The sequence below is a fragment of the Streptomyces sp. NPDC111507 genome, assembly GCF_055638955.1.
This window is the reverse complement of the sequence record NZ_JBVKBU010000002.1, coordinates 1,090,769-1,147,199: the sequence shown is the minus strand read 5'-3', so window position 1 is coordinate 1,147,199 and position 56,431 is coordinate 1,090,769. Positions and strand designations below refer to the sequence as shown.

The window sequence follows — 56,431 nt, the reverse complement described above, 5'->3', positions numbered from 1 at the left end:
GACGCTGCCATCGCACGGCTGAACATCTTCAATTACGTCGGGTTCTTGATCGGTTCGCCGTTGGTGGGGGCGTTGGGCGACGCCTGGAACTACCGGGGCGCCATGCTTGTTCCGATGGTGTTGGTCCTGGCGACCTTGGGGTACGCCCGCTCGTTCGCCCCCGAACCGGACCGATACGGTGACGGACATGAGCGGCCGCGCACAGCTGATGTGGGACGAGGCAGTAACGGGCTATGACTTCGGCCCGGACCATCCGATGGATCCGGTCCGACTGGCGCTGACCCGGCGACTGGTCGATGCCTTCGGGCTCGATCGGGAGGTGGATGTCGTCGCGGCGAAGCCGGCCGGGGAGTCGACGTTGCGGCTCGTGCATCGTGAGGACTATGTCGAGGCGGTCAAGGCCGCGTCGGTGGATCCGGGGGCCGCGGACGCCTCGTACGGGCTCGGGACCATGGACGATCCCGCCTTCGCGGGAATGCACGAGGTGTCGGCGATGATCGCCGGGCAGTCGGTCGGGGCGGCGGAGGCGGTGTGGCACGGGGACGCGCTGCACGCGGTGAACTTCGCGGGTGGGCTGCACCATGCGATGCCGGGTGGGGCGTCCGGGTTCTGCATCTACAACGACGCCTCGCTCGCGATCGCGCGGCTGCTGGAGCTGGGGGCCGAGCGGGTCGCGTACGTGGATGTCGATGTGCACCACGGGGACGGGGTGCAGACGGCGTTCTGGGAGGACCCCCGGGTTCTGACGATCTCGCTGCACGAGCATCCGCGGACGCTGTTCCCGCAGACCGGGTGGCCGGAGGAGACGGGGGCCTCCTCGGCGGAGGGCTCCGCCGTCAATGTCGCGCTGCCGGCCGGGACCGGGGACGCGGGGTGGCTGCGGGCGTTCCACTCCGTGGTGCCTGAGCTCGTCGCCGAGTTCCGGCCGCAGGTGCTTGTCACCCAGCATGGTGCCGACACCCACTTCGAGGACCCGCTCGCTCATCTCGCCGTCTCGCTCGACGCGCAGCGGGCCGTGCAGGTCGCCTGTCACGACCTGGCGCACGAGTACGCCGACGGGCGGTGGGTCGCGTTGGGCGGGGGCGGGTACGCGGTCGTGGACGTCGTGCCGCGGTCGTGGACGCATCTGGTCGCGGTTGCGGCGGGGCGGCCCATCGATCCCGAGACGGTGATTCCCGAGAGCTGGCGGCAGGAGGTCTTCGCTCGTACGCGGCAGTTGGCGCCCGTGCGGATGACGGACGGGCGGTGGCCCGTGTCCTGGCAGGGGTGGGAGTCCGGGTACGACCCGGCCGACCGTCTCGACCAGGCGATCGTTGCGACGCGCCGCGCGGTGTTCCCCCTACGGGGCCTCCTGCCCTGACCTTTCTTCGCCCCCGCCGCCCCTACCCGACCCATCCCCAGGGACTCCGCCCCTTCGCCCCCGCCGGGGCTGTGCCCCTGCACCCCCTGGGGGCTGCGCCCCTGGATCCCCGCCGGGGTTGCGCCCCTTTGCCCCCTGGGGCTGCGCCCCTGGATCCCCGCCGGGGTTGCGCCCCTTTGCCCCCTGGGGGCTGCACCCCGAATCCCCGCCGGGGCTCCGCCCCTGCACCCCCTGGGGCTGCGCCCCTGGATCCCCGCTGGGGCTGCGCCCCTGCACCCCCAGGGGGCTCCGCCCCCGAATCCCCGGCGAGGCTCCGCCCCTTCCCCCCTGCGGGGCTGCCCCCCCCCCGCACCCCCCAGCCCCGCCGACGGCGTGCTCCAGTGGTCCGTCTGGGGCTGTGCCTGAGGGTTGTCGGGGGATAGGGGGCAGAGTGTGCATTACGCCAACTGTGGGGCGTTTTCGGGAAATTCGGGGTGAAGAGGGGGCATGTGCGTCAGCATCGCTGTCGTGTTGAGCACCGGAGCATTACGTGCGCACCTGCTGGCGGCCCGGTTGGCCGGGCCCGTTGCCACCTCGCGTGAGGAGAGTCTGCGGAGTTATCGGCTCTTCGCGGCCCGCGATCCCCGGGTACTGCTCGGGCTCGATCCCGAGTGGACGTGGGAGCAGCGGGATCTGATCGAGTTGATGGCCGACAAGTGTGGCGTTTCGGCCGATCCGGCGTACATGAGTGGGCATGATGTGATCGACCCTGAGCGGACTCTGGTCGCGCTCGATTCCTTCGCGGCGCGGCTCGGAACGGCGGCCCGCAAGCGCGAACCGGTACTCCTCGGAACCGGTCACCCGCACCGTCTGCTCGGTTTCTACGCCGCCCTTGCGGACGCCCTGTCGGCGGCGGGATGTACCGTCCTCACCCCCGCGCAGGGTAGCTCTGTCGACATAACGACCCGGTTCGGCCTACGCACGTACAACCTTGACTACGTACAAGGTGTCGCGCTGGTACGCGAACCCCGGGCGCAAGCCCCCGGTGGTGCGACCGGCGCACATACCCACTCACCGCTGCCGGTTCGGACCGTTCTGGCGGCCGCCGCGGAGGGTGGCGGACCGCTCCCGGAACTCGTCATCGGGGACCACGGCTGGGTCTGCGGAGCAGGTCAGCTGGGGTTCGAGGCCATGGGTCTTGCCGATACGGACGATCCTGCGCTCTTCGTCGGAGAGGCAGAGGGGCAGGTGTCCGTCGTCGTTCCGCTTGATGACGCTGTGCGGTCTGATTACTACCGACCGCTTACTCGCTATGTACTCAATCGAGCGTGTCTGTCACAGTAGGCGGCCGATGCCATCTCCTCTTCCCCACTCGCATCACCCGCCCCTACATTGGGGAGTGAGCACGCAACGACGAAGAGTCACCGGAAGGGGAAGCCGGTGGCCGTCGAGTGCGGAAGGTTCAGGTGTGTCATGGCTGCAGCTGGCGAGAGGCCTCTGAACGAGGTTCAGTTCCTTACCGTGGCGGAAGTCGCCTCGGTGATGCGAGTGTCGAAGATGACCGTGTACCGCTTGGTGCACAGCGGTCATCTGCCGGCGATCCGGGTGGGGAGGTCCTTCCGGGTGCCGGAGCAAGCGGTTCACGAGTACCTCCGCGAGAGCTATGTGGGGGTGGAGACAGCCTGACGGTTGCTTCGAGGGGTTCCCGAGAGGCCCTTGTGGTCGCCTCGGGAATCCACTCGGATCCCCTCGATTACGACCTCAGCGCTCGGACGGGTAGGCTGGCCCCTCATAGGTCGTGTGGGCCCATGCAGCCCAGCACCGAGTAAAGAGAAGTGAGCGAGGGTAGTCGTGGGCTCTGTTATCAAGAAGCGGCGCAAGCGGATGGCCAAGAAGAAGCACCGCAAGCTGCTCAAGCGCACTCGCGTTCAGCGTCGCAACAAGAAGTAAGACCGTGCCCCGCATCGCCGGGGCTCGTCCTTACGCTTGTGCGAGCGCTGCGAACGGCGCGCTCTGTGGCCCCCCACCGGCCGGTGGGGGGCCATAGCCGTTTTCCGGCCAGGATCTCGGCGTACCGGCCTCCGCCGTCGCGGCGGCTTTCGCCCAGAGCGGGTACTTTCCGTGGGGAGCGGCGCGCGTCTCCTGCGCGGGGGGCCTGGAGGGCGATGCTGTGCATACGCCCATGTGCCGTGTGGCTTGGTCTGATCGTATGTTCGTGGCTGTCGTCACTTCGTGCATCGGGTGGTCATCACAGCGCAACATCAACCCGCTAGGTTGGCGGCACACGGGGAACACGGCAGGGTACGAGCAGAGCTACGTCGGCTCACGTCCAGAACGGGAAGAGAGGCGCTGATCTTGGGGAAGGTCGTGCTCGTCACCGGAGTGGCCCGTCAGCTGGGAGGCCGGTTCGTACGACGGATCCAGCGTGACCCTCAGGTGGACCGGGTGATCGCCGTGGACGCGGTGCTGCCCGAGCATCATCTGGGCGAGGCCGAGTTCGTCCAGGCCGACATCCGCCAGCCCACGATCGCCCGCGTGCTCGCCGAGCACTCCGTCGACACGGTCGTCCACATGGACGTGACGGGCATCGCGCTGGGCGGCGGCAGCCGGACGACGGTCAAGGAGACCAACGTCATCGGCACCATGCAGGTGCTGGGCGCCTGCCAGAAGTCCCCGTCGGTCAAGCGGCTCGTCGTGAAGTCCAGTACGAACGTCTACGGGTCCGCGCCGCGAGATCCGGCCGTGTTCACCGAGACCACCCCGCCCAAGTCGCTGCCCAGCGGCGGCTTCGCGAAGGACACGGTGGAGGTCGAGGGGTATGTGCGTGGCTTCGCGCGGCGGCGGCCCGACGTCGCCGTGTGTGTGTTGCGGTTCGCGAACATCCTCGGGCCGAGCGCCGACTCGCCGCTCGCCTCGTACTTCGCGCTGCCGGTGCTACCGACCGTCTTCGGTTACGACCCGCGGCTGCAGTTCGTGCACGAGGACGACGTGATCGAGGTCCTGCGGCTCGCCTCGCACGATCCGCAGCGCGGCACGCTCAACAGCGGCACCTTCAACATCGCCGGAGACGGCGTCCTGTTGCTCTCGCAGTGCGCTCGACGCCTGGGCCGCCCCACGGTGCCGCTGTTGCTGCCGGCGCTCAGCTGGGCGGGCACGGCGGTGCGTACCCTGGGCGTGACGGACTTCTCGCCGGAGCAGCTGCGGCTGCTCACCCACGGCAGGGTCGTGTCGACGAACCAGATGCGCGAGACGCTGGGTTACAAACCGAGATACTCGACCGCGGAGACCTTCGCGGACTTCGCACGCAGCCGGGGGCCCGGACTCCTGCCCCCCGAGGCCCTCGCGGGGGCCGTCGACCGGATCGCCGCGCTGCGTTACGTGGGCGGCGGCCACCCCCCGACACTGAGCGCCAACTGAGGAGCGCATCGACGATGGCGGACGCCAAGGTCATTCCGTTCGACGACGACCGGTCGCGCGGGGGTGCTGTGCAGCGCCCGCCGCGGCGGCGGGCCGCGGGGAGCCGGCGCAAGGGCGACCCCGTGGTGGTACGTGAGGTCCAGCCCCTGCCCGGCCGGACCTTCCCGCAGGATGATGTTCCTGTGACGCGTGAGGAACAGCCGTCTCAGCCGTCGACGCCGGACAACGCGCCGTCGACATCACAGGCGCGGGTGGGCGGCGGGCTGGAACGGCGTGTCGCCGGTGGCCTCGCCTTCCTGCGCCGGCGCCTCACCGGTGACTACGAGATCGACGACTTCGGGTACGACCAGGAGCTCACCGAGCAGGTCCTGATGTCCCTGATCCGGCCGCTGTACGAGAAGTACTTCCGGGTCGAGGTGAAGGGCATCGAGAACATCCCGACCGACGGCGGCGCGCTGATCGTCGCCAACCACTCGGGCACCCTCCCGCTGGACGGCCTGATGATGCAGGTCGCCGTCCACGACAACCACCCCGAGAGCCGCCATCTGCGCCTTCTCGCGGCCGACCTGGTCTTCATGCTGCCGGTGGTCAACGAGCTGGCCCGCAAGGCCGGGCACACCCTGGCGTGCGCCGAGGACGCCGAACGGCTCCTGGAGCGCGGCGAGCTGGTCGGTGTGATGCCGGAGGGCTTCAAGGGCATCGGCAAGCCGTTCGGCGAGCGCTACAAGCTCCAGCGCTTCGGCCGGGGCGGGTTCGTGTCGACGGCTCTGCGGCAGGGCGCCCCGATCATTCCGTGCTCGATCGTCGGCGCGGAGGAGATCTACCCGATGATCGGCAACGCGAAGACGTTGGCGCGGCTGCTGGGTTTCCCGTACTTCCCGATCACGCCGACCTTCCCGTGGCTGGGTCCGCTGGGCGCCGTCCCGCTTCCCACGAAGTGGACGATCCAGTTCGGCGAGCCGATCCCGACGGACGGCTATCCGCCGGAGGCCGCCGAGGACCCGATGCTGATGTTCAACCTGACGGACCAGGTCAGGGAGCAGATCCAGCACACGCTGTACAAGCTGCTGGTGCAGCGCCGGTCGGTCTTCTTCTGACGGATGTTCCGCCGGACATTCCGCCGGCGATGGACGTACGTGGCTGGGGGCGCCCTTCCTGAGAAGGGCGCCCCCAGCCACGTAGCGCGGAATTACCTGCTGTCCTCGCTGTCGATGCCCAGGCCCGGCAGGAGACCGGGCAGCAGCGGGGGCAGGGTGACGTCCGGCGCGCCGCTCGTCGGGCTGGACTTGCCGGCCGACGGGGACGAGCTGGTGGTGTCCTTGGGCGGGTCCAGGAGACCGCCCGTGGTGCCGCCGAGCAGGCCCTCGCCGGTGCTGCTGGAGCTGGACGGATTCGGCTTGCCGCTGCTGTGGCTGCCGGTGGTGGAGCCGCTGCTGGCGCTGGGCGCCGGACGGCCTGTACCGGACGACGAGCCGGGGGCGTCCGAACTGGCACCCCGGTGACGGCCCGTGCCCTCCTTCGCCGGAGCCCCCGGGAGCAGCGGGTCGACCTCTTCGTCTATGGCGGCGAACACCGACGAGACCTGCTGACTGACGTCGCCGAGCTGGACGGGCAGCCGGTCGCGCAGTGCGCCCCAGGCCTCGCGGTGCGACTGGGCGAAGGCGGACAGGGCCTGGATGGGGCCCAGTGAACCGTCCCGCTCGTATGCCTCGTACAGCAGGCGGTGGCCCTCGGAGGCGTCGTGCTGCATGCCCGACAGGGCGCGGCGGATCTCGCCCAGGGACTCGTGGTCGAGGTCGCCCGAGCGGCCGCGCTCCATCAGCCGGCGTGCCTCGCTCAAGCGTGTGGACGCCTGGTCGAGGTAGAGCTCGCCGCGGTCGCTGTCGCCGTGGGCCAGGCCCAGTTTGATGTCCTCCATGCCTCGTTTGAGCCCGTAGAGCGAGTCGCCGGGCAGGGCGTCGGAGCTGGCGGCCGCCACGCCGCCGAAGGCTCCCGCGGCCACGCCCACGGTGAGCCCGCCCGCGGCCAGGCCCTTGGACAAACGCGAACGCGGTCGCAGCTTCCCCAATCCGGTCGCCCGGTGTGCGCCCCGTGCCCGGTGCGAGCGCTGCTCGGGCACGGAACGGTCCGGGCCTTCGCCCCCCGCGGCGGTGCCTTCCAGCAGCATGGCCTCCATCGCTGCCACGAGCTGTGCTCGCTGCACGACCTTGACCTCGGGGTCCAGCTCCGGTTTGGGCAGCTCGCCGAGACCGGTGGCGAGGGCCAACAGCAGGCCCTGCTCGGTCTGTTCCGACGCAGCCTGGGACGGTGCCGATCCATCGGGCTGCTCGGCCGCCGTGCCCTGGTCGGACTGCTCCTCCAGGGCCTGGGCGAAGGCGTTCGCCCGCCGGTGTGCCGATACGTTCGCGATCACTGGCGGCACCTCCTCTCGTCAAGACGGTCGACTCCCCAGGGGGTCCTGAGGGTTGCACGCCCCGAGCACATCCACACGATCGAGTGATCGGCGATGGCCGGGTCGTGACCACAGGGAGCCTGTATCCCGCACAACGAGCGTCGCGGCACTTGGGTTACGGACGACGGATGATCGGACCGTGAAGTCAACGGACTTTCACGGAAGGTGAGTTGAGCGTCGCTGAGTGTGTGGGATCACGGGGGTGTTCGTACGGGCCGGTGTTCGTACGGGTTTCAGCGGGCGTCGTCCGGGAGGAGCCGTGCCAGGGTACGGACGGCTCGGTACTGGAGAGTTTTGATCGCGCCCTCGTTCTTGCCCATCACCCGGGCGGTCTCGGCGACCGAGAGCCCTTGCAGGAAGCGCAGGGTGACGCACTCCTGCTGCTGGGGGTTGAGCCGTCGTACGGCGTCGAGCAGGGCCGCGTTCGACAGTGACTCCAGGACGGAGTCCTCGGGGCTTCGCTCGACCTCGTTCGCGTCGAGCATTTCGCCGGTGGTCACTTCGAGTCGGAATCGGCTCGATTTGAAGTGGTCCGCGACCAGGTTGCGGGCGATGGTGACCAACCAGGCGCCGAAGTCGCGGCCCTGCCAGGTGAACGTTCCGATGCGGCGCAGGGCGCGCAGGAACGTCTCACTGGTGAGGTCCTCGGCGGTCGCCTTGCCGCCGACGCGGTAGTAGATGTAGCGGTACACGGTGTCGCTGTACTGGTCGTAGAGGCGGCCGAAGGCGTCGGCCTCGCCGGCCTGGGCGCGCTCGACCAGATCCATCATCCGGGCGCTGTCGCTGTCTGCGGCCGGGCGGCGTGCGGTGGGCGTGGCGGCCGAGCCCGAGCGGCCTCGTCTGCCGACCGCCGCGCTGCCCTCGGCCAGGGCGTAGCAAGGGCCGAGGGGCGCGGGGACGGCGGCGAGGGCGGGGACGGCGTACGCGGTGGGGACGAAGCCGCGCAAGCGGTCCAGGACCGTTGCGCGCAGCGTAGCCAGGCCCGAGGCGTCAACCCCGACGTGTGAGTACACGGGACTCCCAGAGGCAGAGCTTCCATCACGTGCAGTGCGGGACCGTTCACCCGTCGTAGCGACGGAGGGGTACCGGTTTGCGTCTGAGGAGAATAACGCTTCGTACAGGCAGCGCTACACCGAGTTGCTCAAATCATCGATTACGTCGCTTCTGTAACCGATTGACGCCTGATCAAGTGCCGGACAGTGACCGGTTGTTGATCGGATGGGTTCGGGTTCCGTCTGGGTGCGGGGCGTGTTGTGGCCGTGTGGGGGGTGGCGTGACTGGGTGGGGGGTCACGGGGGTAGGACAGGGGATTGGCCGGCTTCCGGTGGGGTGTCCTGGGCTGCTTTTCTCGCCCCCGCCGCCCCTACCCGTCCCATCCCTGGGGGCTCCGCCCCCAGACCCCCGGGTGGGCTTGTTGACTGCGGGTGGGTGGGGGCTTGGCGCGCAGTTCCCCGCGCCCCTGGGGGGCGGGGCTGCGCCCCAGCCCCCACCGGCCGACGGCCGAAGAGTGTCGGGCGGGCGGGGGATCCGGGGCGCAGCCCCGCTTTAGGGGTGCGGGGAACTGCGCGCCAAGCCCCCACCGGCCGGTGGCCGAAGGGTGTCGGGTGGCGGGGATCCGGGCGCAGCCCCGCTTTAGGGGTGTGGGGAACTGTGCACCGAGCCCCCGCTGACCCCGGGGGTCAGCGGCGGCGGCGGTGGAGGGCGATGGCGGCGGCTGTGCCGCCGGCCACGGCGCCGACTCCGGCCGCGGCGGGGATGCCGACCTTCGCGGCCTTGCGGGCCGTGCGGTAGTCGCGCAGACGCCACTCGAACGTACGAGCGTGTTTGCGGAGTTTCGTGTCCGGGTTGATCGCGTAGGGGTGGCCGACCAGCGACAGCATGGGGATGTCGTTGTGGGAGTCGCTGTAGGCGGCGCAGCGGGACAGGTCCAGGCCCTCGGCGGTGGCCAGCGCGCGGACCGCCTCCGCCTTCGCCGGGCCGTGCAGGGGCTCGCCCACCAGCTTGCCCGTGTAGACGCCGTCCACCGACTCCGCGACCGTGCCCAGCGCACCGGTCAGGCCCAGCCGGCGGGCGATCACCGTGGCGATCTCCACGGGGGCCGCCGTGACCAGCCAGACCTTCTGGCCCGCGTCCAGGTGGGCCTGGGCGAGGGCGCGCGTACCGGGCCAGATGCGTTCGGCCATGTACTCGTCGTAGATCTCCTCGCCGATCGACATCAGCTCCGCGACCCGGTGGCCCTTGACGATCGACAGTGCCGAGTCACGGGCGTCCTGCATGTGTTCGGGGTCCTCGACGCCGGCCAGCCTGAACCACGCCTGCTGCCAGGCGAATCGGGCGAGGTCGCGGGTCTCGAAGAACTTCCGTTTGTACAGGCCCCGGCCGAAGTGGAAGAGGGCGGCGCCTTGCATCACGGTGTTGTCGAGGTCGAAGAAGGCCGCGGCCTTCTCGTCGCCGAGGACCGGGAACTCCGGTTCCTGGTCGGGCGCGTCGGCGTCGGGCGCGGCGTCGTGGGCTAGTTCCTCCAGTTCCTGGGAGGACTTGCGCGCTGCCTCCGCCGAGGCCTCGCCTGCCAACACGCTCCGCGCGGTGGCGGAGCGCCTACGGGGAGTGAGCCATCCGAGAGCGGCCATGTCGTGAGCATAGCCAGTTTGTTCGGAGCTTCCGGAGTCGAGAGGATGCGAGGCTGTGAACTCTCCGCGACCGAGCCGTTAAAGAAGTCGTCCGACCGGCATCTCCGGGCCGCGCGGGTGGCGGGAGAATGACCCGTATGAGTTCCATGTTCCGGCGCGGTGGGCGCCGTACGACGCAGAAGGCACCCTCGGAGCGGCTGGTCACGCTCATCAGGAAGCCTGGTTGTCATCTGTGTGATGACGCACAAGAAGTGGTGGAGAAGGTGTGTGGGGATCTCGGGGTCCCCTGGGAGCACAAGGACATCACCGAGGATGAAGGGCTTCACCGTGCCTACTGGGAGCAGATCCCCGTGGTGCTGGTGGACGGGGCGCAGCACACCTTCTGGCGCGTGGACGAGGCGCGGCTGCGCAAAGCCCTCGCTCCGTAGCGGCCCGGTGTGGCGCGGCCTTGGAGGGCGGGGCGCGGCGTGGTGTTCCGTCCGGATTGTGTCGTGATCGGGTCCGGACCCCGTCCTGACCGGTGAGTCCAACGGGTCCGGAAAGTCGCCTAGGATCGACGGCGATTGGTCTCGGGGGCGGGATTCGTTGAGGAGAGTGTGCGGTTTTGCCCCCTTCAGGAGCGGAACGAAGTGGTGCGCGCGCCGGTTCCATACCGGTGCGCCGGGAGTGCGTGACCCCCGTCACGTTGCCCGGGCAAATCGGACACCATCTTTGTGCACGCGTTCACAAAGACATAGCCTGCATTCGACGGGGCGGTCTAGGTACGTGTGACCGCCTGCAGCCCCGCGCTACCCGCAGGAGCACCGTGGCAACTGGCCGAACTCACCGACCGGCGACCCGCAGCCGAGGGATTCCCGAGGCCACTGTCGCCCGGCTTCCGCTGTACCTCCGAGCCCTCACCGCACTGTCGGAGCGCTCGGTACCCACGGTCTCCTCCGAGGAGCTCGCGGCCGCGGCGGGGGTCAACTCCGCGAAGCTGCGCAAGGACTTCTCCTACCTCGGCTCCTACGGGACGCGTGGTGTGGGGTACGACGTCGAGTATCTCGTGTACCAGATCTCCCGTGAGCTGGGTCTGACCCAGGACTGGCCGGTAGTGATCGTCGGTATCGGTAACCTCGGCGCCGCGCTGGCCAACTACGGCGGGTTCGCCTCCCGTGGTTTCCGGGTCGCCGCGCTGATCGACGCCGATCCGGAGATGGCCGGAAAGCAGGTCGCCGGGATCGCCGTGCAGCACAGCGACGGCCTCGAGAAGATCATCGACGAGAACGGCGTCTCCATCGGCGTCATCACCACCCCTCCGGGCGTGGCCCAGCAGGTCTGCGACCGCCTGGTCGCCGCCGGAGTCACCTCCATCCTCAACTTCGCGCCGACCGTCCTGTCCGTCCCGGACGGCGTCGACGTGCGCAAGGTCGACCTCTCCATCGAGCTGCAGATCCTCGCCTTCCACGAGCAGCGCAAGGCCGGCGAGGAGGCCGAGGCCCAGGCCGGTGCCGCCGCCGTGGCCCAGGCCGCCCAGGAGGACGACGGCAAAGGTCCTGACGGGGACGTCCCCGCCGTGATGCCGGCATGAGTCTCCTCGTCGTCGGGCTGAGCCACCGCAGCGCCCCGGTCAGCGTCCTGGAGCGGGCCACGCTGAACACGGACGCCCAGATCAAGCTGCTGCAGGACACGGTCGCCGCCGAACCGGCCGCCGAGGCCACACTGCTCGCCACCTGCAACCGCATTGAGCTGTACGCCGACGTGGACAAGTTCCACGCGGGCGTCGCCGAGCTGTCCACGCTGCTCGCCCAGCACAGCGGGGTCGGCCTCGACGAGCTCACCCCCCACCTCTACGTGCACTACGAGGACCGGGCCGTCCACCACCTCTTCTCGGTGGCCTGCGGGCTCGACTCGATGGTCGTGGGCGAGGGCCAGATCCTCGGCCAGATCAAGGACGCGCTCGCCACCGCGCAGGAGCTGCACACCGCGGGCCGGCTGCTGAACGACCTGTTCCAGCAGTCGCTGCGGGTCGGCAAGCGCGCGCACTCCGAGACCGGCATCGACCGCGCCGGGCAGTCCCTCGTCACCTTCGGCCTCCAGCAGCTGTCGGCCGGCGCCGCCGTCGACGCCTGGGCCAAGGGCAAGAAGGCCCTCGTCATCGGCGCGGGCTCGATGTCCTCGCTGGCCGCGGCGACGCTCGCGCGCGCCGGAGTCTCCGAGATCGTCATTGCCAACCGCACGCCGGAACGCTCGGAGCGGCTCGCCCAGATCCTCAACGAGAACGAGGGCGGCGACACGGACGTGCTGGCCCGCGCGGTACCGATGGATTCGGTGCCGGTCGAGCTGACACGTGCCGACATCGCCATCTCGTGCACCGGCGCCACCGGGCTCGTCCTGACGGCCGAGTCGGTCGTGGCGGCCGTGGAGGGACGTACGGGAGAGTCCGTGGTCACGGTGAAGCCTGCCGCGCGGGGTGCCGACCTCGGCCGTACGGCGTCGTCGACGGCCGTGGGCGCCCCGGTGCAGCTCGCTCCCACCAGCGTCGGCAGCGACGACGACTGTCCGCTCGACCTGTCCGCCGTGCAGGGCACGGCCGGCTTCTCCGTGCTCGGCGAGGCCGCCGTCGCCGGAATGGCCGCCGCCGAGCTGGAGCAGCACGCGGCCTGGGTGGACAAGGGCGATGTCGCGGCCCGTGCCCCGCGCGGGACGGCCGTACTCGACCCGGAGGCCGACGCCGACGCCATCGCCGCGCTCGTCCTGGCCGTCGCCACCGTCGGCCGGGTGCCCGAGCGCCGCAGGCCCGAGCCGGTCGCCGAGGCCCCCCGGCCCGCGCCCGTGCTCGCGCTGCTCGACCTCGCCATGCCCCGTGACATCGACGCGGCCGTGCACCGGCTGCTCGGCGTGCGGCTCGTCGACATCGAGTCGCTGGCCGAGGCGTCCGCGGACGCGCCGATGGCGGCGGACGTGGACCAGGTGCGGAGGATCGTTTCCGACGAGGTGGCCGCCTTCAGCGCCGCCCAGCGGGCCGCCCACATCACCCCCACCGTCGTGGCGCTGCGCACCATGGCCGCCGACCTCGTCGCGAGTGAGATCGCGCGGCTCGACGGGCGGCTGCCGGACCTCGACGACAAGGAGCGGGGCGAGATCACGCAGACCGTGCGGCGTGTCGTCGACAAGCTGCTGCACGCGCCGACCGTACGGGTCAAGCAACTCGCCGCCGAACCCGGTGGAGCCGGGTACGCGGACGCGCTGCGAACCCTGTTCGACCTGGACCCCGAGACGGTCGCCTCCGTCTCGCGGGCCGAGAACAACAACGAGAACGCCAAGAACCGAGGGCGAGCATGAGTGAGCCACGTGAGCCACGTGCGCCGCAGGGGCAGGCTGGAGCGCCCCAAGGGCGACCAGATGAGAAGGCGGCACTGAGGCTGGGGACCAGGCGCAGCAAGCTCGCCATGGCCCAGTCCGGGCTGGTGGCGCAGGCCGTGAGCCAGGTGACCGGCAGGCCCGTCGAGCTCGTGGAGATCACGACGTACGGCGACACCTCCCGTGAGCACCTCGCCCAGATCGGCGGCACGGGCGTCTTCGTCACCGCGCTGCGCGAGGCGCTGCTGCTCGGCGAGGTCGACTTCGCCGTGCACTCTCTGAAGGACCTGCCGACCGGGCAGCCCGACGAGCTCGCGCTGGCCGCCGTGCCGCTGCGCGAGGACCCGCGTGACGTGCTCGTCGCCCGCGACGGGCTGCGCTTCGAGGAGCTTCCGGACGGCGCGCGCGTCGGCACCGGTTCGCCGCGCCGGATGGCCCAGCTGAACGCGTACGCCCGTAACCACGGGATGACGATCGAGACGGTCCCGATCCGTGGGAACGTCGACACGCGGATCGGATACGTACGCAGCGGGGAGCTCGACGCCGTCGTGCTCGCCGCAGCCGGCCTGGGCCGCCTCGGGCGGATAGAGGACGTGACGGACTTCCTGTCCGTCGACACCGTTTTGCCCGCCCCCGGCCAGGGGGCACTGGCGATCGAGTGTGCCGCGGACAACGCGGATCTCGTCGCCGCGCTCGGAGAACTCGACGACCCGTTCACCCGGGCCGCCGTGACCGCCGAGCGGTCCCTGCTCGCCGCCCTGGAGGCCGGCTGCAGCGCACCCGTGGGTGCTCTCGCCGACCTTTTGGCCGACGGGCAGATTGTCAAGGAGATGCGCCTGCGCGGCGTCGTCGGCACGACCGACGGCACGACGCTGGTGCAGCTGTCCACCACCGGTCCCGTGCCCGAGACACATGACCAAGCAATGGCGCTCGGCCGTGAACTCGCCGCCGAGATGCTTGCCAAGGGCGCGGCCGGTCTGATGGGGGAGCGAGCACATTGAGCCCCACCAACCTTCCCGCCGGTCCCGAACACGGGCACGTCACCTTCCTCGGTGCCGGACCCGGAGATCCGGGACTACTGACACTGCGCGCCGTCGAGGCGCTGGCGAACGCGGATGTTCTCGTCGCCGAGTACGAGGTACTCGACATGGTCCGCGTCCATGCCAGACAAGGCGTCGCCGTACTGAGTACGAATGCGGACGGGGGGACGCCTTTGGGCACGTCTTCCAGTACGTATCCGGGCACAGGCACGCCTCAACTAGCGGTTGTTGACGCTGTGTCAACGACCGCTGGTGACCCCGCGTTGAGGGACGCTGCCAATCTTGTCATGGAGGCCGCGCGGGGCGGCAAGCGGGTCGTGCGTGCGGTGTCCGGTGACCCCGGGCTCGACACGTACGCCGCCGAGGAGATGCTGGCCTGCGCCGCCGCGGGCGTGCCGTTCGAGGTCGTGCCGGGTGTCGCCGCGGCCGTGGGCGTGCCGGCATACGCCGGTGTGCCGCTGCGCGACGCGCAGGGCGCCGACGTGCGGTTCGTCGACGGACGTACGGCGTCCGACCGGTGCTGGGCCGAGGTCGGGGCGTCGGACGGGACGGTCGTCGTCTCGTCGACGCTGGACTCCGTGGCCGCCGCCGCGGGCGAGCTGGTCGCGGCGGGTCGCAAGCCGGACACGCCGATGACGGTGACGATCGCCGGTACGACGACGCGTCAGCGGACCTGGTCGGCCACGCTCGGGACGATCGCCCAGACCCTGAAGCAGGCGAAGGTGCTGCCGTCCCCGGACGGGGGGCGCCCGGTGATAGCCGTGGTCGGTGAGCGTTCCGCCGCGGCTCAGCGTGAGCAGCTCTCGTGGTTCGAGTCCAAGCCGCTGTTCGGCTGGAAGGTGCTCGTCCCGCGGACGAAGGAGCAGGCGGCCTCGCTCTCCGACCAACTGCGGTCCTACGGAGCCGTGCCGCACGAGGTGCCGACGATCGCCGTCGAGCCGCCGCGGACGCCGCAGCAGATGGAGCGTGCGGTCAAGGGCCTGGTGACGGGCCGCTACGAGTGGATCGCCTTCACCTCCGTGAACGCGGTCAAGGCCGTGCGGGAGAAGTTCGAGGAGTACGGGCTCGACGCGCGGGCCTTCGCCGGGATCAAGGTCGCGGCGGTGGGCGAGCAGACGACGAAGGCACTGGTCGCCTTCGGCGTGAAGCCGGATCTGGTGCCGAGCGGTGAGCAGTCGGCCGCGGGCCTTCTGGAGGACTGGCCGCCGTACGACCCGGTGTTCGACCCGATCGACCGGGTGTTCCTGCCGCGGGCCGACATCGCCACCGAGACGCTGGTCGCGGGGCTCATCGACCTGGGCTGGGAGGTCGACGACGTCACGGCCTACCGGACCGTACGGGCCTCGCCGCCGCCGGCGGACACGCGGGAGGCGATCAAGGGAGGCGGTTTCGACGCCGTGCTCTTCACGTCGTCCTCGACCGTACGCAATCTCGTAGGCATCGCGGGCAAGCCGCACAACGTGACGGTGATCGCCTGTATCGGTCCGGCCACCGCCAAGACGGCGGAGGAACACGGGCTGCGGGTCGATGTCATGGCTCCGGAGCCGTCCGTGCACAAGCTGGCCGAGGCGTTGGCGGACTTCGGTCTCCGGCGGAGGGCTGCCGCCGCGGAGGCGGGGGATCCGGTTACTCGGCCGAGTGAGCGGAGGCCGGGGGCGCGGAGGCGTCGTACGACGTAAGGGCGCGTAGGGGTGCGTAGGGGGTATGAGGGCTTCGCCCCTCATACCCCCGGTGTTATTTCGGCTGCGGGTGGGTGGGGGCTGGTCGCGCAGTTCCCCGCGCCCCTGGGGCACCGGCCGTCAGCCGAGCGAACCGGGTACCGGCACGGTGTCGGCAAGGGGGGTCGTGAGGCGGGCGTAGCGTAGAGGGCATGACGAAGTACGGATCCTTCCCCGGTACGCGGCCGCGGCGGCTGCGTACGACGCCGGTCATGCGGCGCATGGTCGCCGAGACCCGGCTGCACCCCGCCGACTTCATCCTCCCCGCGTTCGTACGGGAGGGGGTGAGCGAGCCGGTTCCCATCGCGACGATGCCCGGCGTCGTGCAGCACACGCGCGACAGCCTGAAGAAGGCCGCGCTGGAGGCCGTGGAGGCCGGGGTCTCCGGGATCATGCTCTTCGGCGTGCCGGAGGACGCGAAGAAGGACGCCGTCGGAACCCCCGGGACCGACCCGGAGGGGATTTTGCAGGTCGCCCTCCGTGACGTGCGCGCCGAGGTCGGCGACGAACTGATCGTCATGTCCGATCTGTGTCTCGACGAGACCACCGACCACGGGCACTGCGGAGTGCTCGACGCGGAAGGCCGCGTCGACAACGACGCGACCCTGGAGCGGTACGCCGAGATGGCCCAGGTCCAGGCCGACGCCGGGGCCCACGTGGTGGGGCCCAGCGGGATGATGGACGGTCAGATCGGGGTCGTCCGGGACGCCCTGGACCAGATCGGGCGCGAGGACGTCGCGATCCTCGCCTACACCGCGAAGTACGCCTCCGCCTTCTACGGGCCCTTCCGGGAGGCCGTGGCCTCCTCGCTGAAGGGCGACCGCAAGACGTACCAGCAGGACCCCGCCAACGCGCGGGAGTCCCTGCGGGAGTTGGCCCTCGATCTGGAGGAGGGGGCCGACATGGTGATGGTGAAGCCGGCGGGACCGTATCTGGACGTCCTGGCGCGGGTCGCGGACTCCGTCGACGTCCCTGTGGCCGCCTACCAGATCTCCGGCGAGTACTCGATGATCGAGGCGGCGGCCGAGAAGGGCTGGATCGACCGCGACAAGGCGATCCTGGAGACGCTGACCGGCATCAAGCGGGCCGGCGCCCAGAACATCCTCACCTACTGGGCCACCGAGGCCGCGCAGAAGCTCCGGCAGGGCCTGGCAGCCGGTCAGTAGGCCAGCGCGTCGTCCAGGCTCTGCTGCCAGTACGTCACCGTGAGCTTGTCGTCCACGTACACGCCCTTGGACGGGAGCGCCGGGGTCGCGCTGCGGCCCTTGGCGAAGCCGACGACGAGGGTCTTGGCCGTGTAGCCGTTGTCGCCGCTGCCGTCGGCGGCCGAGAGCAGGACGCCCGCGTAGCCGGACTCGCCCGGGGCCAGTGTGACGACCGCCTGGGGGTGGGTCGACTCGGCGACCGGCGGGACCGACTGGGCCTCGCCGAAGCGGGCGATCGGGTAGCCGGTCAGATCGCAGTTCCTCGCACCGATGTTGGTGACGCTGAGGAGCATGTGGTTGAGGGGGCGGGAGACCTCGGTCGCGGTGGTCTTGGTGTTGGCGCCGTTGCAGGCCGGGTTCCGCGTGGTCGTGGTGCCTCCGCCGTTCTTGCCCGCGGAGCCGGAGCCGCCGTTGCCGCCCGTCGTGTTGGTGCCCGGAGTGGCGGTGCTTTTGGGGACGGCCGTCGAGCCCCCGGTCTCACCCGCCGGCTTCGCCGTCGTACCGCCGTCGGCCGTGGAGCCGGTCGGCTGCGACGAGGAAGACGAGGAAGACGAGGAATTGGACGCGGCGGACGGACCCTCGTCACGTACGCCCTTTCCGTTGTCGCACGCCGTGAGGGCGAGCGCGGCGAGCGCGACCGTCGTGGCGGCGAGGAGACGGGTGCGGGCGGTGCGTGCGGACATGGGTGAGCCCCCTGTGGGTGTGGCTGGTCGGTGGCCGCTCGACCGGTCGAGGGGAGCGGCGTGCTTGGATGACCACAGCTTGTCGGTTGATCCGTCCCGGGCGCCACGGTTGCCGGGAGATGCGGGACGCCGGAACGTTCGTAGGGGGTCTGACCAGGGGGAATACCGGCCCCCTGGAACGGGGACCGGGACGCGGGGGATGGAGGAACGGTGGACGGGGACGAGTTCGCGGGGCTGCTGCGGGAGCTGAAGGAGCGGTCCGGACTCAGTTATGGGGTGCTCGCGAGGCGGCTGCACGTGAGTACGTCCACGCTGCATCGGTACGTCAACGGGGACGCCGTACCGACGGACTACGCACCCGTGGAGCGGCTCGCGCGTGTGTGCGGGGCGACTCCCGAGGAGCTGGTGGAGCTGCATCGGCGGTGGGTGCGGGCGGATGTACTGCGGGGGCAGAAGGGGGCGTCCGCGGCGCCCGTGACGGATGCGGCGCCTGTGACAGATGTGGTGCCTGTGGCGGATATGGAGTCCGTGGCGGACATGGAGTCCGTGACGGGTGCGGCGGTCGTGACGCCGGTGGGGGCGGAGGGCTCCTCCGGGGAGCCGGGTGTGGCGTCGGAGGGCGTCGGCGGGCCCTCGGATGAGGCTTCGAGCAGGGGGCGGCGACGGCGTACGGTCCTCCTCGCCTCGGTCGCCGTCGTCGCGGTGCTCGCGTCCGCCGCGCTCGCGGTGCGGTTCGTGCCGGGCGGCAAGAGTGACGGGAGCGGGGGGCGGGAGGTCCTGGGGGCCGCCGCGTCGTCCGGTCCCGGGGAGAGTCCGCGGGGGACGGCGTCGGCCGGCGGCAAGCACCGGGAGCCGTCCGCCTCGGTCAGCGCCTCCGTCTCCGCCTCGCACGTCGCTGAGCCCGGGGCGTCCGTCGCGACGGCGGCTTCGGGTGGCAGTACGGGCCAGGACATCGCCGACGGCGCCACCGCGCCCCTCGTGGCCGCCAACCCGTACAAGTGGGACGGCCCGTGCAGCCAGCACTACCTGGTGAACCGGAAGGCCGAGCAGGTGCCCCCGCCGCCGAACGAGTCGGACGCGCGCGGGTGGGTCACGGCGCTCGGCGGGGTCGCCGGTCAGGAGCAGATGCTCGCGCTGACCGTGCAGGGGACCGGGAAGGCCACCGTGGTCCTGGACGGGCTGCACGTGCGGGTGGTGGGGAAGAACGCGCCGCTCGCCTGGAACGACTACGCGATGGGCGTCGGCTGCGGCGGCGGCGTGGAGACGAAGTCCTTCGCCGTGGATCTCGACGCGGGGCGGCCCGTGACCACCCCGAAGGCCGGGCAGCGGGACTTCCCCTACAAGGTCAGCGAGTCCGATCCCGAGGTCTTCTACGTCTTCGCGGACGCGCGGGCGCACGACGTGAGCTGGTACCTGGAGCTCGACTGGTCCAGCGGAGCGCGCAGCGGCACGGTGCGTATCGACGACAACGGGAAGCCGTTCCGGACGAGCGGGAATGTGGGGCGGCCCGCGTACGACTACCCGCTGGGCGGCAGCGAGTGGGGGACGGCCGCGACAGGTTAGCCAGGAGACGGGCACTATCAAGTCCCCCTAGGAGTTAGGTTGTTGCCCGTTGAATGACGCGACTCTCCAGGGAGAGGCTTTATGCCCGGTGATGCTCTCAGCCAGGACCCCGCCGAGCTGAGAAGGAGGATCGACACCACCAAGGCGCACCCGGCGCGCGTCTACGACGTGTTCCTCGGGGGCAAGGACAACTACCCGGTCGACCGGTCCGCGGCCGCCGCGGCGATCGCGGCCAATCCGCGCGGGTACCTCGATGTCCGGCACAACCGGGACTTCCTGCGCAGGGCGGTCAACACGCTGACCCAGGAAGCGGGTGTCCGCCAGTTCCTGGACATCGGTACCGGCTTGCCGACGCAGGAGAACGTCCACCAGATCGCGCAGCGGATCACTCCGGAGTCGCGGGTCGTGTACGTCGACAACGACCCCGTTGTGCTCGCACACGCGCGTGCGTTGCTCACCAGCGGGCCGGAGGGGCAGACGGACTACATCGACGCGGACCTCGAGGAGCCCGGGCGGATACTCGAAGAGGCCGCGAAGACCCTCGACTTCGAGCAGCCGATCGCGCTCGTGCTGGTGGCGATCCTGCACTTCATCGAGGACGAGGCGGCCTATCCGATCGTGCGTGAGCTCGTGGAGGCGTTGCCTTCGGGCAGCCGGCTCGTGCTCAGCCACCTCACCGAGGACCTCAACGCGGAGAACATCCGGGCGGTTCAGCGGACGTTCACCGAGCGGGGGTTCACGTTCGTGCTGCGCTCCAGGGCCGAGGTGGAGCGGTTCTTCACGGAGAACGGGCTCGAGGTGGAGGAGCCGGGTGTCGTGCCCGTGCACCGCTGGCGGCCCGACGGTGCGGCTCCGCTGCCCGAGAAGGCGGATCCCGCGTACCTTGCCACCCTCGACGAGATCGAGAAGGTCCGCTATCGCGACATCAATGACGTGACGGACGCGGACATCAATGTGTACGCGGTGACGGGCATCAAGCCCTGACTCCCGGGTGCGTTCGCCGCCTGCGGGCGGGTGGGGGCGTGGGGGCGCGGTTCCCCGCGCCCCAAAGACCGGCCGTCCTTCTACGCTTCGGTGGACGAGGGACCGGTCAGTCCCACCAGAAGGACCACACCCGCCTGCCGAGCACCTCGTCCGCCGCGTACGCGCGCAGCGTCTCGCTCTCGCCCTGCGTGATGTTGTCCGGGCAGAAGGCGAAGTGCTCGGCGGCCACCGCCTCGGCCTCGGCCGCCGTCGTGGGCGGGGCCGCCACCGACAGGACCAGCTGGTCGAAGGTGAGGGCCACGACCCGTATGCCGAAGCGGTCCTCCCAGGAGCGCAGGACCGCGCACAGGCGGGCCACGTCGCCCTCGTAGTTCACCGGACCGGACCAGCCGATCGCCGCCGGGATGTCCGCGCTGCGACGCGCCGGGACCAGGGCGAGGCGCGGCTCCTTCAGCCAGGAGCCGCCGCCCGCGAGGGAGTCGGCTACCTCGGTGGCCCGGTCGTCCGCGTCCGCCTCGGGCGCGGTGGCCGGTGCCAGGCCGGGCCACTGCACGCCGTGCGGCGCGATCGTCTCGGTGAACTCCTTCGCCTCTCCGAAGAGTTCGGTGACCGCTTCCTTGCCGGGGTAGTCCGCGTCGGCTTCGAGCTCGTCCTGCGCGTACTCCTCCCAGTACCCCGCCAGTACTTCTTCGGCGTCGTGATCCCCCGGATACGAAGTCTCCTCGGGCATCAACTCCCATTCCTCCGGGCCGCCCTGGCTGCCGCCGACGTCTATGAGGAGCGGGAGCAGGCCGGCCGTGCGCGGGGCAAAACCCAGTGTGGCCCAGTCTCCGGGAGCGGCCGGCGCCTCGGCGTGCCACAGCAACGGCTCGTGCCAGGGGCCCTCGTTTGTCGCGTCGATCAGTTTCCCGGGCGGGAGTTCGAGGCCGAGCGCGCGCCCGCTCGGATCTGCCGCCAGCGAGGGCAGCGGGTTCGGAAGTGTCGCCATGCCGGTGACTTTAGGGCCCGCCACTGACAACGCGCCTCGGGGTCCGCCCACGAGGTCCTGGACGGCCGGGGCACACGTGCGCGGCGTGCCACAGGTGGTTCGTGGCACGCCGCGCGAAGAGGGTCAGGCGCGGGTCGGGGAAGGCGCAGTCCGTGCGCCGGTCCCGACCCGCCAGGGGTCAGCGGTGGCCGTGGCCCGGACCGCGACCGTCGTGCCCGCGACCGTCGTCGCCGTGCCCGCGACCGTCGTCGCCGTGGTGCCTGGCGTCCCAGGAGATGGTGTCGACCACGCGACGGTGGTCGTTGCGGAGCGTGGCGGTGTCCTTGCGGTCGTCCCAGACGAAGTTGCGGCGGTCCTGGTAGACGTCGCGGTAGGTGTCACGGCCGACGCCGGTGTGGACGCGGACGGTGGAGTGTCCGTTCAGGCGCAGGTGGTGGAACGTGTAGACGCGGCCCTGACGGTTGGACAGCGTCCAGTCGTCCAGGTTCACACTCTCGCGCCCGCTGTTGGTGATCTGCACCCACTCCTCGTTCAGCGAGCGGTTGGACCTGGAGCCGTGTCCCGGGGCGTCGTACTGGACCTTGCTGATCTCCACCTGCGAACCGCGCGGCGCGGCTCCGTCGGCTGCCGCCGGCAGGGCTGCTGCCCCCACCAGCGCGGCGGCGGACAGAGCGGCGGCGGCCAGGCGACGGGCCGTGAAGGTCTGCGAAGCGGTCATGGGTGCCCCCTTGGGGTACTGGCGGGCCATGGCGACAGGATCGTGCCGTCGGCCCGCTGTTCGTGCACCCGGCCTGCTGGCCGGACACCGCATAGCTTGCCGACTGAAGTGCTCCGCTACGTCCCGGAATCGGAGGGCGTTGCTGATCAACGACATTGTCGTGATAGTCGCCTGTAGTGTGCACGTTTTGTGAAGGTGTGTCGGGTTGACGCCCCTTCGGGGGGTGTGGCCGCATCAGTACTGGCCTGCGCCACTTCTTCGCCATGCCGCGCCACCCGTCCACGACCTGCGCTGTCACCCGAAAGTGAGTAACAGTCCAGGGCGGGCAGGGGTACCCGCTCGGGTGATCGTGCGTACGCGCGTCCGGGTGCGGAAACGCCTGATCCCGCAGGCGCGTCAGCGGCCTACGGGATCAGGTTCTACGGGATCGGGCGCTATCGGGCCGGACACGCCGGGCCGGGCGCCCTGCGGGAGATCAGAGACGCTCGGGCGTCCTGATGCCCAGCAGGGCCATGCCCTGGTGGAGCGTGCGGGCGGTGAGGTCGCACAGGAAGAGGCGGCTCTCCGCGACCTCCTGTGCGGGAGCCGGCTTGATGACCGGGCACTGGTCGTAGAACGTCGTGTAGAGCGACGCCAGCTGGTACAGGTACGCCGCCAGCTTGTGCGGGGCGTACTCGCCGGCGGCCTCGTCCAGCGTCTCCCCGAACCGGTCCAGGTGCAGACCCAACGCCCGCTCCGCCGGGGCCAGTTCGAGCTCCGGGTGGGCCAGCGGCGTACGGTCGCCGGCCTTGCCGAAGATCGACCGGATACGGGCGTACGCGTACTGGAGGTACACGGACGTGTCGCCGTTCAGCGAGACCATCTGGTCCAGGTCGAACTTGTAGTCCCGGACGGCGGAGGTGGAGAGGTCCGCGTACTTCACGGCGCCGACACCGACGTACCGGCCGTTCTCCTCGATCTCCTGCTCGCTCAGGCCCACCTTCTCGGCCTTCTCCCGCACGACGGCGGTGGCCCGCTCGATCGCCTCGTCCAGGAGATCCACCAGCCGGACCGTCTCGCCCTCACGCGTCTTGAACGGCTTGCCGTCCTTGCCCAGCACCGTGCCGAAGGCCAGCTGCTGCGCCTGCACGTCGTCGCCCAGCCAGCCCGCCCTGCGCGCGGTCTCGAAGACCATCTTGAAGTGCAGGGACTGACGGGCGTCGACCACGTAGACGAGGGTGTTCGCCTTGAGGTTGAAGACACGGTCCCTGATCGCCGAGAGGTCGGTCGCCGCGTAGCCGTACCCGCCGTCCGACTTCTTCACGATCAGCGGGACCGGGTTGCCGTCCGGGCCCTTCACATCGTCGAAGAACACACAGAGCGCGCCGTCGGACCGGACCGCCACGCCCGACTCCTCCAGGAGGTGGCAGGTCTCGTCCAGCATGTCGTTGTAGCCCGACTCGCCGACCACGTCCGGGTCCCGGATCTCCATGTCCAGCTTGTCGAAGACCGAGTAGAAGTAGATTTTCGACTCGTCCACGAACTTCTGCCACATGGCGAGGGTCTCGGGCTCGCCCGCCTGGAGGTCGACCACCCGGCGCCGCGCCCGCGTCTTGAACTCCTCGTCGGAGTCGAAGAGCGTCCGCGCCGCCTTGTAGAGCCGGTTCAGGTTCGACATGGCCTCCTCGCCGGAGACCTCCGCCGCACCCTTGTGGTCCAGCTCGTGCGGGTGCTCGATCAGGTACTGGATGAGCATGCCGAACTGGGTGCCCCAGTCGCCGATGTGATGGCGCCGGACCACGCTCTCGCCGGTGAACTCCAGGATCTGGACCACCGCGTCGCCGATGACCGCCGAACGCAGGTGACCGACGTGCATCTCCTTCGCCACGTTCGGCTGCGCGTAGTCGATGACCGTGGTGCCCGGGTTCTCGGCCGGCGGCACACCGAGGCGCTCGCCGTCCTCGTACCGCGCGGCCAGGTTCTCGGTGATGGCCTTGTCGGTGATCGTGATGTTCAGGAACCCGGGCCCGGAGACCTCGATGTCCTTGATCACGTCACCCGACTCGACCCGCGCCACGACCTGCGTCGCCAGCTCTCTCGGGTTCGCCTTCGCCTTCTTCGCGAGGGCCAGGATCCCGTTGGCCTGGAAGTCGGCCCGGTCGCTTCGTCGCAGCAGCGGGTCCGCGGAACCGGCCTCCGGCAGGGCTGCCGAGAGGGCGTCCGCGAGGCGCTGGTGGACGGAGGCGGTGAGGGACGTGACCGAGGCCATGGAGTGGCTGCCGTTCTGCTCGGGTTCCAGGAGTTTCTGAGTACAGGAAAGCCAGTATCCCATGCGGTGAAAAGCCGTTTTCGCGGTTCACGCCCGAGCTGGGAGAATGGTGGCGTCAGCCGTACTGGCGTATGAGAAAGAAGGACGTGCCGATCGTGGCTCAGAGCACCGAGACCACCGACTGGGTCTCCCGTTTCGCGGATGAGGTCATCGAGGAATCGGAGCGTCGGGCCCCGGGCAAACCTGTGGTCGTCGCGTCCGGCCTCTCCCCCTCAGGCCCGATCCACCTCGGCAACCTCCGCGAGGTCATGACCCCGCACCTGGTCGCCGACGAGATCCGCCGCCGCGGGCACACCGTGCGCCACCTGCTCTCCTGGGACGACTACGACCGCTACCGCAAGGTCCCGGCCGGCGTCCCCGGCATCGACGAGTCCTGGGCCGAGCACATCGGCAAGCCGCTGACCTCCGTCCCGGCCCCGAAGGGCTCGGAGCACCCGAACTGGGCCGAGCACTTCAAGGCCGTCATGGTCGAGGCGCTGGCCGAGCTCGGCGTCGAGTACGACGGGATCAGCCAGACCGAGCAGTACACCTCCGGTGTCTACCGCGACCAGGTGCTGTTCGCGATGAAGCACCGCGGTGACATCGACGCGATCCTCGACCAGTACCGGACCAAGAAGGGCCCCGCGAAGAAGCAGCAGGGCCAGAAGCCGGTCGACGAGGCCGAGCTCGAAGCCGCCGAAGGCTCCGGCGCCGCCGCCGAGGACGACGGCAGCTCGGCCGCCGGGTACTACCCGTACAAGCCCTACTGCGGCCGGTGCGAGAAGGACCTCACCACCGTCACCTCGTACGACGACGAGACCACCGAGCTGGCCTACACCTGCTCCGCCTGCGGCTTCTCCGAGACCGTCCGGCTGAACGAGTTCAACCGCGGCAAGCTGGTCTGGAAGGTCGACTGGCCCATGCGCTGGGCCTACGAGGGCGTCATCTTCGAACCGAGCGGGGTCGACCACTCCTCTCCGGGGTCCTCCTTCCAGGTGGGCGGCCAGATCGTGGGCATCTTCGGCGGCAAGCAGCCGATCGGTCCCATGTACGCGTTCGTCGGCATCTCCGGCATGGCCAAGATGTCCAGCAGCAAGGGCGGGGTGCCCACCCCGGCCGACGCGCTCCAGATCATGGAACCGCAGCTGCTGCGCTGGCTGTACGCCCGCCGCCGTCCCAACCAGTCGTTCAAGATCGCCTTCGACCAGGAGATCCAGCGGCTGTACGACGAGTGGGACAAGCTCGCGGGCAAGGTCGCCGACGGCTCGGTCCTCCCGGCCGACGCCGCCGCGTACGCGCGCGCGGTCGGCACCGCCGTCGGAGAGCTGCCCAGGACCCCCCGCCCGATGCCGTACCGCACCCTTGCTTCTGTCGCCGACATCACCGCCGGCGCCGAGGACCAGACCCTGCGGATCCTGAGCGAGCTCGACCCCGAGAACCCGCTCGCCTCCCTGGACGAGGCCCGGCCCCGGCTCGACAAGGCCGAGACCTGGATCAACACCCAGGTGCCGGCCGAGGAGCGCACCGTCGTGCGCGACGAGCCCGACGTCGAACTGCTCAAGTCGCTCGACGACCAGGGCCGCGAGTCGCTGCGGCTGCTCCTCGACGGACTGGAGCAGAACTGGTCCCTGGACGGCCTGACCCACCTCGTCTACGGCGTCCCCAAGGTCCAGGCAGGCTTCCCCGCCGACGCGACCGCCAAGGAGCTCCCGCCGGAGATCAAGGTCGCCCAGCGCACGTTCTTCGCGCTGCTGTACCACCTGCTGGTCGGGCGTGACACCGGTCCGCGCCTGCCCACGCTGCTGCTCGCGGTCGGACAGGACCGGGTGCGCAAGCTGCTCGGCGCGTAGGGCCCGCGGCGGTACGAGGAAGGGGGCGCCCGGTGAACACTGGGCGCCCCCTTCTCGTGCACGCTGACGTGCCTACGCGATGTGGTCTTCCTGGAGTTCCGCGGTGTGGCGGTTGGTGAAGCGGTTGACCATGCGGTCGGCCTCGCGCTGCGGGAGCGTGGTGCCGTACGTCGCCTCCACGTCGCCCCTGAACTGGCCCGAGGTCGGATAGCTGCCGTCTATCGACTTCTTGAAGACCAGGTAGTAGTCCTCCTCGGTCGGCTCCGAGCCGCCGCCCGCGCCCAGCTCACGGGTACGGCCCGGGCCGGACGGGATCGGGAAGGTACCGGTGTCCTCCGGAGAGGGCTCCGGGGCGGGGGCGGGCTGCTCCTCGTACCGCTGCTGCGGGAACGTCTGCTGCTCGAACCGCTGCTGTTCTTCGAACTGCTGCCGAGCCCGGAACCGCTGCTGCTCCTCGAACTGCTCGGCCTGCTGCTGCTCCTCGTACCACTGCCGGTACGCGACATCCGGGTCGTACGTCGGGTCGTAGCCGCCCTGATACGCGATGGACTGGGGGTCCCGCGCCTGAAGCCACTGGCTCTGCGGCTCGGCGTAGTCCTCCGGCTGCTCGGGGGGCTCGTTCGCCTCGGCGGCGGGAAGCTGTTCCCGGACGGGCGCCGCGTTGCTCTGTACGACGGATGCCGTCGGTTCCGGCTCGCGCGCCGCCTCCAACTGCGGTGCGGGGGGCAGCAGCGCCGGATCGATGCCCGCGGCCGCCAGGCCGGAGGGGGCGGTCTCGGCGAGCGGCACGCCGTAGCGGGCCAGGCGCAGGGGCATCAACGACTCCACCGGGGCCTTGCGGCGCCAGGCGCGGCCGAAGCGGGAGTGGAGGCGGGCCTGGTAGACGAGACGGTCCTGCTCCAGCTTGATGACCTGCTCGTAGGAGCGCAGCTCCCACAGCTTCATCCGGCGCCACAGGAGGAAGGTCGGGACCGGAGAGAGCAGCCAGCGGGTGAGGCGGACGCCCTCCATGTGCTTGTCGGCGGTGATGTCCGCGATCCGGCCGATCGCGTGCCGGGCCGCCTCGACGGAGACCACGAACAGGACCGGGATGACGGCGTGCATACCGACGCCCAGCGGGTCGGGCCAGGCCGCCGCGCCGTTGAAGGCGATCGTCGCGACCGTCAGCAGCCACGCCGTCTGGCGCAGCAGCGGGAAGGGGATGCGGATCCAGGTCAGCAGGAGGTCCAGGGCGAGCAGGACGCAGATGCCCGCGTCGATGCCTATCGGGAAGACGTACGCGAAGTTCCCGAAGCCCTTCTTGAGGGCCAGCTCGCGCACGGCCGCGTACGAACCGGCGAAGCCGATACCCGCGATGACGAGCGCACCGGCGACGACCACACCGATGAGAATCCGGTGCATTCGTGTGAGCTGGATTGGCGCGGCCACCTGTACTCCCCTCTCCTTGCGTGTTGTTGCGCGCAACAGGGTGGCACATGTGTACGGCGCACGGGTGGCCGGTATGGCAGGAGCCCGGCCCGCGAGGTGGCCGGGCTCCGTCAAATGCCCTGCTGGGCAGTCGAGTTGCGCGCCGACGCCCGTTGAATGTCCGTACTTCTCGAATGTCAGTTCTTCTTGGTGGCCGACGCCGAGGGCTTGGAGCTGGCCGACGCCGACGGGGAAGCCGACTTCGAGGGGCTCGCGGACTTGGAGGGGGAGGCCGACTGCGACGGGGCGGTGGTCGCCCGGCTGCCGTCCTGGTTCGTGGAGGCCACCGCGGCCACCGCCTCCTTGGCGGCCTTCTCCGCGGCCTTCGTCAGGTCGTCCGCGCTGGGGGCCTTGTCGCCGGCGAGACCGGCGCCGTTGTAGTCGAGCGTGATGACGACGTTCTCGACGCGCGTCACGACCGTCTGCTGCTTGAAGGAGCCTTCCTTCTTCTTCAGGCCGTAGCGCACCGCCGTCGACGCGTCGCCGATCCCGGAGACCGGCTCCGACCGGGCGCCCGTCGCGCCGGTCACCGTCTGCGCGTCCTTGACCTGCTTGTCGTAGTAGGCCTGCGCGAGCTGGTTGCCCTCACCGCGGGTCGCGTCCGAGTCGAAGCGCAGCAGGGAGACGTTCAGCCAGCGGAACTGGGAACCCTTGACGCCCTTGTTGTCGAGGCTGTTCCAGGAGCAGCTGCTGCGATCCTTCGCGTCGTCCGACTTGCCCGACTTGGCGGACTTCAGGCCCTTCGGTACGAGTTCACCCAGCGTCTTCTTCGAGAACACCGAGCAAGGGGACGGCAGCGTCGCGTACGCGGCCGGCTTGACGGCGTCCGCGGAACTGCTCGGGGACGCGGACGAGGCCGCGGCCGTGCCCTTCTGGGCGGCGTTGTCGGCGCTCGAACCCGATCCCGAGCCGGAGCCGGAGTCCGAGGAACAACCGGCGGCGGCGAGCACCACCGGGACGGCGGCTGCGCTGACAAGGATGCGGGTGAGTCGCGGGGCTCGGCCTACTCGCTGTGCTGGTCGGTGCATGGTTCCTTCACTCGTGGCGCTCGTGGTGCGACCGCACGTGGCTGGTGCGGCCGGTCGGGTCCGAGGGGCCACGGTACGCGGTGAGGCAGCCATGCGTTTCCTGTTCGAGGGGTTGGCACGGGGTGCCCCCGCGCCCCGGCGGACCCGCTAGCCGTTGAACCGGTCGACCAGCTTCTGTGCCAGATTCCGGGCCTTGTCCTGCATTTCTTCGCTGTCCGGGGTGCCTGTGGAAGCGGTCGGCTGCTCGGCGTACTCGATCCTCACGATCACGTTGGACGTGCGGAACACCACAGTCACGGTGCGCTGCTGAGCCGTCGCGGAGCCGGGGTTGAGTTTGTCGTCGAGGAACGCCTCGTCGCCCAGACTGCTGAGTTTGCGGGGCTGGAGGTCGGCGGGGGTCTCGCTCGGGCCGGCCGAGGTCGAGGCGGAGGCGGAGGAGGTCGAGGAGGCGGACGTGGAGGAGGTCGCCGAGGGGGTGGCGGTGGCGGAAGCGGTGTCGGACGGCGTGGCCGAAGCGGAGGCCTCGGGGAGGTTCGCCGCGGTCTCCTCGGTCGCGTAGATGTCCTGGGCGCGGGATTCGTCGCTCACCGCGTTGTCGTACGAGACCACGCGCTCGAAGTCGACGCCGAGATGGTCGGTGGCGTCCGTGGACTCCACCTTCCAGCCGCAGCCGACGCGGCGGTCGGTGTCGTAGGTGAGGGTGGCCTGGCCCTCGTACGCCGTGTCGCGCTGGTCCTGGTCGGTGATCTGCTTGATGCCGGGCAGCAGGGAGTCCAGGCTGTCGTGGCTCACCGCGGCGCAGGCCTCCGGGAGCGTGCGGTACTTGCCCGGCTGGGCGGCCGGGGTGTTCACGCTGACGTCGCCCGGCTTGGGGTCGGCCGCCGTGCCGTTGCTTGCCGAACCTCCGGTGCAGCCGGCCAGCAGAGCCGCGAGGAGCGCGGCGATGCCGGGAACGTACGCCTTCCGCTGCACGGTCGGGCTCCTCTCGACGGCTCCCGGAGCCTGTGGCCGGGATGCTCTGTGGTGCTGTCCTGTGGTTATTGGGTTGCCGCACGGGGGCGGCCCCTGGAGACAATGTGTATCGCACGCACAGCCGTGGACGCCGGTCCGTTGTCCCATACGTCGACCTTGGCGCGGGTTTTGCGTTCTATGACTTTTGTCGTTTGTCGGGGGAATGAGGATGTTATGTCGTACGTAGAGATATCGGGCGCGAAGGTGCCCATCCGCATGTGGACGGACCCGGCGTCGGTCGAGGACGTGGCCCTGCGCCAGCTCCAGAACGTGGCCACGCTCCCGTGGATCAAGGGGCTCGCCGTCATGCCGGACGTCCACTACGGCAAGGGCGCGACGGTCGGCTCGGTCATCGCCATGCGCGACGCGGTGTGTCCGGCGGCGGTGGGGGTCGATATCGGCTGCGGGATGTCCGCGGTCAAGACGTCGCTCACGGCCAATGATCTGCCGGGGGATCTTTCGCGGCTTCGGTCGAAGATCGAGGAGGCGATTCCGGTGGGACGGGGGATGCATGACTCCCCGGTCGAGCCGGGCGGCTTCCATGGGCTGGCGACGAGTGGGTGGGACGACTTCTGGGGGCGGTTCGACGGGGTTGCGGAGGCGGTCAAGTTCCGTGAGGAGCGTGCCACCAAGCAGATGGGCACGCTAGGCGGGGGCAACCACTTCATTGAAATCTGTACGGACACGACCGGTGCCGTCTGGCTGATGCTGCACTCCGGGTCGCGCAACATCGGCAAGGAGCTGGCCGAGTACCACATCGGCGTCGCCCAGAAGCTCCCGCACAACCAGGGGCTGGTCGACCGTGACCTTGCGGTCTTCGTGGCGGACACTCCGCAGATGGCGGCGTACCGCAACGACCTGTTCTGGGCGCAGGAGTACGCGAAGTACAACCGCACCCTGATGATGGCGCTCCTGAAGGACGTGATCCGCAAGGAGTTCAAGAAGGCGAAGCCGATCTTCGAGCCGGAGGTCAGCTGCCACCACAATTACGTCAACATCGAGCGCTACGAGGGTATGGACCTGCTCGTCACGCGCAAGGGGGCCATCAGCGCCCGGGCCGGGGAATTCGGCATCATTCCGGGTTCGATGGGGACAGGCTCGTACATCGTGAAGGGTCTCGGGAACGAGAAGGCATTCAACTCGGCCTCCCATGGCGCGGGCCGGCGGATGAGCCGCAACGCGGCGAAGCGTCGGTTCTCGACGCGGGACCTGGAGGAGCAGACGCAGGGCGTCGAGTGCCGTAAGGACTCCGGCATCGTGGACGAGATCCCGGGCGCGTACAAGCCGATCGAGCAGGTCATCGAGCAGCAGCGCGACCTCGTGGAGGTCGTGGCGAAGCTGAAGCAGGTCGTCTGCGTCAAGGGCTGACGCGCGGAGGTGGAGGCAGCCGGAAAGGAGGCCCCGGACACGTCGGTCTGTCCGGGGCTTCTGCTTGGTTCATGGCTGCTGTCAGGCGTGTTCGAGTGCGCCCTGTGGGTGATCTGTGCGGTTCACCCTTGTGAGTCAGCGGAGGTGCTTCTCCAGGAGGGTCACCGCGTACGGGGTGCCCAGGCCGCCGTCCTTGGCGGTCTGTTCGCCCACGACCGTGTAGCCCGCCGCTTGGTAATACTCCCGCAGGCGGGGGTTGGTGGAGAGGCAGTCCAGGCGGCAGAGGGTGCGGCCGGAGGCGGCGATGCGGCGTTCCGCTTCCGCGAGCAGGTGGCGGCCGGTGCCGGGCGGGGCCACGCGGCGGTCGGTCATCAGGCGGTGGATGTAGGCGGCGGTGGGGGGTTGGGGACCCCAGGCGGCCGGGTCGTCCCACCAGAGTTCCCAGGCGCCCGCCACCTGGTCGTTCAGGAGGGACAGCCAGACTTCGCCCTCCGTCAGGCGGGTGCGGAAGTGGGGTTCGGTGAGTTGGCCGGGCTTCCACTGGTCGATGCCGTGGGTGATCTGCCAGTGGGCCGCTTCGTCCCGGAGGCGGACCAGGGTGGGGATGTCGGTCTCGGTCGCGCGGCGGAAGGTGAGGGGAGAGGCCGGTTCGAGGAGGGTCGCGCGGAGGGCCGAGATGAAGGCCGTGTCCAGGCCCAGGGTCTCCGTGACATACGACTGGACCGAGCCGTAGCGGGAGTTCATCGTCGCCAGGAACCGGGTCATGATCTCGGCGGGGGCCGTGCCGTAGGCCGGCCACAGCAGTTCACGGTCGGGGTTGTCGGTGCGCCAGTCCGCCACCAGGAGGGGCGTGGCCCGTTCCGTGAGGGTGAAGTCCTCGACGATCGTCTGGTCCGGGACGCCCAGGAGGGACAGGACCAGGGCCGCCACCAGGCCCGTGCGGTCCTTGCCCGAGGCGCAGTGGAAGGCGAGGGGCGTGTCCGACTCGGCCGCCCGCGCGATCAGTTGCAGCGTCTCGCGGATTTCCTTCGTGCCGTCCTCGGCGACCTCCGCGAAGCGCTCGGCCAGATACGGGCCGGGAGCCACCTCCGGCCCCAACGCCGCCTGGTCGTACGGGCGGTGCTCGATGCTCTGGTTGTGGTACGTGAGGGAGGGGTGCTCGGGGACGCGGCCCTTCGACTCGATCTCCCAGGGGTAGCGGAGGTCCACGACCGTGCGGACACCGAGGGAGAGGAAGAGCTCCCAGTCCGCCGTCCCGGGGGTCAGTCTGCCGAGCGAGTCCGCGCGGTACAGGCGGGACCGGCGGACCGTTCGGCCGTCCTCGGTCGCGTATCCCCCGAGGTCGCGGAAGTTGCGCAGACGCGCGAAAGGTATGTGTCGGTTCACGACCAGGGACCCTACGCGTCACGACCAGCGACCCCGGGTGGCTACTTCGCGTGCGTCACCGCGTAGATCATCACGAACGCCACGATGTGGATGCCGAAGAGGAAGTACGCGAGGTACCACCAGACATAACGCTGGTTCTTCTTCTCCGCGGCGAGGTGGCGGCGCTCCGCGGAGGGCGCGTCCGACGTCTCGTCCGGCGCCTCGATCGGCGCCTCGATCGGCATCCCGTCCGGCATCCCGTGCGGCATCAGAGTTCCCGGTGGACCTTGGTGTTCGACGCCTGGGCGCGGGGGCGGACGACGAGGAGGTCGATGTTGACGTGGCTGGGGCGGGTGACGGCCCAGGTGATGGTGTCGGCGACGTCGTCGGCGGTCAGTGGCTCGGCCACACCCGCGTAGACCTTGGCCGCCTTCTCCGTGTCGCCGCCGAAGCGGGTCAGCGCGAACTCGTCCGTCTTGACCATGCCGGGCGCGACCTCGATGACCCGGACCGGCGTTCCGACGATCTCCAGGCGGAGGGTCTCGGCGAGGACGTGTTCGGCGTGCTTGGCGGCGACATAGCCCGCGCCGCCCTCGTACGTGCCGTGCCCCGCCGTCGACGACAGCACGACGACCGTGCCGTCGCCGCTCGCGGTGAGCGCCGGGAGCAGGGCCTGGGTGATGTTCAGTGTGCCGATGACGTTCGTCTCGTACATCTGGCGCCACTCGGCCGGGTCGCCGGTCGCGACCGGGTCGGCGCCCAGCGCGCCGCCCGCGTTGTTGACCAGGACACCGATGGTCTTGAAGGCGCCGGCGAACTCGTCGACCGCGGCGCGGTCCGTGACGTCCAGCGCGTACGCGGTCGCCTGGTGGCCCGTGGCGTTGATCTCCTCGGCCAGCGCCTCGATGCGGTCCTTGCGGCGGGCGGTCAGCACGACGCGGTAGCCGGCCGCGGCCAGCTGCCGGGCCGTCGCCGCGCCGATGCCGCTGCTCGCGCCGGTGACGACGGCGATACGGGAGGAGGCGGAGGGCACGGCGGACGTCATGGGCTGCTCCTAGGACGTGACTAACTGGCTGTACGTGGTGTGGTCGGTCCTCGTCAGGATAGGCAGGCGGTCGGCGTCCGCGAGGTCGCGGGCTCAGTTGCCGCCGCGCGGCGCGTACATGATCACGGCCATTCCGGCGAGGCAGATGAGGGCGCCGGTCACGTCCCAGCGGTCGGGGCGGTAGCCGTCCGCGACCATGCCCCAGAGGAGGGAGCCGGCCACGAACACTCCGCCGTACGCGGCGAGGACGCGGCCGAACTCGGCGTCCGGCTGGAGTGTCGCCACGAAGCCGTAGACGCCGAGCGCCATGACGCCCGCGCCGATCCAGAGCCAGCCGCGGTGCTCGCGCACGCCTTGCCAGACCAGCCAGGCGCCGCCGATCTCGAAGAGCGCGGCGATGACGAAGAGGGCGACGGAGCGGACGATCAGCATGCCGCCACTCTCGCACGGGCCCCATCCGCCGCTCCCGTCACCTGATGGACGGCGCCTGTCGACGGTCTGGAGTGGCATACAACGGGTGATCACGTGAGCGTGAGCGTGTGCGGGCCCCGAGCGACGGAAGCGACGTCCTACGGATGATCGGCGGGTGCGGGGGTGGCCCTGACGCTGGGCGGCGGCTGGTACGCGCTCTTCGACGAGTTGGCGGACGACGAACTGGCCCTGATCATCGCAGATGCGTCGCACGGTGGACCTGAGCGCGCGGCGGATCGCCCGCCTGCGGGACGGGGACCTTTCAGGAGGCCGACGAGGACCGTCCGGAGCCCGCAGAGCCCGCGGAGTCTTCGGACGAGGCGTCGCCGTCGTAACGCTCCCGCGCCTCGTTGACCTCCTCGATGTGCAGTTCCGCCCAGTCCTTCACGGCGGAGAGCAGTCCGGCGAGGCTGGTGCCCAGAGGGGTCAGTGCGTAGTCGACGCGGACGGGTACGGACGGTGTCACCGTGCGGACCAGGATGCCGTCGCGCTCCAGTGACCGCAGCGTCTGCGTCAGCATCTTGGGGCTGATCCCCGCGAGCTTGCGGCCCAGGTCGCTGTAGCGCATCGACGCCTCGTCCGCCTGGGCGAGCGCGCTGACGACCAGGCTGACCCACTTGTCGCTGATGCGGTCGAGGAGCTGGTTGGTGGGGCAGCTGCGGATGAACGCGTCGTACTCGATCCGCGCCTGCGCGCGCCGCTGCGCCGCGGTCGTGGTCTTAACTCTTCCTAGGGTTGTTGCAACGGGAGAAAAACCCGGATGAATCAGGTGATTCGACGCGCCAGGCGTAGGAAACAGGGAGAGCTGACATGCGGGCAGTGGTCGTGACGGAGTTCGGTGGGCCGGAAGCGGTGGAGATCGCGGAGGTCGAGGTGCCGGAGCCGGGTGCCCGGCAGATACGGATCAAGGTGGCGGCCGCCGCGCTCAATCCGGTCGACGCCGGGGTGCGCGCGGGCGGCTTCGGGGGCGCGGGGCGGCGGCTCGGACTGGGCTGGGACGTGGCCGGGACGGTGGACGCGGTGGGCGCGGACGCGGGGTGGAGGGTCGGCGACGAGGTGGTGGCGCTGTCGTACGGGGCGGTCAAGTCCCTCGGCACACACGCCGATCACGTGGTCGTGGACGCGGACGCGGTGGCCGGGGCGCCGAGCTCGGTGGACGCCGTTCACGCGGCCACCCTGCCCCTGAACGCCCTCACCGCGGACCGGGCCCTGGACCTGCTGGCCCTGGCGCCCGGGCAGAGCCTGGCGGTGACGGGTGCGGCGGGGGCGGTCGGCGGGTACGCCGTCCAACTCGCCGCCCACCGAGGTCTCGTGGTGACGGGGGTGGCCCGCGAGGGCGACGAGGAGCTCGTACGGTCGCTGGGGGCGGCCCACTTCGCGCCGGGCGGCGTGGAGGGCGTGGACGGGGTGCTGGACGCGGCGATTCTCGGCGCGGCGGCGTTGGAGTGGGTGCGGGACGGCGGGGTGTTCGTGGGCGTCATCCCGGGGGCGCATCCGGCGTCCGTACGGGGGGTGCGGACGGACGCGGTGGAGGTGGGCGCCGACGGGGCGCGCCTCGCGGAGCTGGTGGCGCTCGTCGACGAGGGGGTGCTCACGACCCGGGTCGCCGACACGTACGGGCTGGAGGAGGCGGGGAAGGCCCACGCGCGGCTGGCCGAGGGCGGGCTGCGGGGGCGGCTGGTCCTGATCCCCTGAGTCCGCGGGGTGCCCGAAGGGGCCATGGGGTGATCTCGAAGTCCTGGGCGCTTCCGCCCGTCACCCGTTCGGCTCAACGCTGGCGGGGTGATGCCGAGCTGTCGTCCGTGCCCGGGGCGGGAGGGTGAATGCCGCGTGCAGGAACTCGGTCACCCGCCTGACCGCGGCCTCGCCTTCGTCGAGCATCGCGGCGAAAGCCTGGAACAGGTGCGGGACGCCCGGGGTGACCTCGAGTGTGACCGGGACGTCGTCCGCGGCCGCGCGCGCCGCGAGCCTGACCGCGTCGTCGAGCAGCAACTCGTTCGACCCGGCTTGGATCAGCAGCGGCGGCAGGCCACGCAGGTTCGCGAACACCGGGCTGATCAGCGGATCCGCGGGGTCCGCGGCACCTGTGTAGTCCTTGGCCCGGACCGCGATGGCCTCGGGGGTGAACGACGGGTCGACCGCGATCCTGGTCGTCATGCTCGCGCCGCTCAGCGTCAGGTCCGCGTACGGCGAGAAGAGCACGCCGGCGGCCGGCATCGGCAGGTTCTGCTCACGCGCACGCAGCAGCAGGGCCCCGGCGAGGCCGGCACCGGCCGACTCACCGACCACGGCGATCCGCGCCGGGTCGCCGCTTCCGGTCTCGCCGAGCAGGGCGCGGTAGGCGGCCAGGGCGTCGTCCGGCGCGGCCGGGAACGGGTGCTCGGGCGCCAGCCGGTAGTCGACCAGGATCACCCTCGTCCGGATCCGGCGGGCGACGTTCGAGGCCAGACCTGCCGAGGTGCGTGCCGAACCGAACACATAGAAGCCGCCGTGGAACCACAACAGCGTGCCTTCCGGGTTGACGCCGTCGATGCCGATCTCCAGGACGGGGACCCCGCCCAGTCTGCCGGGGGTGAGCACCACGTCCTCGGGCAGCGGCCGGGAGGTGAGCATCCGGGTGAAGATCTCGCGCTGCTGTACATGGTCGCCGCCGATGTCGAGCGGGCCGTTGCGGAAGAGGGTGTCGAGCGCTTCGCGCTGTTCTTTGCTCATGCCCTCAGCGTTCTGCATCCGGGGACTATGCGGCAATGCCATATGTTGCATACCGTGTATGCGTGCCGCGTATAGATTCGGTGGACCTGAACCTGCTGGCGCCGCTGCACGCGCTGCTCGAGGAGCGGCACGTCTCCCGCGCGGCGGACCGGCTGCACATGAGCCAGCCCTCGATGAGCCGGGCTCTCCAGCGCCTGCGTGCCACCCTCGGCGACGAACTGCTCGTGCGCGGGCCGGGCGGATACCGGCTCACCCCGCGTGCCGAGCGGATCCAGGCCGAACTGGAGCACGCGCTGCCAAGACTCGAACACGTCTTCTCCGGCGAGGCGTTCGACCCTGCGACAGCGGCACGTTCGTTCCGCCTGGCCGGAACCGACTACACGGTCTCCGTACTCAGCGGGGCGCTGCTCGCCCGGGTGTTCGAGCAATCGCCGGGCTCGACCGTGCTCTTCTCGCGCTGGCACCATGCCGTTTTCAACGACGCGGAGCACGGCATGGTGGACCTGCTCGTCCACGGCGGTTCGGCTCCGCCGCCGCTGCGCTCACAGGTGCTGTTCGAGGAGGACTACGCCTGCCTGGTCTCCAGCCGGCACCCGCTCGCACAACGCCCCGCCATGTCGCTGCGGGACTATCTGGAGTGCGCGCACATCGTGGTGGACGTCGCTGACGGACGGCAGGGGCACGTCGACCGGTGTCTCGAACTGCTGGGCAGCCCGAGGCGGGCGAGCGTGACCGTGCCCTACCACGCGGCGGCGGCCGCCGCGGTGCCGGGAACCTCGCTGATGGCCACTCTGCCGAGGCGCTTCGCGATCCGGCACGCGTCGCCAGGGACCACCACCGTCATCCCGGCACCGAGCGAGATCGGCCCGATCAGCTGTGCGATGTCCTGGCATCCCCGCCTGGACGACGACGCCGCGCAACGCTGGCTCCGCGACACGATCACCACCACCACTCGGTGATGCCGCCGGGCTCCGCCTCCAGACCCCACCGGCCGGCGGCCGAGCCCCGGACCACCCGCGATGGCCATCGGAGTCGGGTCAGTGGGTGGTCGTCGCGTAGGTGGTGGGGGGTACTCCCACCGTCGCTGTGAAGTCGCGGACGAGATGGGCCTGGTCGGCGTAGCCGAGGTCGGCGGCGAGGGCGGCCCAGTCGACCGGGCCGGAGGCCTCCGCGCGGGACAGGGCCTCGTGGATCCGGTAGCGCAGGATGATCCACTTCGGGCCGACGCCGACGTATGCGGCGAAGAGCCGTTGCAGGGCCCGTACGGTCATCCCCTCGGCGCGTGCGAAGTCGCCGACGTGCCGGATGGCGCGGTCGCCCCGGATGCGGTCCACCAGGGCCATGGCGAGGTCGGCCTGGGGATCCGGGCGCGGACCGAGGTCCAGGAGGAACGCGTCGAGCGCGGCCACGCGCGCGTCCTCGTCGGCGGGATCGAGGACGGAGGGGACCGTGGCGGCGTCCAGCGTGCGAAACACCGTGTGGAGTGGGATTCGCTGGCCCGTGAGTGACGTCAGGGCTAGTCCCGGCGCGAAGGGGCGGAAGCCCCCCGGGCGGAACTGGATCCCGCACACCCGTCCCCGGCCCTCCAGCTTCTGTGTGAACAGGTCGAGGCCGATGCCGGCCACCTCGCCGAATTCGACGGGGCCCTGACCCGCGTACCTCTGGAAGACGACGTTCACGGACGGGTGCGGAACCACGTGGGAGGCGTACGGCTCGGGCAGGTCCCAGTCGATCAGCCAGTAGTGCTCGAGGTAGGGGCGGAGCGGCTCGGCGGGTTCACGGCGGCGGAAGCGGACGCGCGCGAAGAGCTCCGCGGCGTCGACGATGCCTCGGGTGTCACGGCGTGGGGCGGCCATGACGGGATCGTAGGGCGGGGCACTGACAGTCGGGGCAGGGGCAGGGGCAGGGGCAGGGGCAGGGGCAGGGGCGAGGGGTCGGAGGGTGGGTGGTGCGCGGAATAGCGACGGGGGGTGGATCGTTTGGGGGTATAGTTGAATCGTAAACAACCTGGAGGGTGAGCGACCATGCAGTTCGGAATCTTCAGCGTCGGCGATGTCACGGCGGACCCGACGACCGGCCGTACGCCGACCGAGGCCGAGCGGATCAAGGCCATGGTCGCCATCGCGCAGAAGGCGGAGGAGGTGGGCCTGGATGTGTTCGCGACGGGTGAGCACCACAACCCGCCGTTCGTGCCGTCGTCGCCGACCACGATGCTCGGCTATGTCGCGGCGCGGACCGAGCGGCTGATCCTGTCGACGTCGACCACGCTGATCACCACCAACGACCCGGTGAAGATCGCGGAGGACTTCGCGATGCTGCAGCACCTGGCCGACGGGCGGGTGGATCTGATGATGGGGCGCGGGAACACCGGGCCCGTGTATCCCTGGTTCGGGCAGGACATCCGCCAGGGCATCAACCTGGCCGTGGAGAACTACGCGCTGCTGCGCCGCCTGTGGCGTGAGGACGTGGTGACGTGGGAGGGCAAGTTCCGCACGCCGCTGCAGTCGTTCACCTCGACGCCGCGTCCGCTGGACGGGGTGCCCCCGTTCGTGTGGCACGGCTCGATCCGGTCGCCGGAGATAGCCGAGCAGGCCGCGTACTACGGTGACGGCTTCTTCCACAACAACATCTTCTGGCCGGCCGACCACACCAGGCAGATGGTCGAGCTGTACCGGGAGCGGTACGCGCACTACGGGCACGGCACGCCCGAGCAGGCGATCGTCGGTCTCGGCGGGCAGGTGTTCATGCGGAAGAACTCCCAGGACGCCGTGCGCGAGTTCCGGCCGTACTTCGACAACGCGCCGGTCTACGGGCACGGACCCTCCCTGGAGGAGTTCACCGACCAGACCCCGCTGACCGTCGGCTCCCCGCAGGAGGTCATCGAGAAGACCCTGGCGTTCCGTGAGTACGCCGGTGACTACCAGCGCCAGCTGTTCCTGGTGGACCACGCCGGGCTGCCGCTGAAGACGGTCCTCGAGCAGCTCGACCTGCTCGGCGAGGAGGTCGTCCCGGTGCTGCGCGAGGAGTTCGCCAAGGGGCGTCCGGCGGATGTGCCGGACGCGCCGACCCACCAGTCCCTGCTCAAGGCTCAGGAAGTGAGCGTCGCATGAAGCTCGTCGTCGTCTCGGCGGGGCTGAGCGTCCCCTCGTCGACCCGGCTGCTGGCCGACCGGCTGGCCGCTGCCACCGGCCGGTACACGTCCGTCGACATCCAGGTCGTCGAACTGCGCGACCTGGCCGTGGAGATCGCCCACAACTTCACCAGCGGCTTTCCCGGGCGGGCCCTGTCCGCGGCCCTGGAGTCGGTGACGGAGGCGGACGGGCTGATCGTGGTCACGCCGGTGTTCTCCGCCTCCTACAGCGGCCTGTTCAAGTCCTTCTTCGACGTACTGGACCAGGACGCGCTCACCGGCAAGCCGGTCCTGATCGCCGCGACCGGCGGCTCCGCCCGCCACTCCCTCGTCCTCGAACACGCCCTGCGCCCCCTCTTCGCCTACCTGCGCGCCGTGGTCGTACCGACCGCGGTCTACGCGGCCTCGGAGGACTGGGGTGCGGAAGGCCTGGCCGAGCGGATCGACCGCGCGGCGGGCGAACTGGCGAGGCTCATGGAGGGCCTGGGCTCCGGGGCCGGGGCTGTGCGAAGGGCCGATGCGGCGGACACGGCGGATGCGGCTGACATGGCGGATGAGGCGGTCGCGTCGGTGGCCGTGGACACCGACACCGCCGCCGCCATCGCGCCGCGCTCGCTCGACGGGGCTCTCGCCTCCGCCCACAGGTTCACTGTCATCCCCTTCGAGCAGCAGCTCGCCGCGCTGCGGCCGTAGGGCGAACAGGGCGAACAGGGCGAACAGGGCGAACAGGGAGAGCAGGGCGAACGGGCCGTGATGGCCGTGCGGGCCGGAAGAGGGGGTGGGCCGCCACCGTCCTGCGCTTCCGGCCCACCCCCTCCGTACCGGCCGGACCCCTGCCGGGGGATTCGGGGGTCCGCCCGTCCTGACATACGGGACAGACTGACCAGGCGAGGTAAGGGGCTCGCGGGAGAAGGGGTGAGAGGCGGGTAAGAAGCCCACCCTCACCACCGCCCACCAGGTGGTACCCGGCCGGCGGCTTGGCAGACTGGTGGGGTGCCCCAAAATGTGCTGCTCGCCGAGGACGACCGTGCCATCCGCCATGCCCTGGAAAGGGCGCTGACGCTGGAGGGCTACGCGGTGACGGCCGTCGCCGACGGCGTAGAGGCGCTGGCCCAGGCCCACCGCACGCCACCGGACGTCCTCGTCCTGGACGTGATGATGCCCGGTATCGACGGACTGCAGGTGTGCCGCGTGCTGCGAGCAGAGGGAGACCGTACGCCGATCCTGATGCTCACCGCACTGGTCGAGACGGCCGACCGCATCGCGGGCCTGGACGCCGGGGCCGACGACTACGTGGTCAAGCCGTTCGACGTGGAGGAGGTCTTCGCCCGGCTGCGGGCCCTGCTCCGCCGGACCGGTCCGGTGAACGGCACCCCCGCCGGCGTAACGGCGCCGTCGCCGTCGGTGTCCGCGTCGAAGGAGGCGTCGGGCCAGATCTCCGCGGCCGGGCTGCGCATGGACATCCAGGCGCGCCGTGCCTGGCGCGGACAGCGCGAGCTGGAGCTCACCCGCACCGAGTTCGAGCTGCTCGAACTGCTCGTCCGCAACGCGGGCATCGTCCTCGACCACGCCACGATCTACGACCGCATCTGGGGCTACGACTTCGGTCCCGGCTCCAAGAACCTCGCCGTGTACGTGGGATATCTGCGGCGCAAGCTCGACGAGCCGGGAGCACCGGCGCTGATCCACACCGTCCGGGGCGTGGGGTATGTGCTGAGGGAGGACTGAGTGCCCCCTCGATGGCTCACGGGGCTGCGGCCCCGGCGGGTGTCCTCCCTGCGGGCCACCCTCACCCTGTCCTTCGCCGCCGTGGCCGCCGTGGTCACCGTCCTCGTCGGGTTCCTGAGTTACGACGCCGCCGCCCGGCTGGTGCGGGTGGACCAGCAGACCGTCTTCTCCGGGGTCGTGCAGGACCTGCGGGTCCAGGTGCGCGAGACGGCGTTGGACCCGGGCGATTTCTCCTCGTCCGACCCCGATCACGACGGACCGCTGGACGACATCATCCGGCCCGCCCGTACGGATGTGCAGGTGCTCGGGCGCGGCGGGGTGATCTCGGACCGCGGGAACCCGGCGCTGCCCGTGACCGCCGCCGACCGGCGGACAGCCGCGTCCGCGACCGCGGGCAAGTGGGTGGAGCACGGGGAGGTCGACGTCGCCGGCGACCGCTACCGGGTGGCGACCGTCGCGCTCGGCGGCGGGCGGGGCGCGGTGCAGGTGGCCCAGCAGTTCAGTGACACGGAGGATCTGCTGCGGGAGCTGCAACAGCGGACCGTGCTGCTGGTGGGGGCGGTGGTGATCGCGTCGGGGCTGTTCGGCTGGTGGCTGGCCCGGCGCATCACCCGGCGGCTCGTGCGGCTGGCCGGGGCCGCGGAGGACGTGGCGCGCACCGGGCGGCTCGGCATCCAGGTGCCGGTGGCGGGATACGACGAGGTGGCCCGCCTCGGCCGCTCCTTCGACCGGATGCTCGGCCGGCTCGCCCAGTCCGAGGAGGACCAGCGGCGGCTGGTCCAGGACGCGGGCCATGAACTCCGTACGCCGCTGACCTCGCTGCGTACGAACATCTCCATGCTGCGCCGCATCGACGAGCTGCCGCCCGACGCCCGCGAGGAGCTGGTCGCCGACCTGGCGCAGGAGTCACGTGAGCTGACCGACCTCGTCAACGAGCTGGTGGCGCTCGCGGCCGGGCGGTCCGACACCGAGCCCGTGCAGCGGATCGACCTGGCCGATCTCGCCGAGGACGTGGCGATCGCCTCGCGGCGCCGCACCGGGCGGGACATCCTCGTCCGGGTGGGCGGTGACACGACGGCCGACGGCCGTCCCACGGCGCTTCAGCGGGCGATATCCAACCTGGTGGAGAACGCGGCCAAGTTCGACCGCGAGGGCAAGGCGCCGATCGAGATCGCGGTCACCGGTCCGGTGCGCCCCGGCGTCGGGGTGGGCGGCGGTCTTCCGGGCAGCGTCCGGATCGAGGTCCTCGACCGGGGTCCGGGCGTGGTCGAGGGCGATCTCGTCCGGGTCTTCGACCGTTTCTACCGCGCTGCCGACGCCCGCAGCCTGCCCGGTTCCGGGCTCGGTCTGTCCATCGTCCGTGAGGTGGCCACCGGCCACGGCGGAGCGCCGTTCGCCTTCCGGCGGGAGGGGGGAGGCGCGGTCATCGGGTTCACGGTGAGCGCGGACTACCCGACGGAAGAGGACTGACGGGCGGACGGGCGGGGTGCTGTCACCGTGGCTAGCCGACGTGTACGCGCGGGCGGCGGGAGCGGTCCGGTTCGGCCTCGCGCAGGACCTCTCGGGTGACGGGGGCGACCTCGCCCTGGCCGAAGAGGAAGAAGCGCAGGAAGTTGGTGAAGGGGTCGCCCTCGGTCCACTCGAAGTAGATGTGCGGGGTGCAGCCGGTGCGGTCGCGGACGTACAGGAGCAGGGCGGCCAGGGCGTTGGGGATGGAGGAGGACTCCAGGGTCAGGACGCGGTAGCGGCCGTGGAGCACCTCGCCGCGTACGGTCAGGCCCGCCTCGAACTCCGAGGGGTCCAGGACGGTGACCTCGACGAAGACGAAGTCCTCCTGGGCCGGGAGGTCGTTGTCGGCGCGGATCTGCTCGATCTTCTCGCGGTACTCGGCCTTGTCGCGGTTGTCGGGTTCGTTGGCGATGAACCGGATCCGGCGGCTGGCTATGTCGCGGACGAACCGGTCCGCCATGTCGTCCAGGCTCACGCTGGTCACCCGCAGTTCGAAGGCGCGGGCCAGCCGGGAGAGCAGCGAGACGAGGATGATGCCGGCGATGAAGCAGGCGCCGATCTTGACGCCGTCGGGGCGTTCGATGACGTTCACGACGGTCGTGTAGAGGAAGACCGCGGAGATGACGGCGAAGGCGATGGTCCAGTTGCGCTGGCCGGCCTTCCGCGCGGCGATGGTCACGGCGATCGCGGCGGAGCTGATGAGGACGAGGACACCGGTGGCGTAGGCGCCGCCCTGCGCGTCGACGTCGGCGTCGAAGATCCAGGTGACCAGGAACGCGACCAGGGTGAAGACGATCACCATGGGGCGGACGGCGCGTGCCCAGTGCGGGGCCATGCCGTAGCGGGGGAGGTAGCGGGGCATGAGGTTGAGCAGTCCGGCCATCGCGGAGGCGCCCGCGAACCACAGGATGGCGATGGTCGACACGTCGTAGACCGTGCCGAAGGCGCCGCCGAGGTATTCGTGCGCGAGATAGGCGAGGGCGCGGCCGTTGGCCTGGCCGCCGGACTTGAACTCCTGCTCCGGGATGAGGAGCGTGGTGATGAAGCTGGTGAAGATGAGGAAGACGCTCATGATCACGGCGGCGGTGGTCAGCAGCTTCTTGGTGTCCCGGATGCGGCCGGCCGGCTTCTCGTCGGTGTCGGTGGCGTCGCCCTGGACGTGCGGCATGACGGCCACGCCGGTCTCGAAGCCGGAGAGGCCGAGGGCCAGTTTGGGGAAGACCAGGAGGGCGACCCCGACCATCGCGAAGACGTTTCCGTGTTCGGTGGTCAGGGCGCTGGTCCAGTCGGTGATCACATGCTCGGCCGTCGCCACGTGCCACAGGCCCACGATCACGACCACGACGTTGAGCGCGAGATAGATCCCCACCAGGACGACGGCGACGCCGATCGCCTCCAGGAAGCCCTTGAGGAACACCGCGCCGAGCAGGGCCACCAGGATGAGCGTGATCAGCATCTGCTGGTTGTGCAGCGTGCTGGTGAGATGGGGGTTCTCGACCAGGTGGGTGGAGGCGTCGGCCGCCGACAGGGTGATGGTGATCAGGAAGTCGGTGGCGGCGAAGCCCAGCAGGGTCAGGACGAACAGCTTGCCCTTCCAGAACGACAGCAGTCGCTCCAGCATCGCGATCGAGCCCTCGCCGCGCGGGCTCTCCTCGGCCACCCGCCGGTAGACGGGCAGTGCGCCCGCCAGGGTGACGATGACGAGCACGATGGTCGCGACGGGCGAGAGGAGTCCGGCGGCCAGGGCCGCGATGCCGGGCTGGTAACCCAGTGTCGAGAAGTAGTCGACGCCGGTCAGGCACATCACCCGCCACCAGCGCTGTCCCTGGTGCACGGGCTCCGGCACGGCGTGCGTGCTCTGCGGGGTCTTGCCCATGTCGGACAGTCCCTGGAGCATCCACGCGCGCAGCCGGCTCGTACCCGTCGTACCGCTGGTACGAGCGTGGTCGGTGGTGGCCATCGGGGTGCTCCTGACTTGCTGCCCGGCGTGGTGCCCATGGTGATCCGATTCTGGGCAATGGGGGAGAAAACGGCAGGGCGGGTGGACATTGCGGCGAACGGGGGACGGCGGTGCGGTCGCAGGGGTGGCAGCCCCCGGTCCGGCACCGCGGTCCGGCACTCCGGTCCGGCGCTCGGTCCGCCCCCGACCACGAGAATGCCGTGCTTTTCGCACACGTGGTCGGCCGACGGCGTCAAGGCCGCGTCAAAGTCGTCCGGTGCGCCATCAGGGGCCCATCAAGGTCCGGTGCGGGTGAGGTGAAGCGGTCGCAGACTGGGCGCGGCACGGGGGACACGGACGAGCGTCTGTGGCGTGCCGAGGGAGGGGCTCGTGGCTGTCACGGCCGGTACCACGCACAGTCCCGCGGCGCGAGCCGCGACCACGCACAGTCCGACGCGAGCCGGGACCCTCGCAGCGCCACCGCGCGGGGCGAGCGCCCCCTCCGGGGGTGGGCACCAGCCTCGGCCCAGACGTGGGGGACCGCGATCGAGACGCCCCCGACGCGCCGGGCGGCCCCGAAGTCCCAGGCTCCCTCTGCGCCTCGCACCCCGAAGAGCCGCCACCGCCCTGCACCGCCGCTTCTGGGCGACCCTGCCCGCACGACTGCGGCTGCTGCGGACCGGCACCCTCCTGCTGACCGTCGCCCTCGCCCTGCTGCTCGGGCTGGCCGGACTCGCCGCCACCGGTACCTGGGACACGGTCGAGGGCCGCGACGCACCCCGCACCACCAGCGCCGCCGACCTGAACCTCGCCCTCAACGACATGGACGCGCAGGCCGCCAACCTCCTGCTGGCCGGCGGCGACGGGGGCAAAGGGCGCCTGGCGACGCCGTACGAGAAGGCGGCCGGCTTCTACGGGGACGCGCGCCGCGCGATCGGCCACGACCTGCGCACGCTCGCCGTCGCCGCCCAGGGAGACCACACCGACGAGCACACCGTCGAGTCGCTCACCGACGACTTCGCCGAGTACCAGGAGCTGATCGGCCGCGCGCTGGAGAACGACGACCGCGCCGGCGGCGGACCGGCCGCCCTCGTCGACTACCGCGAGGCCACCGATCTCCTCCAGGCCCAGCTCCTGCCGAGCGCGAGGACGCTGGTGGACTCCAACAACAGCGCCTTCGACCGGCAGTACGACCAGGCCCGTTCGGTCCTCGCGGCCCAGCTCGCCGCCGTCCTCGTGCTCGGCGTGCTGCTGCTCGCCGCCCTCGGCGTCCTCCACTGGTACCTGGCCCGCCGCTTCCACCGGATCCTCAACCCCGGCGTGCTGGCCGCCACCGTCTGCGCGCTGCTCGCCGTGCTCCTCGGCGGCCAGGCGCTCTCCGCCTCCGCCGACCGGCTGCACAGCGCCCGCCGCGACGCCTTCGACTCCGTCGTCGCCCTCTCCCGCGCCCGCGCGATCGCCTACGACGCGAACGCCGACGAGAGCCGCTCTCTGCTGGACCCCGAGCGCCGCGCGCAGTACGCGCAGGCGTTCCTCGCCAAGTCGCAGCAGCTGTACGGGGTGAAGGGCGCGACCCTCGACTCGTACGACTTCGGGCTCGCCACGACCTGGAAGGAGTACCGCGCCGACCACCACACCCTCGACTTCGGCGGCGAGTTCGCGCGTGAGCTCGCCAACCTCACCTTCCCCGGCGAACGGGCCGCGGCGGAGCGGACGGTGGACGCGTACGCCGTCTACCAGCGCGACGACCGGCGGATCCGGGCCCTGGTCGCGCAGGGCAAGGAGGGTGAGGCCGTCGCGTTCTGCATGGGCTGGGAGCCGGGCACGTCCAACGCCCACTTCGGGGCCTGGATGACGGCCCTGGACCAGGTGACGGACATCAACCGGCGGCACTTCACGGCGGCGGTCCGCGCGGGCCGCTTCGAGGCCACCGGACTGCTCCCGTGGACGTGCGGTCTGCTGCTCGGCGCGGGTGCGCTGATCCTGCTGGGGCTGCGACCGAGGCTCGCCGAGTTCCGTTGAACCGGGGTCTGCTGAACGGGGTTGTGCTGAGAGGGGGGAGAGGGGGCTGAGAGGGGAGTGCGCCGCGCCGGGTTCCGCCGTGGGCGCGTCACCGGCGCCGGGTGCCCGCCCGGGGCGCAGGCCCCTGCGGTTCCCCCCGCCGGAAGGACCCCGGCGCCCTGGCCGTGGGCCGGTCGGCGTGGGCCGAGGACGTCAGCTGCCACGGCACACTCGTGACCATGACCCCCGGGGTGAACAGGAGCCGGTTCTTCAGCCACAGCGCCGACTGGTTGTGCAGAAGGTTCTCCCACCAGTGTCCGACGACGTACTCGGGGATGAAGACGGCGACGATGTCCCGCGGGCTCTCGCGGCGGATCGAGCGGACGTACTCCACGACCGGCCGGGTCACCTCGCGGTACGGCGAGTCGATGATCTTCAGCGGGACGTCGATGCCGTACTCCTCCCAGCGCCTGAGCAGCGCCGCCGCCTCGTCCCGGTCGACGGAGACCGTCAGGGCCTCCAGCCGGTCGGGGCGGAAGGCGCGCGCGTAGGCGAGGGCACGGAGGGTCGGCTTGTGCAGGGTGGAGACCAGTACGATCCCCAACACGCGTGAGGGGAGGGTGAGTTCGCCCTTCGGGTCGGCCACCGCCAGTTCCGCCGAGGTGGCGTCGTAGTGGCGCCGGATGCCGCGCATCATCACCCACAGCACGATCGCCGCGAGTACGGCGAGCCACGCGCCCTCCGTGAACTTGGTGGCCAGCACGATCACCAGGACCAGGCCGGTGACGACCGAGCCGAGTGCGTTGATCACGCGGGCCGTGTGGTGGCGGCGCCGCGGGGCCGGGTCGCGTTCCGTGCGCAGCTCGCTGTTCCAGTGCCGGACCATGCCCAGCTGGGAGAGCGTGAAGGCGGTGAACACGCCCAGGATGTAGAGGTGGATGAGGCTGGTGACATTCGCCTTGAAGCCCCACAGCAGCAGCGCCGCGACGACCGCGAGCGCCAGGATGCCGTTGGAGAAGGCGAGCCGGTCGCCACGGTTGTGCAACTGGTGGGGCAGATAACGGTGTTGGGCCAGGATGGACGCGAGCAGGGGAAAGCCGTTGAAGGCCGTGTTCGCCGCCAGGATCAGGACCAGCGCGGTCGCCGCCTGGATGACGTAGAAGCCGACGCTGTGCTCGCCGCCGAAGACCGCCGCCGCGATCTGCGCGATCACCGTGCGCTGGGTGTACGAGCCGCAGTCGCCGGTGAGTCCGGTCAGCCGGCACGCGTTGTCCGTGATGTGCACCTTGGTGATCAGCGCCAGCGCGGTGACGCCCACGAACATGACGATCGCGAGGGCGCCCATCGCGGTCAGTGTCTCGGCCGCGTTCCTCGACTTGGGCTTGCGGAAGGCCGGTACGCCGTTGGAGATGGCCTCCACCCCGGTCAGCGCCGTACAGCCGGAGGAGAACGCGCGCAGCACCAGCATCAGCAGGGCGAGACCCGTCAGGTTCGCGTCCGAGGGGTCCGGCGTGACGCCGTAGCCGGCGCTCTCGGCGACCGGCGCGTCCCCGAGGGCGTAGCGGATCAGGCCTGTGACCACCATGACGAGCACACCGCTGATGAACAGGTACGTCGGTGCGGCGAAGGCGCGTCCCGACTCCCGGACGCCCCGCAGGTTCATCGCCGTCAGGACCGCCACGAAGCCGATCGCCATCAGAACGCGGTGGTCGGCGAGGCGTGGGACGGCGGAGATGATGTTGTCGACGCCCGAGGCGACCGAGACGGCCACCGTCATGACGTAGTCGACGAGGAGCGAGGCGGCGACGACCAGTCCGGCGGTCGGACCGAGGTTCGTCGACACCACCTCGTACGAGCCGCCGCCGCTCGGGTAGGCGTGCACCACCTGGCGGTACGACAGCACCACGACCGTCATCAGCGCCACGACCGCGGCCGCGATCCACGGGGTGAAGTGCAGGTAGGCAAGGCCGCCCAGGGTGAGGACCAGCAGGATCTCCTGGGTCGCGTACGCCACCGAGGACAGCGGGTCCGAGGCGAAGATCGGCAGGGCGAGCCGCTTGGGCAGCAGCGTCTCGTGCAGCTCTTCGCTGCGCATGGCCCGGCCGATCACCAGCCGCTTGAGGATCCCCGTGACGTTGAACACGGGCGGAGGGTAAGCCGGAGGAGGGGCCGGGAGGGGGCCCGACACTCACTCCGGCCCGCTCCTCCCTCGGAGGTCGCGCTCCCGCGGGCGCCCGCTCCCGCCGCCGGGGGCGACCAGGCCGGTCTCCGCGCGACCCCTCGCTCACTCCAGCCCCGACACCCTGAAGACCGTCAGTGCCGTCTCGCGGTCGATCCGCTCCGAGACGCGGTGCAGCGCGGTCTGCCCGCACGAGAGCGTGGAGCGCAGGGCGGACAGGCGCGCGTCCTCGTCGAGGCGGCGCCACAGGGGCGGATTGGCGACCAGGACCCGGGGGTCGATCTCGACGCGCGCGCCGAACGTGTCCCGCAGCACGAGCCGCTGGCCGACTCCGTCCAGGCAGCGCACCGACACCAGGTGGTCGGTGCGCACCAGCCGCGAGCGCAGCAGTCCGCGCGAGACCAGCCAGCCCTCGCCCGCGGAGACCCGGGTGGGGTACAGCACGAGAAACAGCAGCAGCGCGAGCGCGGCCCACAGGATGGCGCGCGGCGCGGAGAGGGTGCCGACTCCCCAGTCGATGAGGAGGAGAAGGGCGAGGAGCACGGTCGCGCAGCGGATCGAACTGCGTACGTCCTGGGCCCAGAGGTGGTCGCGCGCGACTTCCGCGGAGAGTGGGGCGGGTGCGTCGACCGCGGTGCGCGCGTTGTTGCGGCGGTTGCGGCGTTCCATACGACCGACGGTAGAGACCGGGGAGGCCGCAGGCAGCATGCCTTGACGGGTCTCTGATGACCTGGGCGTCAAGGATGCGACAAGAGGCCTCGGCCTGCCGCTACGCGGTCCGGGAGGCACAGGGTCTGGCCGGCCGTGGCGGAGGTGGCCGGACAGGTCACAGACGGCTCCAGGGCCGCCGTCGCAGCTCGCGGCGGCGTGGCCGTCCCGGTCGACCGCCGTACGGACCACGGCGTCGAAGAGGGTCTCGCCCCCTTGTGGGTGAAGCCGCCGGAGGCCGCGCTCATCTCGTCCGGGCTTGCGAACAGCTCGGCGATGGCCCGTGCGACGGCCTCCAGCACCGCCATCCGCTGACTGCACGAGCCCCGCCCGAGCGCCGGCGTCCGCGAGGTGCTGCGCAGGTCGTCCACGGAGTACACCAGGCGTACCTCACGCGCGATGATCCCGTGTGCCACGCGCAGTGAGTCGCGGGCGGTGTCTTCGGTGGGGGGCCGCTCGACGAGGGCGGTGACGTCCGGGTGGGGCCAGTCGAGGGTCGGGGTGGGGCGCGTGGAGCCGGGTACGGGTTCGGTCCCTGGGGCGACCGGGTCGCCTCCCGCACGTCGGCACGGCATCAGCGAACGACTCGTCATGGCCCGCCCCTGTCCCCCGTTCTCACTCGGCCCACGCCTCGACGACGACCGGTTCAGCCGAAGGGCAGGGCGGTGTGTTCGGACCTGTCCTGGTCGAGGTGATGCGGGCCGTGATGGTGCGCGATGCCGACCACCTCGAGGAGGTCGTGCAGGTCGCGGGTGGCGGCGACGGTCGACATCATGGTGAGGATGAGGCACGCCGTCGTGACGAGGGCGAGCCCCGGACGGCGGGTGAGCGGCGGGGCGAGGAGGGCGGCGACCCGGCGGGGGACCGGGCCCGCGCCGGCGAGCGGTCCCCGTCGGCCGAGGACGCCGCGGAAGCCGAGGGTGGAGAGGCGGGGGGCGGGGGCGTTGTGGGCGGCCAGGGCCGCCTTGCCGACCGCGCGGGCGACCCGGCGGCGGTCGCCGGTGGCGCGGGCGGCTTGTTCGTCGGCCCAGCGTTCGACGGTGTAGGTGACGGCGGTGGCGAAGGGCCGCAGGAGGGGGTTGGCGGCGGCGCCCAGGCCGGCCAGGGCCACGAACAGATAGTGGTGGGCGGCGAGATGGGCGCGCTCGTGGGCGAGCAGGATGTCGTGCTCGGTCTCGTCCAGGGTGCGCAGCATGCCGGTGGAGACGACGACCCGCCCCGGCAGCCCCGGCAGCGCGTACGCGTCCGGCGCCTCGTCCTCGACGATGACGAGTCCGTCCGGCGTGGGCATGCACGCGGCGTCCCAGATGGCGGAGGCGAGGGAGCGGGCCCGGCGCCACAGCATCCGCGCCGCGGTCAGCAGCGCGCCGCCGAGCAGGAGGCCGGCGAGGAGCGCGACCGGCGGTTCGGCGGGGTCGTTGATCTGCGCGGTGCGGGCCGACCAGTGGCCGAGGCCGGCGAGGAACGGGACGCCTATCAGACCGGTGATCGCCAGTAGTCCCAGCGAGACGGTGGTCGCCACGCCCAGGATCAGCGCGGAGGCGGTGAGCAGCCAGGTGGCCAGGCGCGGTTCGCAGCGTTCGGAGAGCGGGCGGGCGCCGAGAGGCGCGATCACGGACAGCAGCAGCGGCAGATAGACGGCGATACGCATCCGGGCGGGCTCCTTGTCCTACCGGTCGGGGTCCGCGTCGGGTCCCAGCAGGTGGCGCAGCAGGTCCGCGTCGGTGTCGGACAGGCTGTCGGCGAAGCGGGCGAGCACCGCCTCGCGGTCGGGGCGCTCCTCGAGCACGGTGCGCATCCGGCGGGCGGCAAACCCGGGGTCGTCGGTCACGGGCGCGTAGGCGTACGCCCGTCCGCGCCGGGTGCGGGTGAGCAGCTGCTTGGTGTGCATCCGGGTGAGGATCGTGACCACGCTGCTGTACGTCAGCTCGCCCCCGAGCCGTTCGGCGACCTCGCCCGGGGTGAGCGCGGCCTCGGCCTGCTGGAGTACGCCGAGGATCTCGGACTCCCGCTCGCCGTTGGCCCGCTTGGAGCCTCGAGCCTGTGAATCGCGTGAATCGCGGCCCATGGGTTTGTCGTTCACCCGTCCATCTTCTACAGTCCTGTAAAACTTGAACTTCTACGGCGGTGTAAATGCTGCCGTGGTCCGAGTCTGCCATGTCTCGCCGTGCGCCCGTGCCCCGGGGGACACGTGCTCGCCCTGTTCACCGCAGAGATGGATCCCATGAGTGCTATCAGCGTCGGCCAAGCCGCCGTACTCGGAGTCGTCGAGGGAGTGACCGAGTTCCTCCCGGTCTCCTCCACCGGCCACCTCAAGATCACCGAGGGGCTGATGAACATCCCGGTCGACGACACGGCCGTCGTCGGCTTCACCGCCGTCATCCAGGTCGGCGCGATCGCCGCCGTACTCGTGTACTTCTTCAAGGACATCGTGCGGATCGTCTCCGCGTGGGGCCGGGGGCTGCGCGACCGCGAGCAACGGCAGCACCACGACTACAAGTTCGCCTGGTGGGTCATCTACGCCACCATCCCGATCGTGATCGTGGGCCTCGCCGCCAAGCCGCTCATCGACGGGGCGCTCGGCTCCCTGTGGGTGGTCGCCGTCTCGCTGATCGTCGGCAGTGGCGCGATGTGGGCGGCGGACCAGATGGGGCGCCACAAGCGCGGCGAGGACGACACCACCTTCAAGGACGCGATGCTGGTGGGCTGTTCACAGATCCTCGCCCTGCTCTTCCCGGGCTTCTCGCGCTCCGGCGCCACGATGTCCACCGCGCTCGTCCTCGACCTGGACCGGGTCGCCGCCACCCGGCTCTCCTTCTTCCTCGGCATCCCCGCCCTGACCGGCGCCGGTCTGTACGAGTTGAAGGACGCCGTCGGTGCGGGAGTGGGCGTCGTGCCGCTGGCCGTCGGCACCGCCGTCTCCTTCGTCGTCGCCTACGCGTCGATCGCCTGGCTGCTGAAGTTCGTCGCCAAGCACTCCTTCAACGCCTTCGTGATCTACAGGATTGTCGTCGGCGTGCTGCTTCTCGGGCTGCTGGGTGCGGGAGCGCTCAACGCCTGAGGGTTCAACGCCTGAGCGCTCAGCACCTCACCGCCGAGTCGGTGACGTCCCCCGTCATGCCCTCACCACTCTGGAGGCTGATCCGCTGTGCCCCACTCCGACAGTCCCACCCGCATCACCGTCATCTCCGCGAGCATGGGGGCCGGGCACGACGGCGCCGCCACCGAACTCACCCGCCACCTCACGGCGGCGGGCTTCCTGGTCGACCGCCACGACTTCCTCGACCTGCTGCCCGCCCGCATCGGAAAGCTGCTCTCCGGCGCCTACCTCCGGCTGCTGACCTGGGCCCCCGCGGGCTACCAGCGCATCTACGCCGCCACCGAGCACGAACGACGCCCCAACCCCGCCGTACGGGCCCTGCTGCGCGGCGCCGAACGCCACACCCTCGCCACCGTCACCCCCGACACCCGCGCGGTCGTCTCGACCTACCCCGGAGCGAGCCAGGTCCTCGGCGCCCTGCGGCTGCGCGGCCGGCTCGCGATACCGGCCCTGACCTACCTCACCGACTTCTCCGTCCACTCCCTGTGGGTGGCGCCCGGCATCGACGCCCACCTCGCCGCCCACGCGATACCCGCCGCCCAGGCGCACGAGCAGGGCGCGGCGGGCGTCACCGTGACCGGCCCGATGACCGACCCGCGCTTCACCCCCGCCGACGAGGACGAACGGCGTGCCGCCCGCACCCGTTTCGGCCTTCCCCCGGACACACCGCTCGCCCTGCTGGTCGCGGGCTCGTGGGGGGTCGGGCCCGTCCGGGAGGCCGCCGCGGAGATCCTCGGCACCGGGGTCGCGCTGCCGGTCGTCGTCTGCGGACGCAATCACGCGCTGGCCGAACGGCTGCGCGCGGACGGCATCCCCCACGTGCACGGCTGGGTGGACGACATGCCCGGCCTGATGCACGCGTGCGACGTCCTCGTCCAGAACGCGGGCGGGCTCACCTCGCTGGAGGCGCTCGCGGGCGGACTCCCGGTCGTCAGCTACCGCTGCATACCCGGGCACGGCCAGACCAACGCCGCCGCGCTCGACGAGGCGGGCCTCGCTCCCTGGATCCGCGAGCCCGACCAGTTGGCGCCGACCCTGACCGAACTCCTCCACGGCCCGCGCGGCCGGGCGCAGCGCGAGGCGGGCCTGGCCCTGTTCGCCACGGCCCCCGGCCCCGTACCGGCCGTCACAGCGATGACCCGCGGCCCGCTGCCCGCCGCCACCATTCCGTCCCAGCGCCGCCCGGCCGACGCCCGCGCCGGGACTCCCGGACCTCGGGCCGGAGTTCGGGCCGGCGGACGGCTCGGGCTGCCCGCGAGGCCTGGGCGGCCGGTCGCCGCGCGGGCCGCCGTCGACTTCGAGACGTCCCGACTCCCGACCGCCGTACCGGCCGACGCGCCGCGGCGCCCCGTTGCCGCGCGGTTCGCCGTCAGGTCACGGCAGGCCCGGCGCCGTACGGTCCTCATGGTCGCCGCCGTCACCGCCACCCTCTCCCTCGGTATCGGCGCCCCGCTCGCCTACGCCTACGGGGAGTCCCCCGGCCACCGCTTCGATGCGCTCACCCACTACCTGGAGGACGACGACCGATGAGGTCAGGCCCGGGCCGGTCGGCCCGTACCGTTCGGCGGGCCGGGGCGATCGCCCTGCCCGTGCTCGCCGCCGCGCACGCCGGGCCGGTGATCTCCACCTTCGGCCCGCTGCGCAACCGGACCATGCCCCGCCTCGCCGGCCGTGGCCGCCCCGACCACGTCGCGCTCACCTTCGACGACGGGCCCGACCACCTCTCCACCCCGCACTTCCTGCGGCTGCTGGACGCCCGGGGCATCCGGGCGACCTTCTTCCTGCTGGGCTCGATGCTGGCCCGCTCGCCCCGTCTGGCCGAGGAGATGGCCGCCGCCGGGCACGAGATCGGCATCCACGGCTGGCACCACCGCCCCCTGCTGCTGCGCGGCCCCCGCGCCACGTACGACGACCTCGCCCGGGCCCGCGACGCCGTCGCCGAGGTCACCGGCCGCCCGCCCACGCTGTTCCGGCCGCCGTACGGAGTGATGAACACCGCCGCCCACCTCACCTGCCGCCGCCTCGGGCTGACCCCGACGCTGTGGACGGCCTGGGGCGAGGACTGGCGCAAACGGGCCACCCCGGACTCCGTCCACCGCACCGTCACCCGCGATCTGTCCGGCGGCGGCACCATTTTGCTTCACGACTCCGACTGCACCTCGGCCCCGGACTCCTGGCGCACCACCCTCGCCGCCCTGCCCCGCGTCCTGGACACCTGCGAGACGCACGGCTGGCGCGTCGGGCCCCTGCGCGAACACGGAGTCCCTGGCCTCTGACACGTCACGGGCCGTGGTCAGACGAGGTGGGCGAAGACCACCAGGTTCTCGGTGTAGTCCTTCGCCGAATGGTCGTAGTCGCCGGCGCAGGTGATCAGCCGGACCTCGGCGTCGCGGGTGTCGGCGTACACGCGCTTGTCGGGGAAGTCGTCCTTCGGATACGTGTCGGCGTTGTCGACCACGAAGGTGGCCTCGCGCCCGTCGGCCCTCTTCACGGTGAACCGGTCGCCCTTCCCCAGCTCCCTGAGGTCGGCGAAGACGGCCGGGGAGGTCGTCGTGTCGACATGACCGGCGATGATCGCGGCGCCCGGCTCACCGGGAGACACGCCCTTGGCGTACCAGCCGACCAGGTTGGTGTCGTCGGCCGTCGGAGGCTGGAGCTTGCCCTCGTCGTCGATGGCCAGTTCGGTGAACGGGGCGTCCACGTCGATCTTCGGGATGAGCAGCCGCGTCGGCTCGGACCGTGGCAGATGCTTGCCCAGCGGCCGGGCCGAGGACGACGGTGCCAGCGCCGCGGCATGGGGCTTGGCCGAGGGGGCGAAGGGGTCGGAGGGCTTGCCGTGGCCGCCGAACAGGCTCAGCGCCAGGACCAGGATTCCGGCGCACCACACGTACAACGGCACGCCGGACCGAGCGCCCTGGAGCGGCGTCACGGAATGGGGCTCGACAGGGGAGGACAACCGGGATGCCATCGGGCACCACCTCACTGGAACACGTACGGGACAACTCACTGGATTACGGCGGCGGAGCCGGCGCGGACGGGGGACAACCAGCCGGGCCGCCACGCTGTGCGCAGGAGGCGGCCCGGGCTGCTATGTCGTCAGGCATGGATCAGGACAGGCCGTCCGCCGCACGCTTGCGGCGCACCACGTAGACGCCCGCACCGGCGAGAGCCAGGACCGCCAGCCCACCGGCCGTCGTACCCGGCATGGCGAGCGCACCGCCACCCGTGTGCATGCCGCCGCGGGGCTTGTCGCGCTCCGAGTCCGAGTCGTCCTTGCCGCCGCGGTCGGAACCCGAGTCGTCCTTGCTACGGCCTGAACTCGACTCGTCGTCGCCCTTGTCGCCCTTGTTGCCCTTGTCGCCTTTGTCCTTGTAGGTCTCCGGGTCGAACTTCTCGTCGTCCTTGTTCCAGTCGTCACTGCGTACGGTGCTGAGGGCACCGCCGCCGGTGTGCA

Annotated in this window: 51 protein-coding genes and 1 pseudogene (1 of these 52 only partly in view); 27 read left to right on the top strand and 25 right to left on the bottom strand. The window is 70.9% G+C overall.

What is annotated here, in order from left to right; translation table 11 throughout:
- From ACZ7M2_RS12750 to ACZ7M2_RS12720, 7 genes are all read left to right on the top strand, one after another.
- Positions 1-237, top strand: the 3' portion of a protein-coding gene (locus ACZ7M2_RS12750; protein ID WP_471595192.1) for an MFS transporter. 1,038 nt of this gene lie to the left of the window's left edge; 237 of the gene's 1,275 nt are visible here — the last part of the coding sequence; its start codon lies off the left edge, out of view; the stop codon is at positions 235-237.
- Positions 188-1,360: an acetoin utilization protein AcuC gene (locus tag ACZ7M2_RS12745; protein WP_470050200.1), complete on the top strand. Its 1,173-nt coding sequence runs from the start codon at positions 188-190 to the stop codon at positions 1,358-1,360. Before ACZ7M2_RS12750 ends, ACZ7M2_RS12745 begins: the two co-directional genes overlap by 50 nt.
- Before the next feature lie 507 nt (positions 1,361-1,867).
- On the top strand, positions 1,868-2,683 hold the full coding sequence (locus tag ACZ7M2_RS12740; RefSeq protein WP_471595244.1) for a phosphatase: 816 nt from the start codon (positions 1,868-1,870) through the stop codon (positions 2,681-2,683).
- 129 nt (positions 2,684-2,812) lie between these two features.
- Positions 2,813-3,025 carry a helix-turn-helix domain-containing protein gene (locus ACZ7M2_RS12735; RefSeq protein WP_004984898.1) on the top strand — a complete coding sequence of 71 codons (213 nt, stop codon included), beginning with the start codon at positions 2,813-2,815 and terminating at the stop codon, positions 3,023-3,025.
- A gap of 165 nt (positions 3,026-3,190) precedes the next feature.
- Positions 3,191-3,289 (top strand): 30S ribosomal protein bS22, encoded by a 99-nt coding sequence (locus tag ACZ7M2_RS12730; RefSeq protein WP_003948845.1) that lies wholly within the window; start codon positions 3,191-3,193, stop codon positions 3,287-3,289.
- Between the two features lie 405 nt (positions 3,290-3,694).
- On the top strand, positions 3,695-4,756 hold the full coding sequence (locus ACZ7M2_RS12725; RefSeq protein ID WP_352046261.1) for an NAD-dependent epimerase/dehydratase family protein: 1,062 nt from the start codon (positions 3,695-3,697) through the stop codon (positions 4,754-4,756).
- A 14-nt stretch (positions 4,757-4,770) separates the two neighbouring features.
- A complete protein-coding gene (locus tag ACZ7M2_RS12720; protein WP_471595191.1) occupies positions 4,771-5,853 on the top strand; it encodes a lysophospholipid acyltransferase family protein in 1,083 nt (360 codons plus the stop codon).
- 92 nt (positions 5,854-5,945) lie between these two features.
- On the opposite strand, the gene ACZ7M2_RS12715 is transcribed toward ACZ7M2_RS12720, so the two are convergent.
- The 3 genes from ACZ7M2_RS12715 to ACZ7M2_RS12705 all read right to left on the bottom strand — a co-directional run bounded on the left by ACZ7M2_RS12715 (position 5,946) and on the right by ACZ7M2_RS12705 (position 9,838).
- Positions 5,946-7,169: a DUF5667 domain-containing protein gene (locus ACZ7M2_RS12715; RefSeq protein WP_403705644.1), complete on the bottom strand. Its 1,224-nt coding sequence runs from the start codon at positions 7,167-7,169 to the stop codon at positions 5,946-5,948.
- 272 nt (positions 7,170-7,441) lie between these two features.
- Entirely contained in the window at positions 7,442-8,221 is a 780-nt protein-coding gene (locus tag ACZ7M2_RS12710; RefSeq protein WP_054230018.1) for an ECF subfamily RNA polymerase sigma factor, BldN family, read from the bottom strand.
- A 666-nt stretch (positions 8,222-8,887) separates the two neighbouring features.
- Positions 8,888-9,838, bottom strand: a complete 951-nt coding sequence (locus ACZ7M2_RS12705; RefSeq protein ID WP_403705648.1) for an HAD family hydrolase — start codon at positions 9,836-9,838, stop codon at positions 8,888-8,890.
- A gap of 128 nt (positions 9,839-9,966) precedes the next feature.
- On the opposite strand from ACZ7M2_RS12705, the gene ACZ7M2_RS12700 reads away from it, so the two are divergent.
- The 6 genes from ACZ7M2_RS12700 (at position 9,967) to hemB (ending at position 17,104) form a co-directional block, all read left to right on the top strand.
- Positions 9,967-10,266 (top strand): glutaredoxin family protein, encoded by a 300-nt coding sequence (locus ACZ7M2_RS12700; RefSeq protein WP_382273902.1) that lies wholly within the window; start codon positions 9,967-9,969, stop codon positions 10,264-10,266.
- A gap of 377 nt (positions 10,267-10,643) precedes the next feature.
- Positions 10,644-11,408: a redox-sensing transcriptional repressor Rex gene (locus ACZ7M2_RS12695; protein ID WP_355310957.1), complete on the top strand. Its 765-nt coding sequence runs from the start codon at positions 10,644-10,646 to the stop codon at positions 11,406-11,408.
- Positions 11,405-13,162, top strand: a complete 1,758-nt coding sequence (locus ACZ7M2_RS12690) for a glutamyl-tRNA reductase (RefSeq protein ID WP_471595190.1) — start codon at positions 11,405-11,407, stop codon at positions 13,160-13,162. Before ACZ7M2_RS12695 ends, ACZ7M2_RS12690 begins: the two co-directional genes overlap by 4 nt.
- Entirely contained in the window at positions 13,159-14,181 is a 1,023-nt protein-coding gene (gene hemC / locus ACZ7M2_RS12685) for a hydroxymethylbilane synthase (RefSeq protein WP_471595189.1), read from the top strand. Before ACZ7M2_RS12690 ends, hemC begins: the two co-directional genes overlap by 4 nt.
- Complete coding sequence (locus ACZ7M2_RS12680) at positions 14,178-15,899, top strand: bifunctional uroporphyrinogen-III C-methyltransferase/uroporphyrinogen-III synthase (protein ID WP_352046267.1); 1,722 nt, start codon at positions 14,178-14,180, stop codon at positions 15,897-15,899. Before hemC ends, ACZ7M2_RS12680 begins: the two co-directional genes overlap by 4 nt.
- 191 nt (positions 15,900-16,090) lie before the next feature.
- Entirely contained in the window at positions 16,091-17,104 is a 1,014-nt protein-coding gene (gene hemB, locus ACZ7M2_RS12675) for a porphobilinogen synthase (RefSeq protein ID WP_471595188.1), read from the top strand.
- On the opposite strand, the gene ACZ7M2_RS12670 is transcribed toward hemB, so the two are convergent.
- Complete coding sequence (locus tag ACZ7M2_RS12670) at positions 17,098-17,826, bottom strand: DUF4232 domain-containing protein (RefSeq protein ID WP_471595187.1); 729 nt, start codon at positions 17,824-17,826, stop codon at positions 17,098-17,100. The genes hemB and ACZ7M2_RS12670 overlap by 7 nt on opposite strands.
- Positions 17,827-18,036: 210 nt before the next feature.
- Here ACZ7M2_RS12670 and ACZ7M2_RS12665 point away from each other — a divergent pair, with 210 nt between their 5' ends.
- Both ACZ7M2_RS12665 and ACZ7M2_RS12660 read left to right on the top strand, forming a co-directional pair.
- Positions 18,037-19,389: a helix-turn-helix domain-containing protein gene (locus ACZ7M2_RS12665; protein ID WP_471595186.1), complete on the top strand. Its 1,353-nt coding sequence runs from the start codon at positions 18,037-18,039 to the stop codon at positions 19,387-19,389.
- Between the two features lie 81 nt (positions 19,390-19,470).
- Positions 19,471-20,373, top strand: coding sequence for an SAM-dependent methyltransferase (locus ACZ7M2_RS12660; protein WP_471595185.1), 903 nt, complete (start codon positions 19,471-19,473; stop codon positions 20,371-20,373).
- 106 nt (positions 20,374-20,479) lie between these two features.
- Here the strand turns inward: ACZ7M2_RS12660 and ACZ7M2_RS12655 are convergent, their stop codons facing one another.
- From ACZ7M2_RS12655 to argS, 3 genes are all read right to left on the bottom strand, one after another.
- On the bottom strand, positions 20,480-21,361 hold the full coding sequence (locus ACZ7M2_RS12655; protein ID WP_471595184.1) for a DUF4253 domain-containing protein: 882 nt from the start codon (positions 21,359-21,361) through the stop codon (positions 20,480-20,482).
- Positions 21,362-21,539: 178 nt separating this feature from the next.
- Entirely contained in the window at positions 21,540-22,079 is a 540-nt protein-coding gene (locus tag ACZ7M2_RS12650) for a lamin tail domain-containing protein (RefSeq protein WP_471595183.1), read from the bottom strand.
- Between the two features lie 475 nt (positions 22,080-22,554).
- Positions 22,555-24,327: an arginine--tRNA ligase gene (gene argS / locus ACZ7M2_RS12645; RefSeq protein ID WP_471595243.1), complete on the bottom strand. Its 1,773-nt coding sequence runs from the start codon at positions 24,325-24,327 to the stop codon at positions 22,555-22,557.
- A 146-nt stretch (positions 24,328-24,473) separates the two neighbouring features.
- On the opposite strand from argS, the gene lysS reads away from it, so the two are divergent.
- On the top strand, positions 24,474-26,216 hold the full coding sequence (gene lysS, locus ACZ7M2_RS12640; protein ID WP_471595242.1) for a lysine--tRNA ligase: 1,743 nt from the start codon (positions 24,474-24,476) through the stop codon (positions 26,214-26,216).
- A 72-nt stretch (positions 26,217-26,288) separates the two neighbouring features.
- Here lysS and ACZ7M2_RS12635 read toward each other — a convergent pair whose 3' ends face one another.
- The 3 genes from ACZ7M2_RS12635 to ACZ7M2_RS12625 form a co-directional block, all read right to left on the bottom strand.
- Positions 26,289-27,617: a DUF2637 domain-containing protein gene (locus ACZ7M2_RS12635; RefSeq protein WP_471595241.1), complete on the bottom strand. Its 1,329-nt coding sequence runs from the start codon at positions 27,615-27,617 to the stop codon at positions 26,289-26,291.
- A gap of 203 nt (positions 27,618-27,820) precedes the next feature.
- Positions 27,821-28,711, bottom strand: a complete 891-nt coding sequence (locus ACZ7M2_RS12630) for a DUF3558 family protein (RefSeq protein WP_471595182.1) — start codon at positions 28,709-28,711, stop codon at positions 27,821-27,823.
- A 147-nt stretch (positions 28,712-28,858) separates the two neighbouring features.
- Positions 28,859-29,683, bottom strand: a complete 825-nt coding sequence (locus ACZ7M2_RS12625; protein WP_471595181.1) for a DUF3558 domain-containing protein — start codon at positions 29,681-29,683, stop codon at positions 28,859-28,861.
- Between the two features lie 213 nt (positions 29,684-29,896).
- Here ACZ7M2_RS12625 and ACZ7M2_RS12620 point away from each other — a divergent pair, with 213 nt between their 5' ends.
- Positions 29,897-31,090: an RtcB family protein gene (locus ACZ7M2_RS12620; RefSeq protein ID WP_471595180.1), complete on the top strand. Its 1,194-nt coding sequence runs from the start codon at positions 29,897-29,899 to the stop codon at positions 31,088-31,090.
- A 135-nt stretch (positions 31,091-31,225) separates the two neighbouring features.
- On the opposite strand, the gene ACZ7M2_RS12615 is transcribed toward ACZ7M2_RS12620, so the two are convergent.
- The 5 genes from ACZ7M2_RS12615 to ACZ7M2_RS12595 all read right to left on the bottom strand — a co-directional run bounded on the left by ACZ7M2_RS12615 (position 31,226) and on the right by ACZ7M2_RS12595 (position 34,737).
- Positions 31,226-32,476 (bottom strand): GNAT family N-acetyltransferase, encoded by a 1,251-nt coding sequence (locus tag ACZ7M2_RS12615; RefSeq protein WP_471595179.1) that lies wholly within the window; start codon positions 32,474-32,476, stop codon positions 31,226-31,228.
- A gap of 41 nt (positions 32,477-32,517) precedes the next feature.
- Positions 32,518-32,700, bottom strand: a complete 183-nt coding sequence (locus tag ACZ7M2_RS12610; RefSeq protein ID WP_471595240.1) for a hypothetical protein — start codon at positions 32,698-32,700, stop codon at positions 32,518-32,520.
- Between the two features lie 23 nt (positions 32,701-32,723).
- A complete protein-coding gene (locus tag ACZ7M2_RS12605) occupies positions 32,724-33,500 on the bottom strand; it encodes an SDR family NAD(P)-dependent oxidoreductase (RefSeq protein WP_095853240.1) in 777 nt (258 codons plus the stop codon).
- A 93-nt stretch (positions 33,501-33,593) separates the two neighbouring features.
- A complete protein-coding gene (locus ACZ7M2_RS12600; RefSeq protein ID WP_471595178.1) occupies positions 33,594-33,932 on the bottom strand; it encodes a YnfA family protein in 339 nt (112 codons plus the stop codon).
- A 301-nt stretch (positions 33,933-34,233) separates the two neighbouring features.
- On the bottom strand, positions 34,234-34,737 hold the full coding sequence (locus tag ACZ7M2_RS12595) for a winged helix-turn-helix transcriptional regulator (RefSeq protein WP_471595239.1): 504 nt from the start codon (positions 34,735-34,737) through the stop codon (positions 34,234-34,236).
- A gap of 44 nt (positions 34,738-34,781) precedes the next feature.
- Between ACZ7M2_RS12595 and ACZ7M2_RS12590 the strand changes: the two genes are divergently transcribed.
- Complete coding sequence (locus ACZ7M2_RS12590; protein ID WP_471595177.1) at positions 34,782-35,666, top strand: NADP-dependent oxidoreductase; 885 nt, start codon at positions 34,782-34,784, stop codon at positions 35,664-35,666.
- 60 nt (positions 35,667-35,726) lie between these two features.
- Here ACZ7M2_RS12590 and ACZ7M2_RS12585 read toward each other — a convergent pair whose 3' ends face one another.
- Positions 35,727-36,683 carry an alpha/beta hydrolase fold domain-containing protein gene (locus ACZ7M2_RS12585; RefSeq protein ID WP_471595176.1) on the bottom strand — a complete coding sequence of 319 codons (957 nt, stop codon included), beginning with the start codon at positions 36,681-36,683 and terminating at the stop codon, positions 35,727-35,729.
- 62 nt (positions 36,684-36,745) lie between these two features.
- On the opposite strand from ACZ7M2_RS12585, the gene ACZ7M2_RS12580 reads away from it, so the two are divergent.
- A complete protein-coding gene (locus tag ACZ7M2_RS12580; RefSeq protein WP_471595175.1) occupies positions 36,746-37,642 on the top strand; it encodes a LysR family transcriptional regulator in 897 nt (298 codons plus the stop codon).
- A 78-nt stretch (positions 37,643-37,720) separates the two neighbouring features.
- On the opposite strand, the gene ACZ7M2_RS12575 is transcribed toward ACZ7M2_RS12580, so the two are convergent.
- Entirely contained in the window at positions 37,721-38,539 is an 819-nt protein-coding gene (locus tag ACZ7M2_RS12575; protein WP_471595174.1) for a DUF6597 domain-containing transcriptional factor, read from the bottom strand.
- A 168-nt stretch (positions 38,540-38,707) separates the two neighbouring features.
- Here ACZ7M2_RS12575 and ACZ7M2_RS12570 point away from each other — a divergent pair, with 168 nt between their 5' ends.
- The 4 genes from ACZ7M2_RS12570 to ACZ7M2_RS12555 all read left to right on the top strand — a co-directional run bounded on the left by ACZ7M2_RS12570 (position 38,708) and on the right by ACZ7M2_RS12555 (position 43,011).
- Positions 38,708-39,793, top strand: coding sequence for an LLM class flavin-dependent oxidoreductase (locus ACZ7M2_RS12570; RefSeq protein WP_352046285.1), 1,086 nt, complete (start codon positions 38,708-38,710; stop codon positions 39,791-39,793).
- Complete coding sequence (locus tag ACZ7M2_RS12565) at positions 39,790-40,506, top strand: FMN reductase (RefSeq protein ID WP_471595173.1); 717 nt, start codon at positions 39,790-39,792, stop codon at positions 40,504-40,506. Before ACZ7M2_RS12570 ends, ACZ7M2_RS12565 begins: the two co-directional genes overlap by 4 nt.
- Positions 40,507-40,806: 300 nt before the next feature.
- Positions 40,807-41,541 (top strand): response regulator transcription factor, encoded by a 735-nt coding sequence (locus ACZ7M2_RS12560; RefSeq protein WP_471595172.1) that lies wholly within the window; start codon positions 40,807-40,809, stop codon positions 41,539-41,541.
- A complete protein-coding gene (locus ACZ7M2_RS12555; RefSeq protein WP_471595171.1) occupies positions 41,542-43,011 on the top strand; it encodes a sensor histidine kinase in 1,470 nt (489 codons plus the stop codon). It begins immediately after the preceding gene.
- Between the two features lie 31 nt (positions 43,012-43,042).
- Here ACZ7M2_RS12555 and ACZ7M2_RS12550 read toward each other — a convergent pair whose 3' ends face one another.
- Positions 43,043-45,010: an APC family permease gene (locus ACZ7M2_RS12550; RefSeq protein WP_471595170.1), complete on the bottom strand. Its 1,968-nt coding sequence runs from the start codon at positions 45,008-45,010 to the stop codon at positions 43,043-43,045.
- Between the two features lie 369 nt (positions 45,011-45,379).
- On the opposite strand from ACZ7M2_RS12550, the gene ACZ7M2_RS12545 reads away from it, so the two are divergent.
- Positions 45,380-47,011, top strand: a complete 1,632-nt coding sequence (locus tag ACZ7M2_RS12545; protein ID WP_471595169.1) for a hypothetical protein — start codon at positions 45,380-45,382, stop codon at positions 47,009-47,011.
- An 88-nt stretch (positions 47,012-47,099) separates the two neighbouring features.
- On the opposite strand, the gene ACZ7M2_RS12540 is transcribed toward ACZ7M2_RS12545, so the two are convergent.
- From ACZ7M2_RS12540 to ACZ7M2_RS12520, 5 genes are all read right to left on the bottom strand, one after another.
- Positions 47,100-49,085, bottom strand: coding sequence for an APC family permease (locus ACZ7M2_RS12540; protein WP_471595238.1), 1,986 nt, complete (start codon positions 49,083-49,085; stop codon positions 47,100-47,102).
- Between the two features lie 189 nt (positions 49,086-49,274).
- Entirely contained in the window at positions 49,275-49,838 is a 564-nt protein-coding gene (locus tag ACZ7M2_RS12535; protein ID WP_471595168.1) for a hypothetical protein, read from the bottom strand.
- Between the two features lie 68 nt (positions 49,839-49,906).
- On the bottom strand, positions 49,907-50,470 hold the full coding sequence (locus ACZ7M2_RS12530) for a hypothetical protein (RefSeq protein WP_471595167.1): 564 nt from the start codon (positions 50,468-50,470) through the stop codon (positions 49,907-49,909).
- A 53-nt stretch (positions 50,471-50,523) separates the two neighbouring features.
- Positions 50,524-51,528 (bottom strand): M56 family metallopeptidase, encoded by a 1,005-nt coding sequence (locus ACZ7M2_RS12525; protein WP_471595166.1) that lies wholly within the window; start codon positions 51,526-51,528, stop codon positions 50,524-50,526.
- A gap of 18 nt (positions 51,529-51,546) precedes the next feature.
- Complete coding sequence (locus tag ACZ7M2_RS12520) at positions 51,547-51,960, bottom strand: BlaI/MecI/CopY family transcriptional regulator (protein ID WP_308314069.1); 414 nt, start codon at positions 51,958-51,960, stop codon at positions 51,547-51,549.
- A 141-nt stretch (positions 51,961-52,101) separates the two neighbouring features.
- On the opposite strand from ACZ7M2_RS12520, the gene ACZ7M2_RS12515 reads away from it, so the two are divergent.
- The 3 genes from ACZ7M2_RS12515 to ACZ7M2_RS12505 all read left to right on the top strand — a co-directional run bounded on the left by ACZ7M2_RS12515 (position 52,102) and on the right by ACZ7M2_RS12505 (position 55,253).
- A complete protein-coding gene (locus ACZ7M2_RS12515; RefSeq protein ID WP_352046297.1) occupies positions 52,102-52,938 on the top strand; it encodes an undecaprenyl-diphosphate phosphatase in 837 nt (278 codons plus the stop codon).
- An 87-nt stretch (positions 52,939-53,025) separates the two neighbouring features.
- Positions 53,026-54,507: an MGDG synthase family glycosyltransferase gene (locus ACZ7M2_RS12510; RefSeq protein ID WP_471595165.1), complete on the top strand. Its 1,482-nt coding sequence runs from the start codon at positions 53,026-53,028 to the stop codon at positions 54,505-54,507.
- Complete coding sequence (locus ACZ7M2_RS12505; RefSeq protein ID WP_471595164.1) at positions 54,504-55,253, top strand: polysaccharide deacetylase family protein; 750 nt, start codon at positions 54,504-54,506, stop codon at positions 55,251-55,253. Before ACZ7M2_RS12510 ends, ACZ7M2_RS12505 begins: the two co-directional genes overlap by 4 nt.
- 17 nt (positions 55,254-55,270) lie before the next feature.
- Here ACZ7M2_RS12505 and ACZ7M2_RS12500 read toward each other — a convergent pair whose 3' ends face one another.
- Together ACZ7M2_RS12500 and ACZ7M2_RS12495 are read right to left on the bottom strand one after the other, a co-directional pair.
- Positions 55,271-55,945 (bottom strand): class F sortase, encoded by a 675-nt coding sequence (locus ACZ7M2_RS12500; protein WP_471595163.1) that lies wholly within the window; start codon positions 55,943-55,945, stop codon positions 55,271-55,273.
- Positions 55,946-56,084: 139 nt separating this feature from the next.
- Positions 56,085-56,431 (bottom strand): annotated as a pseudogene (locus tag ACZ7M2_RS12495) (hypothetical protein); the annotation flags it as partial.

Excerpts from the sequence above, each read along its gene's own strand:
- ACZ7M2_RS12745 (WP_470050200.1), top strand. The coding sequence starts at position 188 with ATGAGCGGCCGCGCACAGCTGATGTGGGACGAGGCAGTAACGGGCTAT.
- ACZ7M2_RS12735 (WP_004984898.1), top strand. The coding sequence starts at position 2,813 with ATGGCTGCAGCTGGCGAGAGGCCTCTGAACGAGGTTCAGTTCCTTACC.
- ACZ7M2_RS12720 (WP_471595191.1), top strand. The coding sequence starts at position 4,771 with ATGGCGGACGCCAAGGTCATTCCGTTCGACGACGACCGGTCGCGCGGG.
- ACZ7M2_RS12705 (WP_403705648.1), bottom strand. The coding sequence starts at position 9,838 with ATGGCCGCTCTCGGATGGCTCACTCCCCGTAGGCGCTCCGCCACCGCG.
- ACZ7M2_RS12700 (WP_382273902.1), top strand. The coding sequence starts at position 9,967 with ATGACCCGTATGAGTTCCATGTTCCGGCGCGGTGGGCGCCGTACGACG.
- ACZ7M2_RS12690 (WP_471595190.1), top strand. The coding sequence starts at position 11,405 with ATGAGTCTCCTCGTCGTCGGGCTGAGCCACCGCAGCGCCCCGGTCAGC.
- hemC (WP_471595189.1), top strand. The coding sequence starts at position 13,159 with ATGAGTGAGCCACGTGAGCCACGTGCGCCGCAGGGGCAGGCTGGAGCG.
- hemB (WP_471595188.1), top strand. The coding sequence starts at position 16,091 with ATGACGAAGTACGGATCCTTCCCCGGTACGCGGCCGCGGCGGCTGCGT.
- ACZ7M2_RS12670 (WP_471595187.1), bottom strand. The coding sequence starts at position 17,826 with ATGTCCGCACGCACCGCCCGCACCCGTCTCCTCGCCGCCACGACGGTC.
- ACZ7M2_RS12660 (WP_471595185.1), top strand. The coding sequence starts at position 19,471 with ATGCCCGGTGATGCTCTCAGCCAGGACCCCGCCGAGCTGAGAAGGAGG.
- ACZ7M2_RS12655 (WP_471595184.1), bottom strand. The coding sequence starts at position 21,361 with ATGGCGACACTTCCGAACCCGCTGCCCTCGCTGGCGGCAGATCCGAGC.
- ACZ7M2_RS12650 (WP_471595183.1), bottom strand. The coding sequence starts at position 22,079 with ATGACCGCTTCGCAGACCTTCACGGCCCGTCGCCTGGCCGCCGCCGCT.
- argS (WP_471595243.1), bottom strand. The coding sequence starts at position 24,327 with ATGGCCTCGGTCACGTCCCTCACCGCCTCCGTCCACCAGCGCCTCGCG.
- ACZ7M2_RS12635 (WP_471595241.1), bottom strand. The coding sequence starts at position 27,617 with ATGCACCGGATTCTCATCGGTGTGGTCGTCGCCGGTGCGCTCGTCATC.
- ACZ7M2_RS12630 (WP_471595182.1), bottom strand. The coding sequence starts at position 28,711 with ATGCACCGACCAGCACAGCGAGTAGGCCGAGCCCCGCGACTCACCCGC.
- ACZ7M2_RS12620 (WP_471595180.1), top strand. The coding sequence starts at position 29,897 with ATGTCGTACGTAGAGATATCGGGCGCGAAGGTGCCCATCCGCATGTGG.
- ACZ7M2_RS12610 (WP_471595240.1), bottom strand. The coding sequence starts at position 32,700 with ATGCCGATCGAGGCGCCGATCGAGGCGCCGGACGAGACGTCGGACGCG.
- ACZ7M2_RS12605 (WP_095853240.1), bottom strand. The coding sequence starts at position 33,500 with ATGACGTCCGCCGTGCCCTCCGCCTCCTCCCGTATCGCCGTCGTCACC.
- ACZ7M2_RS12600 (WP_471595178.1), bottom strand. The coding sequence starts at position 33,932 with ATGCTGATCGTCCGCTCCGTCGCCCTCTTCGTCATCGCCGCGCTCTTC.
- ACZ7M2_RS12590 (WP_471595177.1), top strand. The coding sequence starts at position 34,782 with ATGCGGGCAGTGGTCGTGACGGAGTTCGGTGGGCCGGAAGCGGTGGAG.
- ACZ7M2_RS12585 (WP_471595176.1), bottom strand. The coding sequence starts at position 36,683 with ATGAGCAAAGAACAGCGCGAAGCGCTCGACACCCTCTTCCGCAACGGC.
- ACZ7M2_RS12575 (WP_471595174.1), bottom strand. The coding sequence starts at position 38,539 with ATGGCCGCCCCACGCCGTGACACCCGAGGCATCGTCGACGCCGCGGAG.
- ACZ7M2_RS12570 (WP_352046285.1), top strand. The coding sequence starts at position 38,708 with ATGCAGTTCGGAATCTTCAGCGTCGGCGATGTCACGGCGGACCCGACG.
- ACZ7M2_RS12565 (WP_471595173.1), top strand. The coding sequence starts at position 39,790 with ATGAAGCTCGTCGTCGTCTCGGCGGGGCTGAGCGTCCCCTCGTCGACC.
- ACZ7M2_RS12550 (WP_471595170.1), bottom strand. The coding sequence starts at position 45,010 with ATGGCCACCACCGACCACGCTCGTACCAGCGGTACGACGGGTACGAGC.
- ACZ7M2_RS12540 (WP_471595238.1), bottom strand. The coding sequence starts at position 49,085 with ATGCGCAGCGAAGAGCTGCACGAGACGCTGCTGCCCAAGCGGCTCGCC.
- ACZ7M2_RS12535 (WP_471595168.1), bottom strand. The coding sequence starts at position 49,838 with ATGGAACGCCGCAACCGCCGCAACAACGCGCGCACCGCGGTCGACGCA.
- ACZ7M2_RS12530 (WP_471595167.1), bottom strand. The coding sequence starts at position 50,470 with ATGACGAGTCGTTCGCTGATGCCGTGCCGACGTGCGGGAGGCGACCCG.
- ACZ7M2_RS12525 (WP_471595166.1), bottom strand. The coding sequence starts at position 51,528 with ATGCGTATCGCCGTCTATCTGCCGCTGCTGCTGTCCGTGATCGCGCCT.
- ACZ7M2_RS12515 (WP_352046297.1), top strand. The coding sequence starts at position 52,102 with ATGAGTGCTATCAGCGTCGGCCAAGCCGCCGTACTCGGAGTCGTCGAG.
- ACZ7M2_RS12505 (WP_471595164.1), top strand. The coding sequence starts at position 54,504 with ATGAGGTCAGGCCCGGGCCGGTCGGCCCGTACCGTTCGGCGGGCCGGG.
- ACZ7M2_RS12500 (WP_471595163.1), bottom strand. The coding sequence starts at position 55,945 with ATGGCATCCCGGTTGTCCTCCCCTGTCGAGCCCCATTCCGTGACGCCG.